The sequence below is a fragment of the Micromonospora sp. CA-248089 genome (genome assembly GCF_050948515.1).
In the GTDB taxonomy this organism is placed as follows: domain Bacteria; phylum Actinomycetota; class Actinomycetes; order Mycobacteriales; family Micromonosporaceae; genus Micromonospora.
In genome coordinates this window covers 6,290,288-6,345,327 of sequence record NZ_CP192016.1, presented here as the reverse complement: position 1 = coordinate 6,345,327, position 55,040 = coordinate 6,290,288, and the positions used below count along the sequence as shown (strand labels likewise).

General features: G+C 70.7%; 51 protein-coding genes, 3 tRNA genes, 3 rRNA genes and 1 pseudogene (2 of these 58 running past the window's edge). 34 read left to right on the top strand and 24 right to left on the bottom strand.

Features of this window, described 5'->3' with window-relative positions; all coding sequences use genetic code 11:
- Positions 1–987: the 3' portion of a sulfotransferase family protein gene (locus tag ACQP26_RS29785; RefSeq protein WP_269703496.1), read on the top strand. The gene continues 15 nt to the left of window position 1, outside the view; only the last 987 of its 1,002 coding nucleotides appear in the window; the start codon falls outside the window, past its left edge; the stop codon is at positions 985–987.
- On the top strand, positions 984–1,898 hold the full coding sequence (locus ACQP26_RS29780; protein ID WP_013289266.1) for a glycosyltransferase family 2 protein: 915 nt from the start codon (positions 984–986) through the stop codon (positions 1,896–1,898). The genes ACQP26_RS29785 and ACQP26_RS29780 overlap by 4 nt, the downstream gene beginning before the upstream one ends.
- Positions 1,899–1,956: 58 nt before the next feature.
- Here the strand turns inward: ACQP26_RS29780 and ACQP26_RS29775 are convergent, their stop codons facing one another.
- A complete protein-coding gene (locus ACQP26_RS29775) occupies positions 1,957–3,411 on the bottom strand; it encodes a hypothetical protein (protein WP_281579494.1) in 1,455 nt (484 codons plus the stop codon).
- Positions 3,412–3,512: 101 nt separating this feature from the next.
- Complete coding sequence (locus ACQP26_RS29770; protein ID WP_269703500.1) at positions 3,513–4,391, bottom strand: 3'(2'),5'-bisphosphate nucleotidase CysQ; 879 nt, start codon at positions 4,389–4,391, stop codon at positions 3,513–3,515.
- A 199-nt stretch (positions 4,392–4,590) separates the two neighbouring features.
- Here ACQP26_RS29770 and ACQP26_RS29765 point away from each other — a divergent pair, with 199 nt between their 5' ends.
- Positions 4,591–5,685: a PLP-dependent aminotransferase family protein gene (locus ACQP26_RS29765; protein ID WP_269703502.1), complete on the top strand. Its 1,095-nt coding sequence runs from the start codon at positions 4,591–4,593 to the stop codon at positions 5,683–5,685.
- A 343-nt stretch (positions 5,686–6,028) separates the two neighbouring features.
- Positions 6,029–7,177, top strand: a complete 1,149-nt coding sequence (corA, locus tag ACQP26_RS29760; RefSeq protein ID WP_433494562.1) for a magnesium/cobalt transporter CorA — start codon at positions 6,029–6,031, stop codon at positions 7,175–7,177.
- A 91-nt stretch (positions 7,178–7,268) separates the two neighbouring features.
- On the opposite strand, the gene ACQP26_RS29755 is transcribed toward corA, so the two are convergent.
- Positions 7,269–8,108, bottom strand: a complete 840-nt coding sequence (locus tag ACQP26_RS29755) for a hypothetical protein (protein ID WP_269703504.1) — start codon at positions 8,106–8,108, stop codon at positions 7,269–7,271.
- An 84-nt stretch (positions 8,109–8,192) separates the two neighbouring features.
- On the opposite strand from ACQP26_RS29755, the gene ACQP26_RS29750 reads away from it, so the two are divergent.
- Both ACQP26_RS29750 and ACQP26_RS29745 read left to right on the top strand, forming a co-directional pair.
- On the top strand, positions 8,193–8,723 hold the full coding sequence (locus ACQP26_RS29750; RefSeq protein WP_194800379.1) for a peptidylprolyl isomerase: 531 nt from the start codon (positions 8,193–8,195) through the stop codon (positions 8,721–8,723).
- Positions 8,724–8,748: 25 nt separating this feature from the next.
- Entirely contained in the window at positions 8,749–9,690 is a 942-nt protein-coding gene (locus ACQP26_RS29745) for a rhomboid family intramembrane serine protease (RefSeq protein ID WP_433494561.1), read from the top strand.
- Positions 9,691–9,696: 6 nt separating this feature from the next.
- Here the strand turns inward: ACQP26_RS29745 and ACQP26_RS29740 are convergent, their stop codons facing one another.
- A complete protein-coding gene (locus ACQP26_RS29740) occupies positions 9,697–10,131 on the bottom strand; it encodes a PH domain-containing protein (RefSeq protein WP_269703506.1) in 435 nt (144 codons plus the stop codon).
- A 99-nt stretch (positions 10,132–10,230) separates the two neighbouring features.
- Here ACQP26_RS29740 and ACQP26_RS29735 point away from each other — a divergent pair, with 99 nt between their 5' ends.
- The 6 genes from ACQP26_RS29735 (at position 10,231) to ACQP26_RS29710 (ending at position 15,647) form a co-directional block, all read left to right on the top strand.
- Positions 10,231–11,403, top strand: a complete 1,173-nt coding sequence (locus tag ACQP26_RS29735; protein WP_262013003.1) for a thiolase family protein — start codon at positions 10,231–10,233, stop codon at positions 11,401–11,403.
- A gap of 108 nt (positions 11,404–11,511) precedes the next feature.
- On the top strand, positions 11,512–12,024 hold the full coding sequence (locus ACQP26_RS29730) for a hypothetical protein (RefSeq protein WP_013289256.1): 513 nt from the start codon (positions 11,512–11,514) through the stop codon (positions 12,022–12,024).
- A 68-nt stretch (positions 12,025–12,092) separates the two neighbouring features.
- Complete coding sequence (locus ACQP26_RS29725; RefSeq protein ID WP_269703507.1) at positions 12,093–12,776, top strand: response regulator transcription factor; 684 nt, start codon at positions 12,093–12,095, stop codon at positions 12,774–12,776.
- A complete protein-coding gene (locus tag ACQP26_RS29720) occupies positions 12,769–14,211 on the top strand; it encodes a sensor histidine kinase (RefSeq protein ID WP_433494560.1) in 1,443 nt (480 codons plus the stop codon). Before ACQP26_RS29725 ends, ACQP26_RS29720 begins: the two co-directional genes overlap by 8 nt.
- A gap of 58 nt (positions 14,212–14,269) precedes the next feature.
- Positions 14,270–14,857 (top strand): hypothetical protein, encoded by a 588-nt coding sequence (locus ACQP26_RS29715; RefSeq protein WP_433494559.1) that lies wholly within the window; start codon positions 14,270–14,272, stop codon positions 14,855–14,857.
- Positions 14,858–14,936: 79 nt separating this feature from the next.
- The gene (locus tag ACQP26_RS29710; RefSeq protein WP_135242490.1) at positions 14,937–15,647 is read left to right on the top strand and encodes a glycosyltransferase family 2 protein; all 711 of its coding nucleotides are present in this window, start codon (positions 14,937–14,939) and stop codon (positions 15,645–15,647) included.
- A gap of 67 nt (positions 15,648–15,714) precedes the next feature.
- Here the strand turns inward: ACQP26_RS29710 and ACQP26_RS29705 are convergent, their stop codons facing one another.
- Positions 15,715–16,590, bottom strand: a complete 876-nt coding sequence (locus ACQP26_RS29705; protein ID WP_433496228.1) for a transketolase family protein — start codon at positions 16,588–16,590, stop codon at positions 15,715–15,717.
- A 14-nt stretch (positions 16,591–16,604) separates the two neighbouring features.
- Positions 16,605–17,288, bottom strand: a complete 684-nt coding sequence (locus ACQP26_RS29700) for a transketolase (RefSeq protein WP_433494558.1) — start codon at positions 17,286–17,288, stop codon at positions 16,605–16,607.
- Between the two features lie 46 nt (positions 17,289–17,334).
- Between ACQP26_RS29700 and soxR the strand changes: the two genes are divergently transcribed.
- The gene (gene soxR / locus ACQP26_RS29695; RefSeq protein ID WP_433494557.1) at positions 17,335–17,787 is read left to right on the top strand and encodes a redox-sensitive transcriptional activator SoxR; all 453 of its coding nucleotides are present in this window, start codon (positions 17,335–17,337) and stop codon (positions 17,785–17,787) included.
- Positions 17,788–17,790: 3 nt separating this feature from the next.
- Here soxR and ACQP26_RS29690 read toward each other — a convergent pair whose 3' ends face one another.
- The gene (locus ACQP26_RS29690) at positions 17,791–18,765 is read right to left on the bottom strand and encodes an NAD(P)H-quinone oxidoreductase (RefSeq protein ID WP_433494556.1); all 975 of its coding nucleotides are present in this window, start codon (positions 18,763–18,765) and stop codon (positions 17,791–17,793) included.
- A 235-nt stretch (positions 18,766–19,000) separates the two neighbouring features.
- Between ACQP26_RS29690 and ACQP26_RS29685 the strand changes: the two genes are divergently transcribed.
- The 4 genes and pseudogenes from ACQP26_RS29685 (at position 19,001) to ACQP26_RS29670 (ending at position 20,626) form a co-directional block, all read left to right on the top strand.
- Positions 19,001–19,087: transfer RNA gene (locus tag ACQP26_RS29685), tRNA-Ser, on the top strand.
- Between the two features lie 103 nt (positions 19,088–19,190).
- A pseudogene (locus ACQP26_RS29680) lies at positions 19,191–19,721 on the top strand (DNA alkylation repair protein); the annotation flags it as partial.
- 94 nt (positions 19,722–19,815) lie between these two features.
- Positions 19,816–20,052, top strand: a complete 237-nt coding sequence (locus tag ACQP26_RS29675; protein ID WP_433496237.1) for a hypothetical protein — start codon at positions 19,816–19,818, stop codon at positions 20,050–20,052.
- A 40-nt stretch (positions 20,053–20,092) separates the two neighbouring features.
- A complete protein-coding gene (locus ACQP26_RS29670) occupies positions 20,093–20,626 on the top strand; it encodes a YbhB/YbcL family Raf kinase inhibitor-like protein (protein ID WP_350816496.1) in 534 nt (177 codons plus the stop codon).
- 33 nt (positions 20,627–20,659) lie between these two features.
- Here the strand turns inward: ACQP26_RS29670 and ACQP26_RS29665 are convergent, their stop codons facing one another.
- On the bottom strand, positions 20,660–21,370 hold the full coding sequence (locus ACQP26_RS29665; protein WP_433494555.1) for a class I SAM-dependent methyltransferase: 711 nt from the start codon (positions 21,368–21,370) through the stop codon (positions 20,660–20,662).
- Between the two features lie 209 nt (positions 21,371–21,579).
- On the opposite strand from ACQP26_RS29665, the gene ACQP26_RS29660 reads away from it, so the two are divergent.
- Positions 21,580–23,358 carry a hypothetical protein gene (locus ACQP26_RS29660; RefSeq protein ID WP_433494554.1) on the top strand — a complete coding sequence of 593 codons (1,779 nt, stop codon included), beginning with the start codon at positions 21,580–21,582 and terminating at the stop codon, positions 23,356–23,358.
- A 4-nt stretch (positions 23,359–23,362) separates the two neighbouring features.
- On the opposite strand, the gene ACQP26_RS29655 is transcribed toward ACQP26_RS29660, so the two are convergent.
- The gene (locus ACQP26_RS29655) at positions 23,363–24,145 is read right to left on the bottom strand and encodes a hypothetical protein (RefSeq protein WP_269706969.1); all 783 of its coding nucleotides are present in this window, start codon (positions 24,143–24,145) and stop codon (positions 23,363–23,365) included.
- A gap of 321 nt (positions 24,146–24,466) precedes the next feature.
- Between ACQP26_RS29655 and ACQP26_RS29650 the strand changes: the two genes are divergently transcribed.
- Positions 24,467–25,999, top strand: a complete 1,533-nt coding sequence (locus ACQP26_RS29650) for a peptide deformylase (protein ID WP_269703515.1) — start codon at positions 24,467–24,469, stop codon at positions 25,997–25,999.
- 68 nt (positions 26,000–26,067) lie between these two features.
- Here ACQP26_RS29650 and ACQP26_RS29645 read toward each other — a convergent pair whose 3' ends face one another.
- A complete protein-coding gene (locus ACQP26_RS29645) occupies positions 26,068–27,189 on the bottom strand; it encodes a globin domain-containing protein (RefSeq protein ID WP_433494553.1) in 1,122 nt (373 codons plus the stop codon).
- A 121-nt stretch (positions 27,190–27,310) separates the two neighbouring features.
- Here ACQP26_RS29645 and ACQP26_RS29640 point away from each other — a divergent pair, with 121 nt between their 5' ends.
- Positions 27,311–28,084, top strand: coding sequence for a CPBP family intramembrane glutamic endopeptidase (locus ACQP26_RS29640; protein ID WP_433494552.1), 774 nt, complete (start codon positions 27,311–27,313; stop codon positions 28,082–28,084).
- Positions 28,085–28,145: 61 nt separating this feature from the next.
- Here ACQP26_RS29640 and ACQP26_RS29635 read toward each other — a convergent pair whose 3' ends face one another.
- Entirely contained in the window at positions 28,146–28,757 is a 612-nt protein-coding gene (locus ACQP26_RS29635; protein WP_269703518.1) for a hypothetical protein, read from the bottom strand.
- An 857-nt stretch (positions 28,758–29,614) separates the two neighbouring features.
- Between ACQP26_RS29635 and ACQP26_RS29630 the strand changes: the two genes are divergently transcribed.
- Positions 29,615–29,705, top strand: a tRNA-Ser gene (locus tag ACQP26_RS29630).
- Between the two features lie 36 nt (positions 29,706–29,741).
- Positions 29,742–29,814 (top strand) — tRNA-Arg (locus ACQP26_RS29625).
- Positions 29,815–29,863: 49 nt separating this feature from the next.
- On the opposite strand, the gene ACQP26_RS29620 is transcribed toward ACQP26_RS29625, so the two are convergent.
- Positions 29,864–30,991, bottom strand: coding sequence for a Gfo/Idh/MocA family protein (locus ACQP26_RS29620; RefSeq protein WP_433496227.1), 1,128 nt, complete (start codon positions 30,989–30,991; stop codon positions 29,864–29,866).
- A gap of 43 nt (positions 30,992–31,034) precedes the next feature.
- Complete coding sequence (locus ACQP26_RS29615) at positions 31,035–31,640, bottom strand: TetR/AcrR family transcriptional regulator (RefSeq protein WP_433494551.1); 606 nt, start codon at positions 31,638–31,640, stop codon at positions 31,035–31,037.
- A 165-nt stretch (positions 31,641–31,805) separates the two neighbouring features.
- Between ACQP26_RS29615 and ACQP26_RS29610 the strand changes: the two genes are divergently transcribed.
- The 4 genes from ACQP26_RS29610 (at position 31,806) to ACQP26_RS29595 (ending at position 35,576) form a co-directional block, all read left to right on the top strand.
- Positions 31,806–32,777, top strand: a complete 972-nt coding sequence (locus ACQP26_RS29610; protein WP_433494550.1) for an aldo/keto reductase — start codon at positions 31,806–31,808, stop codon at positions 32,775–32,777.
- A 73-nt stretch (positions 32,778–32,850) separates the two neighbouring features.
- Entirely contained in the window at positions 32,851–33,060 is a 210-nt protein-coding gene (locus ACQP26_RS29605) for a hypothetical protein (protein WP_433494549.1), read from the top strand.
- 211 nt (positions 33,061–33,271) lie between these two features.
- Positions 33,272–34,285 carry an alpha/beta fold hydrolase gene (locus tag ACQP26_RS29600; protein WP_433494548.1) on the top strand — a complete coding sequence of 338 codons (1,014 nt, stop codon included), beginning with the start codon at positions 33,272–33,274 and terminating at the stop codon, positions 34,283–34,285.
- Positions 34,286–34,508: 223 nt separating this feature from the next.
- Positions 34,509–35,576 carry a polysaccharide deacetylase family protein gene (locus tag ACQP26_RS29595; protein ID WP_433494547.1) on the top strand — a complete coding sequence of 356 codons (1,068 nt, stop codon included), beginning with the start codon at positions 34,509–34,511 and terminating at the stop codon, positions 35,574–35,576.
- 144 nt (positions 35,577–35,720) lie between these two features.
- Here ACQP26_RS29595 and ACQP26_RS29590 read toward each other — a convergent pair whose 3' ends face one another.
- A complete protein-coding gene (locus ACQP26_RS29590) occupies positions 35,721–36,131 on the bottom strand; it encodes a RidA family protein (protein WP_281579507.1) in 411 nt (136 codons plus the stop codon).
- Between the two features lie 78 nt (positions 36,132–36,209).
- On the opposite strand from ACQP26_RS29590, the gene ACQP26_RS29585 reads away from it, so the two are divergent.
- The gene (locus ACQP26_RS29585; protein ID WP_269703526.1) at positions 36,210–36,587 is read left to right on the top strand and encodes a winged helix-turn-helix transcriptional regulator; all 378 of its coding nucleotides are present in this window, start codon (positions 36,210–36,212) and stop codon (positions 36,585–36,587) included.
- Between the two features lie 37 nt (positions 36,588–36,624).
- Here the strand turns inward: ACQP26_RS29585 and ACQP26_RS29580 are convergent, their stop codons facing one another.
- From ACQP26_RS29580 to ACQP26_RS29560, 5 genes are all read right to left on the bottom strand, one after another.
- Positions 36,625–37,326, bottom strand: a complete 702-nt coding sequence (locus ACQP26_RS29580) for an excalibur calcium-binding domain-containing protein (protein ID WP_281579508.1) — start codon at positions 37,324–37,326, stop codon at positions 36,625–36,627.
- Between the two features lie 188 nt (positions 37,327–37,514).
- Positions 37,515–38,258 (bottom strand): EcsC family protein, encoded by a 744-nt coding sequence (locus ACQP26_RS29575; RefSeq protein ID WP_269703528.1) that lies wholly within the window; start codon positions 38,256–38,258, stop codon positions 37,515–37,517.
- 86 nt (positions 38,259–38,344) lie between these two features.
- Entirely contained in the window at positions 38,345–39,289 is a 945-nt protein-coding gene (locus tag ACQP26_RS29570; protein ID WP_433494546.1) for a P1 family peptidase, read from the bottom strand.
- A gap of 89 nt (positions 39,290–39,378) precedes the next feature.
- Positions 39,379–39,720: a DUF1330 domain-containing protein gene (locus ACQP26_RS29565; RefSeq protein WP_269703529.1), complete on the bottom strand. Its 342-nt coding sequence runs from the start codon at positions 39,718–39,720 to the stop codon at positions 39,379–39,381.
- Positions 39,721–39,809: 89 nt separating this feature from the next.
- Positions 39,810–40,418 (bottom strand): class I SAM-dependent DNA methyltransferase, encoded by a 609-nt coding sequence (locus tag ACQP26_RS29560; protein WP_269703530.1) that lies wholly within the window; start codon positions 40,416–40,418, stop codon positions 39,810–39,812.
- Positions 40,419–41,198: 780 nt separating this feature from the next.
- On the opposite strand from ACQP26_RS29560, the gene ACQP26_RS29555 reads away from it, so the two are divergent.
- Positions 41,199–42,740 carry a non-reducing end alpha-L-arabinofuranosidase family hydrolase gene (locus tag ACQP26_RS29555; protein WP_433494545.1) on the top strand — a complete coding sequence of 514 codons (1,542 nt, stop codon included), beginning with the start codon at positions 41,199–41,201 and terminating at the stop codon, positions 42,738–42,740.
- 177 nt (positions 42,741–42,917) lie between these two features.
- On the top strand, positions 42,918–43,211 hold the full coding sequence (locus ACQP26_RS29550; protein WP_433494544.1) for a DUF4287 domain-containing protein: 294 nt from the start codon (positions 42,918–42,920) through the stop codon (positions 43,209–43,211).
- Positions 43,212–43,357: 146 nt separating this feature from the next.
- Here ACQP26_RS29550 and ACQP26_RS29545 read toward each other — a convergent pair whose 3' ends face one another.
- From ACQP26_RS29545 to ACQP26_RS29530, 4 genes are all read right to left on the bottom strand, one after another.
- The gene (locus tag ACQP26_RS29545) at positions 43,358–43,879 is read right to left on the bottom strand and encodes an alpha/beta hydrolase (RefSeq protein ID WP_433494543.1); all 522 of its coding nucleotides are present in this window, start codon (positions 43,877–43,879) and stop codon (positions 43,358–43,360) included.
- A 70-nt stretch (positions 43,880–43,949) separates the two neighbouring features.
- A complete protein-coding gene (gene argS / locus ACQP26_RS29540) occupies positions 43,950–45,668 on the bottom strand; it encodes an arginine--tRNA ligase (protein WP_433494542.1) in 1,719 nt (572 codons plus the stop codon).
- Between the two features lie 271 nt (positions 45,669–45,939).
- A complete protein-coding gene (gene trpS, locus ACQP26_RS29535) occupies positions 45,940–46,998 on the bottom strand; it encodes a tryptophan--tRNA ligase (protein ID WP_433494541.1) in 1,059 nt (352 codons plus the stop codon).
- A gap of 270 nt (positions 46,999–47,268) precedes the next feature.
- Positions 47,269–47,715, bottom strand: a complete 447-nt coding sequence (locus tag ACQP26_RS29530; RefSeq protein WP_269703536.1) for a PRC-barrel domain-containing protein — start codon at positions 47,713–47,715, stop codon at positions 47,269–47,271.
- A 122-nt stretch (positions 47,716–47,837) separates the two neighbouring features.
- On the opposite strand from ACQP26_RS29530, the gene ACQP26_RS29525 reads away from it, so the two are divergent.
- The 5 genes from ACQP26_RS29525 to ACQP26_RS29505 all read left to right on the top strand — a co-directional run bounded on the left by ACQP26_RS29525 (position 47,838) and on the right by ACQP26_RS29505 (position 54,840).
- Positions 47,838–48,113: an SCO4848 family membrane protein gene (locus ACQP26_RS29525; protein WP_269703537.1), complete on the top strand. Its 276-nt coding sequence runs from the start codon at positions 47,838–47,840 to the stop codon at positions 48,111–48,113.
- A 702-nt stretch (positions 48,114–48,815) separates the two neighbouring features.
- Positions 48,816–50,330: ribosomal RNA gene (locus ACQP26_RS29520) — 16S ribosomal RNA — on the top strand.
- 378 nt (positions 50,331–50,708) lie between these two features.
- Positions 50,709–53,817: ribosomal RNA gene (locus tag ACQP26_RS29515) — 23S ribosomal RNA — on the top strand.
- Between the two features lie 75 nt (positions 53,818–53,892).
- Positions 53,893–54,009, top strand: a 5S ribosomal RNA gene (gene rrf / locus ACQP26_RS29510).
- The 16S, 23S and 5S rRNA genes sit together here, the layout of an rRNA operon.
- 204 nt (positions 54,010–54,213) lie before the next feature.
- Entirely contained in the window at positions 54,214–54,840 is a 627-nt protein-coding gene (locus ACQP26_RS29505) for an NADPH-dependent F420 reductase (protein ID WP_433494540.1), read from the top strand.
- A gap of 58 nt (positions 54,841–54,898) precedes the next feature.
- On the opposite strand, the gene ACQP26_RS29500 is transcribed toward ACQP26_RS29505, so the two are convergent.
- On the bottom strand, positions 54,899–55,040 hold the final stretch of the coding sequence (locus ACQP26_RS29500) for a VanW family protein (RefSeq protein ID WP_433496226.1). It continues 1,679 nt past the right edge of the window; only the last 142 of its 1,821 coding nucleotides appear in the window; its start codon lies beyond the right edge, outside the window; it ends in the stop codon at positions 54,899–54,901.

Sequence of the window (55,040 nt, the reverse complement as noted above, 5' to 3'; positions counted from 1 at the left end):
CCGGCGCCGCCGCGTGTCCTCTTCGTCGGCGGCCTCGGCCGCAGCGGTTCCACGCTGCTGGAGCTGCTGCTGGCGCAGAGCGCCGACGTGTGCGCCGTCGGCGAGGTGGTGCACCTGTGGGAGCGGGCGCTCGGCGCCGACGAGCGGTGCGGCTGCGGCGAGCGGTTCACCGCCTGCCCGTTCTGGCGGCAGGTCGGCGACCAGGCGTTCGGCGGCTGGGCCGCTGTCGACCGGGACGACGTGCTGGCACTCAAGGACCGCGTCGACCGGACCCGGCACATCCCCCGGCTCGCCAAGGAATCGCTCCCGCCGGAGCAGCTGGCCGACGTGCGCCGCTACGCCGACCTGTACACCCGGATCTACCGGGCCGCGCTGTCGGTGACCGGCGCCCGGGTGGTCGTGGACTCCAGCAAGCACGCCTCGCTCGCGTTCGCGCTGCGCTGGGCCGAAGGGCTCGACCTGCGGGTGCTGCACCTGGTCCGGGACAGCCGGGCGGTGGCGTACTCGTGGGGCAAGCAGGTGCGCCGCCCCGAGGTGGTCGACGGCGAGGACTTCATGCCGACCTTCTCGCCGTTCGAGGTGAGCAAGCTGTGGACCGCGCAGAACGCCGCGTTCCACCTGCTCGCGTCCCGGGCGAAGGTGCTGCGGCTGCGCTACGAGGACTTCACCGCCGACCCGGCCGGCACCGTACGCCGGGTGCGGGACTTCGCCGGCCTGCCGGACGACCCGGCGGCGCTGCGCATCCTGGCCGGTGCCGACGACACCGGCGCGGCCCCCGAGCCGGCCGCGCCGTTCCGTGCGCACAGCGTCGCCGGCAACCCGTTGCGGTTCAGCGGCGGGCCGTTGACGGTGCGCCGGGACGAGGCGTGGCGGGACCGCCTGCCGCGCCGCAGCCGTGCCGTGGTCAGCCTGGCCACGCTTCCCCTGCGGGTCCGCTACGGCTATCTGGGCCAGCGGGGATCCGACGAGTCCGTGGAGAGAGCATGAGTGGGCCGAGCATCTCGGTCGTCGTACCGACGCGGGACCGTCCGGAGCTGCTGCGTGCGGCGCTCGACGCGATCCTCAGCCAGGCGCACCCGGGCCTGATCGAGGCGATCGTGGTCTACGACCAGTCCGAGCCGGACCGGTCGCTGGAGACCGATCGGGGTGACCGCCGGATCCGGGTGATCACGAATACCCGTACCGCCGGACTGGCCGGCGCGCGCAACACCGGCATCGAGGCCGCCACCGGCGACTGGGTGGCGTTCTGCGACGACGACGACGAGTGGCTGCCCGGCAAGCTGGCCGCCCAGTTCGGGGCGCTCGACGCGCACCCGGACGGCGCGCTGGTGAGTTGCGGCATCCGGGTCAGCTACGACGACCGTACGGTGGACCGTTCGCTGGACCGGGCCCGGATCTCGCTGGAGGCGCTGCTGCGCGACCGGCTCACCGAGCTGCACCCGTCCACGTTCCTGATCCGCCGGGCTGCGCTGCTCGACGCGATCGGCCTGGTGGACGAGCAGATCCCGGGCAGCTACGCGGAGGACTACGAGTTCCTGCTCCGCGCCGCCCGGTACGCCCCGCTGGTGAACGTGGAGAGCCCGTACGTGCTGGTCCGCTGGCACAAGCGGTCCTACTTCGCGCAGCGCTGGGAGACCATCTCGACCGCGTTGCAGTGGCTGCTGCGCCGCTACCCGGAGTTCGCCACCGTGCCGCACGGCGAGGCGCGGGTCGCCGGGCAGATCGCGTTCGCGCAGGCCGCCATGGGCAACCGGCGGGACGCGGTGCGCTGGGCCCGGCGCACGCTGGCCCGCAACCCGAAGGAGCCGCGCGCGTACCTGGCGCTGGCGGTGGCGAGCCGTGCGGTGCAGGCCGACCGGGTGCTGCGGACGCTGCACAAGCGCGGCCGGGGCATCTGAGCCGTACGCGAAACGGGCGGGCGACCGAGGTCGCCCGCCCGTTGTCGTCGCGTCGCGATCAGGCCGTGCAGAAGGACTTCCACGCCTGGATGCTCGGCTGGTCGAGCAGCCGGAAGTCGCCCTGGTCGACCGTCTGGTTGTAGTACGCCACGAACTCCGGGCGCTGGCCGTTGAGGAAGCCGGTCATCGACCGGATCCAGGCCGCCCGGCCGCTGCCGGCGTCACCCGGCACCAGGTCGCTGCCGGTCTCCGCGACGCCCCACGGCTTGCCGAGCGCCTTCGACTTGCTGATCATGGGGCCGTAGATCTCCTGCGGCGAGGCGTACCGCTTCCACTTCTTGCCCCAGTTGTAGCAGTCCCAGCCGAGCGCCTCGATCACGTCGCCACCGGGGTAGAACGCGTCGAAGCTGCGCCCGGACTTCGGATCCAGCGTCCAGCACATCAGGATCAGCGTGTTGATGAGCTTGGGGTTGCCGGTCCGGTCGGCCAGGCCGGCGATCCGCTTCCACGCCGTCCGGTACGCCGCCGTGCTGAACGCGCCGCGCTCGACGTCGTCCTCCGGCTCGTGGAAGTACGACCAGTAGACGTTGTGCTCGCGCGGGATCGAGGAGAACCAGGAGGTCAGGCGGGAGTCGAACTTGCCGGTGTTGACCTCCTGCGGCGACGCCTTGAAGGACACCACGACGGTCCGGTCCACCACGTCGGCCCGGCTGCCGGACCAGGCCGGCGGCAGGCCGGGGAAGAAGATCCGGGCCATCCGCAGCTTGCCGAAGGTCCGGTCGGACCGGGCCAGCGCCTGACCGAACGTCTCCCCGTTCTGCACACCGATCGAGGCGCCGGGCAGCGTCAGTCGCGTACCGCTGAAGGCCGGCCCGGCGTCGGCGGAGGCCGACGGACGCGCCGAGGGCTTGCCGCCGAGACCCTGGTCGGCGGTCGGGGACGCGCCCGGGGTGGCGGGCGTGCCCGGGCCCATCGAGGTGGCCGGTCCGACCGAGCCGGGCGTCCCGCCGGCCTGCCGTTCCGCCGCGTCGGGTCGCAGCGTAGCCACCGCGACCCCGCTGCCGGCCACGGCCAGGACCAGTGCCGCCGCGAGGGCGACCCGCCAGCGACGACGGGAGCCTCCGGGCGACGGCGCGGGGGCGAGCGGCGGCGCGGGCGGGCGGCCGGGCCCACCGGTGGCCGGCCCGTGTGGAACGTCCACCGGGGGCGGTCCGGTCAGCGTGGCGGTCGCCGCGGTGCCGCCGTCGTGCTGCGGCGCCCAGCCGTTCGTGGCGCCGGGCGCGGCGTCCCAGCCGGCCGGGTCGTGCCCGGGCCCGTCGTGGTGACCGGCGTCGGGCCGTTCATGCTCGGGCCAGGGCAGGTCACCGCCGGCGCGGGCCGGTGCCGGTGGTGGCGCGCTCTCGGCCTCCGGCCAGGGCAGCGACGGGCCGCCACCCTGGCGCGGAATGTCCTGACCCGGCCACAGGCCGGTCGGCTGCCCGAAGGCATTGTGCGGCTCTCGGTCGGCCGGCATGACCCTCCCTGGCTGTCGGCGGCCCGTGGTCGGGGCTCAGATCGCCACGCATACCTGCCCGACGATAACCCTCATCCACCTGGCCGTACGTACCGTGACACTCAACCGAACGCCTGACCGTGGTTGTCGGTGACGGTCGAAGCGGGCATCTCGACCCCGGTCCGGGCGATCGCGTCGAGCAACTGGTCGGCCAGTTCCGGCCGGCAGACCAGCAGATCGGGCAGGCGCGGGTCGGCGCGGTTGTAGCGCAGCGGCGAACCGTCGATCCGGGACGCGTGCATGCCCGCACCCAGCGCCACGGCGACCGGGGCGGCGCTGTCCCACTCGTACTGACCGCCCGCGTGGACGTACGCGTCGACCTCGCCGGTCACCACCGCGCAGACCTTCACACCGGCCGAGCCCATCGGCACGGCGGTGGCGCCGAGCATCTCGACCAGCTCGCCCACGAACGCGGGCGGGCGGCTGCGGCTGACCGCGATCCGGATCGGCCCGTCCGACGCCTTCGGCTGCGGGCAGGTGGTGCCGAGCACGAGCGGCGTACCGTCCACGGTGGTCCGGGCGGGCATGCCGACCGCGCCGGCGACCAGGGCGCCGTCCGGGGCGGCGGAGCGCTGCCAGAGCGCCACGTGCACCGCCCAGTCGTCCCGCCCCTCCTCGGAGAACTCGCGGGTGCCGTCCAGCGGGTCGATGATCCAGACCCGGTCCGCCTCGTGCCGGGGTGCGCGCTCGCCGTCCGCCCACGCGCGGCGCGCGTCGGCCTCCTCCTCGGAGAGCACCGCGTCGGCCGGCCGCAGCCGGGACAGCGCCGCCGTCATCAGCTCGTGCGACGCGCGGTCGCCGGCGTCCTTGAGCGCCTTCGGGTCGGCGAAGCCCTGCCGGTCCCGCAGCGCGGTGAGCGCCTTGCCGGCCTCGGTCGCCAGCCACTGCGCGAACCGCTGGTCGTCGAGCCGTCCCGCCTCGTCCTCGGTCACGAGCCTCATCCCTTGTTCTCCCGGGTCTGCCGCGACCCGTCATCCTTCGGCGTCCGGTCGGACCGGCGCCAGCGTCCGTCGGATCGTAGACAGTCGGGAACTGCTGTCGGATCCCCCGGACGCACCCGGTGACCCGCCCGGCCGCCCGCATGTTGAACTTCGCGTGTATCGCGGTCGGACCCGCCGCGCCAGGCCCTAGGCTCTGCGCATGACCGCCGAGCAGCTGATCTCGTTCGCCCGTGGCGCGCCTTCGCTGGACATCGTCGATGTCGAAGGGCTCAAGGCCGCCGCTGTCCGCGCCTTCGACGCCGACCCCGCCGGGGTCACCGCGTACGGCACCTCCGTCGGCTACCCGCCCTTGCGGAAGTGGATCGCCGAGAAGCACGGTGTCGAGGCCGACCAGGTGCTGATCACCAACGGCTCGTTGCAGGCCGACGCGTTCCTCTTCGACCACCTGGTCCGCCGGGGCGACGCGGTGGTGGTCGAGCGTCCGACGTACGACCGCACGCTGCTCAACCTCAAGCAGATGGGCGGCGAGGTGCACGGCGTGACGGTCCAGCCGGACGGCCTGGACACCGCCGAGCTGCGCAAGCTGCTGGAGTCCGGGGTACGGCCGCGGCTCGCGCACGTGATCCCCAACTACCAGAACCCGGCCGGCGTGACGCTCTCCCTGGAGAAGCGCCGTGAGCTGCTGGACCTGGCCGCCGAGTACGACTTCACGATCTTCGAGGACGACCCGTACGCGGACATCCGGTTCCGCGGCGAGCCGCTGCCGTCGATGTTGTCGATGGACACCCGGGGCGTGGTGGTGCACGCCTCCAGCTTCACCAAGACGGTGTGCCCGGGCGTACGCGTCGGCTACCTGGTCGGCCCGGCCGAGCTGATCGCGGCGATCGCGAAGCGGGCCACGAACCTCTACATCTCGCCGGGCATGGTGGCGCAGGCGATCGTGCACCAGTTCTGCGTCTCCGGCGCGATCGACGAGTCGATCCGGACGGTCCGCTCGGCGCTCGGCGAGCGGTCGGCGGTGCTGGCCGAGTCGCTGCGCCGGCACATCCCGGAGGCCCGGTTCGTGGAGCCGGACGGCGGCTACTTCCTCTGGGTCGAGCTGCCGGAGGACGTCGAGGTCGACCGGCTCGCCCCGGCCGCCGCCGAGCGTGGCGTGGCGGTGGTGAAGGGCAGTGACTTCATGGTCGACGGCGGCCGGCACGCGCTGCGCCTGGCGTACTCGGCGGTGACGGCGGACCGGATCGACGAGGGTGTGCGGCGTCTCGCCGAGGCGATGGCCGCCGTACGCGGCTGATTTTCTGTCGGGTTTCTGACAAAAAGGCCCCGCTGGCCGGTTCGGCACTCCCGCCGGGCCGGCCGGCACCCCACAATGCTGCGAGTGCCGCTCACCTTTGGCAGGTGACCTGCCCGCACGCCGGACGACCGGCCGGGCCGGCGGCACGCCCAGCATCACTCCCGCCCCCAAGGGGTGCCGGGTGGGCCGTGTCGCCCCTCACCCCCCTGACGCGGCCCGGCCCGCCCGGCGCCGCCGCGTGACACCCGTCGCAACCACCGGTTCCCCGCGCCCGCGCCCGCGCTGCGCTTCCCGCCGGTCGGCGTAACCTGCAAGCCGCAGCTCTAGGGAGAGGGGGCGAGAGATGACGGACCGGGTGGCACGCGACCGAACCGCCGGCACCGACGGCAGCCGGGCACTGCGCCCCCGCGCCTGGTCGGCCCCGGTACGCGCGATGTCCCGCATCCTCAACGCCGACGGCTCCCCGCGTACGGCCCAGCCGACCGGCCCGGAGCGCAGCGGCATCGTCGACTGCGGGCTGTACGTCGACGGCGAGCGCCGGCCCGGCCGCCCCCAGTACGCCGACGCGCTTGCCGCGGCCCGGCAGGAGCGGGACGGCTTCGTCTGGCTCGGCCTGCACGAGCCGGACCTGACCGAGATGACCGAGATCGCCGCCACCTTCGGCCTGCACGAACTCGCCGTGGAGGACGCGGTGAAGGCCCAGCAGCGCCCCAAGCTGGAGCACTTCGGCGAGATCGTCTTCCTGGTGCTGCGCACCGCCCGCTACTGCGAGCACACCGAACTGACCGAGAACTCCGAGGTGGTGGAGACCGGCCAGGTGATGCTCTTCATCGGGCCGCACTTCGTGATCAGCGTGCGGCACGGCGACGCCTGCCGGCTGGCGCCGGTGCGCGCCGACCTGGAGGCGAAGCGGGACCTGCTGCGGCAAGGCCCGTGGGCGGTCGCGTACGCGATCACCGACCGGGTGGTGGACCTCTACCTGGAGGTGGCCGACCGGCTGGAGGACGACCTCGACGTGCTGGAGGCGGACGTCTTCGACCGGCAGAGCAGCGGCCGGATCCAGCGGATCTACCAGATGAAGCGGGAACTGGTCGAGTTCAAGCGGGCGGTGGTGCCGCTGCAGCGCCCGCTGATGACGCTCACCGCGCAGGTCAACCGCGCGGTGCCGCAGGAGGTACGGCGCTACTTCCGCGACGTGCAGGACCACCTCAGCCGCACGGTCGAGCAGGTGAACTCCTACGACGACCTGCTCAACTCGATCCTCCAGGCCCGGCTGGCCCAGGTCACCGTCGACCAGAACAACGACATGCGCAAGATCGCCGCCTGGGCCGCGATCGGTGCGGTGTGGACGGCGATCGCCGGCATCTACGGCATGAACTTCGACAACATGCCCGAGCTGAAGTGGACGTACGGCTATCCGGGCGTCTGGGCGCTGATGCTCGCGGCGTCCTTCACGCTCTACCGTCTGTTCCGGCGCAACGGCTGGCTGTAGCCGCCGGGCCCGCGCCACGCCGCCCCGTACACGCGGAAGCGCCGGCCACGCGGGGTGTCCCGCGTGCCGGCGCTGATCCGACGGTACGAGGTCAGCGGCGACCGCCGGCCTTCGCGGCGTTCTTGCCGGCCTGCACGGCCTTGGTGATGTCGTCGGCCGGGCGGCCGGAGACGTCCCGGGCACCCTCGGCGACGGAGGGAACCTGGTCGTTCGGGTGGATCACCGGCTGGCTGCCGGAGGTGGCGGTCGACGCGCTGCTGCCCTTGGCCACCGCCGAGGAACCGGCGCCGGTCGGGCCGGCCTGGGTCACCTTCGCGCTCGCGTCCGGGGTCTCCACCACGATCGTGTCCACGTCCTCCCGCATCGGCTCCAGCTTGTCCCGACCGCTCGCGCCGAGCGTGCCCGTCGCGCCGAGCGTGCCGGTCGGGTCGTACTCGGCCCACTCCTGCTGCTCGCGGCGGCGGCGCATGGCCATCGCACCGGCCAGGCCGGCGACGGTGCCGGCCACCAGCAGGCCCGCGGTCATGCCCCGCGACCTGCGCTGCTTCTTCTTTCCGGGCTTCATGTTCTTCGCCTTCTTGGTCATCGCGGCCTGCTTCTTGGCCATCACCTTGCGGCCGTCCGACGCCTTGCCGGCGGCCTCGACCCGGGCGTTGCGCACGGCCAGCAGCACCGGCGCGAGCGCCGCGGCGGTCGACGCGAACCCGCTGGACGCGCGGTCCCGGACCAGGACCGCGGTCGGCGCGACGGCACCCCGGGCTGCCTGGACCCGCGGGCCGACAGTGGCGCCGGCACCCTTCGCCGCGTGCGTGGCGGCTTGCCTCAGGTGACCGATGCCCTGGTTCAGCTCGACCTTCGCGAGCTGGCCCTGGGTCTTTCGCCGCCCGATTCCAAACACGGTCCCACCTCCTGGGAGTTGTTCCTTCGTCATCCTCCACCTTCGAATGCCTCCGCATGGCCAGATCGGGCACATGGGAGGATCCGCAAGGAACTGAACTACGAGTGAGGAGTACCCGTGGCCGAGGCTGTCTACGCCACCTTGCACACCAACGCCGGCCCGATCCGGCTGGAGCTCTTCCCGAACCACGCGCCGAAGACCGTCCGCAACTTCGTGGAGCTGGCCGAGGGCACCCGGGAGTACATCGACCCGCGTACCGGTCAGCCGGGCAGCGGTCCGTACTACGACGGCACCGTCTCGCACCGCGTGATCAGCGGTTTCATGATTCAGATGGGCGACCCGACCGGCACCGGTCGCGGTGGCCCGGGCTACAAGTTCGCCGACGAGTTCCACCCCGAGCTGCGCTTCGACCGGCCGTACCTGCTGGCGATGGCGAACGCCGGGCCGGGCACCAACGGCTCGCAGTTCTTCATCACGGTGTCGCCCACGCCACACCTGAACAACCGGCACACCATCTTCGGCCAGGTGGCCGACGAGCAGTCCGCGAAGGTGGTCGACTCGATCGCCAACACCCCGACCGGCCCGAGCGACCGGCCGCTGCAGGACGTGGTGATCGAGCGGGTCGAGATCGAGCACAAGCAGTCCTGACCGGCACGCGGGTACCTTTGCTCGCATGACTGAGCGCTCCGGCCAGCCAGGCGACGCCACCGGGGGTCCGGTGCCGACCACTCCGGTCTGCTACCGGCACCCCGGTCGGGAGACGTACATCCGGTGCAGTCGGTGCGACCGGCCGATCTGCACCGAGTGCATGCGGGACGCCTCCGTCGGCCACCAGTGCCCGGAGTGCGTCGCCGAGGGCCGCCGCAGCGTGCGGCCGGCGCGCACCGCCTTCGGTGGCGGTGCCGCCGGCCGCCAGGGCAATGTCACGAAGGCGCTGATCGCGCTGAACGTGGCGATGATGCTGCTGTCCATCCTCTCGGCCCGCAGCGGAACCGCGGTGGCCGGCGGCGGCCTCGGCGGCCTGATGGGCAACGGGACCCCGCTCACCGAGTGGGGGGCGGTGCTGGGCCTGGCGCGCTTCCCCGACGGGCACGTCGGCGGGGTGGCCGACGGCGAGTGGTACCGGCTGGTCACCGCCATGTTCCTGCACTACGGCGTGCTGCACCTGCTGCTGAACATGTGGGCGCTCTGGGTGCTCGGCCGGACGCTGGAGGCGGTGCTCGGGCCGATGCGCTTCCTGGCGCTCTATCTGCTCGCCGGGCTGGGCGGCAACGTCGCGGCGTACGTGTTCACCGAGCCGAACCGCTTCACGGCCGGCGCCTCGACGGCGGTCTTCGGCCTGTTCGCCGCGATCTTCGTGATCATGCGGCGGCTCGGCCGGGACACCTCGGCCATCGTGCCCATTCTGGTGATCAACCTGATCTTCACGTTCACCGTGCCGAGCATCTCGGTGGCCGGGCACCTCGGCGGTCTCGTGGCCGGCGCGCTGGTGGCGCTGGTCCTGGCGTACGCGCCCCGGTCGCGGCGGACCGTGTTCCAGGTGGCGGGCTGCGCCATCGTGCTGGTCGCGTTGATCGGCCTGACCCTGGTCCGGACCGCCGCCCTGCTCGGCTGACCGGCCTCATCGTGCGGCGGGGCGGGCCTCGGTCAGCGCCGCGGCCACCTCGTCCAGCGGCGCGTCCAGGTCACGGCGGCCGAACAGGTGCAGCGACTCCCCCGCGTCGATCTCCAGCGTCTCGGCGGTGATCCCGCGCCGGGCACGCCGGTCCAGGCGGATCGCCTCCACCGCGTCCCACGGCAACCGGCGCCGCCCGGCGAATCCCCGCAGCACGGTCAACCCGTCCGGATCGACGGCGAGGCGGACCGGCGCGACCACGTCGCGCAGCGCCCAGGCGAGCAGGCCGGCGGCGGCCAGCCCGGCGAGCGCCGGCCGGACCGGATCACCGCCGGCGAAGACCAGCCCCAGGGCCAGCAGCGCGAGCGCACCGAGCGCCTTGAGCACCGGCACCTCGCGCGGTACCCGCCACTGCCGGACCGGCGGCGACTGTGGATCCATCCACCCAGCATGCCAGCCGTCCCGGCCGCACGCCGGGAGAGGACGGCCGGTACGGGGAGCACGTAGTATCGGGGCAAGCGAGGTTACCGGGGAGTAGACATGAGTGACGCGGTCATCGTCGGCGCGGTACGGACCCCGGTCGGGCGGCGCAAGGGCAGCCTCGCCGGAGTGCACCCGGTCGACCTCTCGGCGCACGTGCTGCGCGCCCTCGCCGAGCGCACCGGCATCGACCCGGGCCAGGTCGACGACGTCGTGTGGGGCTGTGTGTCGCAGGTCGGCGAGCAGTCCTGGAACGTGGCCCGCAACGCCGTGCTCGCCGCCGGCTGGCCGGAGTCGGTCCCGGGCACCACGCTCGACCGCCAGTGCGGGTCGAGCCAGCAGGCGCTGCACTTCGCCGCCGCGACTGTTCTCTCCGGTCAGGCCGACCTGGTCGTCGCCGGTGGCGTCGAGTCGATGACCCGGGTGCCGATGGGTTCCAGCGTCGCCGGTGGCATGCCGTTCAGCGCGGCGATCCTGGAGCGCTACCGCGGCGTCGAGGGCGTCGCGGAGGACTCCCCGTTGCCGTTCAACCAGGGCGTCGGGGCCGAGCTGATCGCGCAGCGGTGGCGCTTCTCGCGTACCCAGCTCGACGAGTTCGCGCTGGCCAGCCACGAGAAGGCGGCAGCCGCGCAGGACGCGGGCGCGTTCGAGGCCGAGCTGGCCCCGGTGGCGCTCGCCGACGGCGGCAAGTTCTCCGCCGACGAGGGCATCCGCCGCGACACCTCGCTGGCCAAGCTGGGCGAGCTGCCCACCCCGTTCCGCGCCGACGGCGTGGTCACCGCCGGGTCCGCGTCGCAGATCTCCGACGGCGCCGCCGCGCTCGCGGTCACCACCGCCGAGTGGGCCAGCCGGCACGGCCTGCGCCCGCTGGCCCGGGTGCACACCGCGGTGGTCGCCGCCGACGATCCGGTCACCATGCTCACCGCGCCGATCCCGGCCACCGCGAAGGCGCTGCGCCGCGCGGGGCTGGGCATCGAGGAGATCGGGGTGTACGAGGTGAACGAGGCGTTCGCCCCGGTGCCGCTGGCCTGGCTGGCCGAGACCGAGGCGGACCCGGAGCGGCTCAACCCCCGGGGCGGGGCGATCGCGCTCGGTCACCCGCTCGGCGGGTCCGGCGCGCGGATCATGACGACGATGCTCCAGCACATGCGGGACAACGGCATTCGCTACGGCCTCCAGACCATGTGCGAGGGCGGCGGCATGGCCAACGCCACGATCGTCGAGCTGCTCTGACCCGACCGGCCGCCGGTGTCGCACCGCGGGTGCGACTTGCACGTGTGGAAGTTCCAGAAATCGGGCGTGACCCATATCACCCCTGGTCATCGGCTCGTTGGACCGGGCATGGACGTGTTCTCGCGAACGTTCCTTCCGGCCGCCGCCGAGACCGGCCTGGCGACCCAGACCGTCACCCGGCACATGCCGGTGTTCCGCCGGTGCGTCGGCTCCGGCGACGCGACCATCCTGGTCACCCGGTGCAGCCGCCCGGACGACCCGGTGGGCGGCGACTACCTGATGCTCCTCACCCACCGGCGGCTGGTGGTCACCCGGCAGACCCGGGTGCTGCACCGGCTGCGCCTGCACCTCAACACCGAACTGCGCGAGCTGAGCAACGTGACGTGGAGCCCCGACGCCCGCGCGCACAGTGTGGAGCTGGCGGCCACCGCGATCGACGGGGTACGCGAGCGTTTCGTCCTGCGTACCCACCACCCGAAGCAGGTGTGGCAGCTCGACGCACTGCTCAACCACGCCTTCCGCACCCGCCTGCGTACGCCGGCCGAGCGGGTGGTGGCGACCATCGGCGAGTCACCGGCGGGCGCCCGCCCGACGGTGCTCCGGCCCGCCCCGGCCCGCTGACCTTCTCCTTACCTGATCCGAACATTCCCTGACCGGCCCGCCGGTCGCCGGTCGGTCATCATGAGCCGGTGACCACCGCCGCCCCGCCCGGGCTCGTCCTCGTGGTGGAGGACGAGCCGGCCATCGCCGACCTGGTCCGGCTCTACCTGACCCGGGACGGGTTCGGCGTACACCTGGAACGGGACGGCGAGGCCGGGCTGGCCGCCGCGCGGCGCCTGCGCCCGGTGGCCTGCGTGCTCGACATCGCGCTGCCCGGCCTGGCCGGCACCGAGATCTGCCGCCGGCTGCGCGCGGACGGCGACTGGACGCCTGTCATCTTCCTCACCGCCCGCGACGACGAGGTGGACCGCGTCGTCGGCCTGGAGCTGGGCGCCGACGACTACGTCACCAAGCCGTTCAGCCCTCGCGAGCTGCTCGCCCGGCTGCGGGCGGTGCTGCGCCGCACCGCGGGCACGCCCGCCGAGCAGCCCCGCACGCTCGGCGCCGTCACACTCGACCCGGCCCGCCGGACGGTGACCGCCGCCGGTACGCCGGTGCAGCTCACCTCCACCGAGTTCGACCTGCTCGCCCACCTGATGGCGCGTCCCGGCCGGGTGTTCACGCGGGAGGAACTGCTTGCCGGCGTGTGGGGGTACGCGGCGCACGCCGGTACCCGGACCGTCGACGTGCACGTGGCGCAGGTGCGGGCCAAACTCGGCCCGGGCAGCGTGATCCGCACACACCGGGGCGTCGGGTACGCCGCCGATGCCTGAGCAGCCCGCCGTGCCGCCGCCGCCCATGGTGCCGCCGCCGCCCACGGTGCCGATGCCGCGCCGCCCCGGGCGGACCCTCACCGCCCGCGCCGTGCTCGCCACCTGCGCGGTGGCACTGGTGTCGGTCCTCGTCACCGCGCTCGTCGCGGTGCCCCTGGCGGTACGCGGCGCGGAGCGCCGGGACCGGGAGGCGCTGGCCGCCCAGGCCCGCCTAGCCGCCGACGTGCTCCGGGTGCGGGCGGTACGCCAACGCGACGGCGCCGGAGACCGGCTCATCCGGCAGCTGCGTCAGCAGCAGATCGACGTGTACGTGATCCGGGACGGACGGGCCGACCGGCCGGGCCTGCCCGCACCGCTGGTGACGCGGGTCGCCCGCGGCGAGAACGTCTCCGGGCGGCGGCTGGTCGACGGGGAACGCCGGCTGGTCGAGGCGCGGGCGCTGCCCGGCGGGGACGGCGTGGTGCTGACCCGTGCCCGCAGCGCCGCGCCCTGGCGGGAGGTGCTGCGCGGACTCTGGCTGCCGCTGCTCGCCGGACTCGCCGCCGGTGCCGCCGCCGGACTGCTGCTCGCCCGCCGGCTGGCCCGGCCGATCCGTACCGCCGCCACCGCCGCCGCGCGGCTGCGCGCCGGGGACCGGGCGGTCCGGGTGCCGGTCGAGCCGCCCGACGAGGTGGCCGACCTGGCGCACGCGCTGAACGGCCTGGCCGCCGCGCTCGCCACGAGCGAGGGGCGGCAGCGCGAGTTCCTGCTCTCCGTCTCGCACGAGTTGCGGACCCCGCTCACCGCCATCCGTGGCTACGCCGAGGCGCTGGCCGACGGGGTGATCGAGGCCGATGCGGTGCCGGCGACCGGCCGGACCGTGCTCGCCGAGGCCGAACACCTGGACCGGCTGGTCCGTGACCTGCTGGCGCTGGCCCGGCTGGAGGCGGTCGACTTCCCGCTGGAACCGGTGCCGGTCGACCTGACCGGGCTCGCCGCCGACGCGGAGCGTGCCTGGTCCGGCCGGTGTGCGGCGCTCGGGGTGCCGTTCCGGCTGGAGACACCGGGGGTGCCGGTGCCGGCATACACCGACCCGGGCCGGATCCGGCAGGTCGTGGACGGACTGCTGGAGAACGCGCTGCGGGTCGTACCCCCGGGCGCGCCGGTGGTGCTCGCGGTCCGGGCCGACGGCCCGGCGGGCGGCGGCGTGCTGGAGGTCCGGGACGGCGGACCCGGCTTCACCGACGACGACCTGCGGGTGGCGTTCGAGCGTGGCGCGCTGCACGAGCGGTACCGGGGGGTGCGCAAGGTGGGCAGCGGGCTCGGCCTGGCGCTCGCCGCCGGGCTGGTCCGCCGGCTCGGCGGGGACATCGCCGCCGGGCACGCCCCGGAGGGCGGGGCCGCGTTCACCGTCCGGGTGCCGCCGGATCCTTACCGGGCTCGAACATCGGCTTGACCGTCTCCTCGCATCGGTGCGGAACGCTCGGCTCGTCACCGCGAGGAGAGGACCACTGATGGCACGTCAGCGAATCGTCACCGGCGCCACCGCACTGCTCGCCGCAGCGGCGCTCGGGCTGGCCGGGTGCGGCGCGACCCGGTCCGGCCCGGCGCCGGACGACGCGGTCGAGGTGAGCGCCGCCCTGGGCGCGGACGGCCAGGCGCTCGCCGCGCTCGGCCTGGACGCCGGGGAACTGGACGTGGACCCGGTCGCCGCGCCGGCCCCCTCCGGCACCCCGCAGGCCGGGCCGGACGGCAAGGGCGAGCGGGCGAAGAAGGGCCACGAGCGGCACCGGGCCCGGGTGTTGCTGCGGCGCAACACGCTGCACGGCGAGGCGGTGGTGAAGACCAGGGACGGCGGTACGAAGACGGTCGCGGTCCAGCGCGGCGAGGTGACAGCGATCGACGACAGGTCGATGACCGTCAAGTCCACCGACGGTTTCACAGTGACGTGGACGTTCGGCGAGAAACTGCGGGTGGTCGAGCGCCGGACCACGATCCGATCGAGCGATATCAAGATCGGTACGACGGTCGGGGTGGCCGGTGCCAAGGAGGGCGACCGGAGCGTGGCCCGGCTCGTGGTCGTACCACTTCGTCAGGAATAGGGTGCCCGGGCTGTCGTGACCTGAGCAATGTGCCAGGCTACGCTATGCCCCGACCTGCCATCGCCTCCGTGGAGATTCCGTGAAGCTCTCGATCCTCATGCCGGTCTACAACGAGGAAGAACGTATCGCGGATGCCCTCAAGCAGGCATTGGCGGTGGACTACCCCTGCGAGATCGAGCTCGTCGTCGTGGACGACGGCAGCCGGGACGGCACCGGCGAGGTCCTCGGCCGCGTGGACGACGCCCGCCTGCGGGTGATCACCCACCAGCGCAACGCCGGCAAGGGCGCGGCCATCAAGACCGCCGTCGACAGCGCCGAGGGTGAGTACATGGTCATCCTCGACGCCGACCTGGAGTACGACCCGCAGGACATCCCGCGCCTGCTGGAGCCCGTGCTCGACGGCCGGGCCACAGTCGTCTACGGCAACCGGACCTTCGGCAGCCACAGCTCGTACAGCTTCTGGTACGTGATGGGCAACAAGGGCGTCACGCTCGCCGCGAACGTGCTCTACAACTCCTACATCGGCGACCTGGAGACCTGCTTCAAGCTGATGCCGCTGGAGCTGTACCGCTCGCTCCAGGTCCGCTCCCGTGGCTTCGGCATGGAGGCCGAGGTCACCGGCAAGCTGCTGCGCCGCCGCATCCGCCCGTACGAGGTGCCGATCAGCTACCGCGCGCGGGGCCGCGAGGAGGGCAAGAAGATCACCTGGAAGGACGGCGTCGAGGCGATCTGGATCCTGGCCCGCGAGCGCGCCCGCCGCCGCCCGGCCGGTCCCGCCGCCGCGCACTGAGCCGTCGACGGAACCCCGCGAGCCCGGCACGAGCCGAGGTCGCGGGGTTCCGTCGTGTCCGGACCGCTCAGCCGAGGAACGCGTCGACCGAGCGGCGCAGCCCGGCGGCGTCCAGGCCGTGCCAGCGTTCGTGGTCGTCGGCGGTGCCGTAGCGGCGCAGGTCCCTGCGGCCCACCCCGAGCGCCAGCAGCCGGTGCGGCCGGTCGGCCAGCGCCTCCGACACCACCCGCGTCGAGGTGCCCGCCAGGTACGGCTCGACCAGAACCACCTCAGTCGCGGCGAGCGCCCGCAGCCCGGCCGTGTCGAACGGCCGCGGCCGATGGGTGTACGCCACCGTGACCGGCCGGTCGGCGACCGCGGCCACCGCCGCGTCCAGCACCGGACCGACCGCCACCAGCAGCGGCGCGCCCGGCCCGGCGTCCCGGACCACGTGCAGGTCACCCGCCTGCGGGTACGCCCGCGCGTTGGCCTGGATCGACAACCGCAGGTACGCCGAGTCCTGCCCGCACACCACGTCGCGCAGCAGCGGCCGGACCTCGTCCGGGTGCCCCGGCACGTGCACCGTCCAGCCGTCCAGCGTGTCCAGCAAGGCCACGTCCGCCGGGCCGAGGTGGGTGCGTCCCGCCTCCGCCCGGTCGTACGAGCCGCCGATGCCGACGAGCACCGCGCCGACGCCCTGGTGGTCGAGGTCCAGCTTGATCTGCTCGTACGCCCGCTCGCCCAGGAACGGGGCGTAGCTGTGCACGATCGGCCGCTGCCCGGTCAGCGCCAGCCCACCGGCGACGCCGACCATCAACTGCTCCCGGATGCCCACGTTCACCACCCGGTCCGGGTAGCGGGCGGCGGCCGGCTCGAACGCGGCGGCGGAGATGTCGGCGAGCACGACAGTCGTCCGCGGATCGGCGAGCACCTCCTCGGTGCTGGTCACGAACGCGTCCCGCATGGTGCTGGTCATTGTCACTCCCCGTCCGTGACGACCGCGACGACGACGTGCGGCCGGTGATCGTCGTGCCCGGTGAGGGCGGCGTGCAGGGCGTCGTGGTCGCGCCCGTCCACTGTTGCGGCGCTCCACCCGTTCACCGTGAACCGGCTCGCCGCGCCGCCCGGCCAGCCGTACGTGGCCGAGCGGTTGTCCAGCACGATCGCGGTCAGGTTGCCGAGCCCGGTCGCGCCCGCGTATGCGATCGCCTCGTGGTTGGAGCCCTCGTCCAGCTCGGCGTCGCCGAGCAGCACGTACACCCGGGGTTCGGTGCGGTCCTGGGCCCGCAGCCCGAGCGCGGTGCCCACGCCCAGCCCGAGCCCGTGGCCGAGCGAACCGGAACCGATCTCGACGCCCGGCACCAGCGTGCGGTCCGGGTGGTCGCCGAGCCGGCTCGCCGGGCCGCCCTGGTCGTCCAGCCACTCGGGCGGTACGAAGCCGCGGGCGGCGAGCAGCGCGTAGTACCCGGCGACCGCGTGGCCCTTGGAGAGCAGGAAGCGGTCCCGGTCCGGGTCGTCCAGGGTGGCCGGGGTGATCCGGAGCACCCGGTCGTAGAGCACCTGGAGCACGTCGAGCGTCGAGTACACGTTGGCGCCGAACTCGCGGCCGGCGCGCACCCGGTCCAGGAGCGTGCCCAGATCAGTGGCAGTGGTCGTCGTCATACCGTTAGCCTCGGACTTGAAGCGAACTTCAACTCAAGGCCGTGTGATGCACGAAGCAACACTGACCATCGGGCAGCTCGCCGACCGCAGTGGCGTCGCCCCCTCGGCGCTGCGCTACTACGAGCGGCTCGGCCTGATCCACGCCGCCCGCACCGGCGGCAACCAGCGCCGCTACGCCCGCACCGAGCTGCGCCGGGTCGCGTTCATCCGGATCTCCCAGCAGGTGGGTGTCTCGCTGGAGGAGATCCGGGCGGCGCTGGACTCGCTGCCGGCGGGGCGTACCCCCACCCCCGACGACTGGGCCGCGCTGTCACGCGCGTGGCGGGACCGGCTGGACGAGCGGATCCGGCTGCTCGGCAAGCTCCGCGACGACCTGGACGGCTGCATCGGCTGCGGCTGCCTGTCGTTGCAGCGCTGCACGCTCTACAACCCCGGCGATTCGCTCGCCGCCGAGGGCCCCGGCCCGCGCCTCATGCTCCCGCCTTCCGGCCAGGGCTGACCCTCACCGGACCAGCAGCACCTTGCCCAGGTGGTCGTTCGTCTCCACCAGGCGGTGCGCGGCGGCGGCGTCGGCCATGTCCACCCGGGCGTGCACCACCGGCCGGATCCGGCCCGCCTCCACCAGGGGCCACACCTGCTCGCGTACGCCCCGGGCGATCGCCGCCTTCTGTTCGACCGGGCGGGACCGCAGCGCGGTCGCGTGCACCGCCGCCCGCTTCGCCAGCAGCATCCCCAGGTCGAGTTCGCCCTTGCGGCCGCCCTGCATGCCGATCACCACGAGCCGGCCGCCGGTCGCCAGCGCCGCCACGTTCCGGGGCAGGTAGGACGCGCCCATGATGTCCAGGATCACGTCCGCGCCCCGGCCGTCGGTGACCCGGCGTACCTCGTCCACGAAGTCCTGCTCGCGGTAGTCGATCGTGTGGGCGGCGCCCAGCTCACGCAGCCGCTCGTGCTTCGCCGAACGGGCGGTCACCACCACCGTCGCGCCCAGCGCCACGCCCAGCTGGATCGCGAACGTGCCGATCCCGCTGCCGCCGCCGTGCACCAGCAGCGTGTCGCCCTCGGCCAGCCGGGCCAGGTCCACCACGTTCGACCAGACCGTGCAGGCCACCTCCGGCAGCGCCGCCGCGTCGACCAGATCCACCCCGGCCGGCACCGGCAGCAACTGCCCGGCCGGCACCGCGACCTGCTCGGCGTAGCCGCCGCCGGCGAGCAGCGCGCACACCTCCTGGCCCACCGACCAGCCGGTCACGCCGGGACCGAGCGCACGCACTGTCCCCGAACACTCCAGACCGGGGTACGCGGACGCGCCCGGCGGCGGTGGGTAGTGCCCCTGCCGCTGCAACAGGTCGGCCCGGTTCACCGCGCTGGCACGCACCTCCACGACCACCTCACCGGGGCCGGGCTCCGGGTCCGGCACGTGGGTCCAGACGAGCGCCTCGGGTCCGCCGGGTTCGGTGATCGTGATCGCGCGCATGACTCAGTCTTACCCGATCTGCCCGTCGCCGCGCAGGTGCACCGCCCGGGGGAGCCGCCGCGCCGGCCCCGCCGGCCACTGTGGACCTGCCGGCGGCCATGATTCCGCTGATCAGCACCACTGCCGGGCTCTCCCGCGCGCACCCGTTCTCGCACCGGAGGTGGGACGGCGGCTTGCCCGGTACGGCGTTCGTGGCAGACTGGTCCCCGGTCGCGCACCCCTCGGGGGCGTGCCGGGAGGGTTCGCCTAGTGGCCGATGGCGCTGGTCTTGAAAACCGGTAAGGCAGCGATGTCTTCGTGGGTTCGAATCCCACACCCTCCGCCCACTCCCACCTCGCCGTCGGTCGGCCGCGCGTGCGGACGCATCGGCGTGTCGCCCCGGAAGTAACCATCGCCTCTGCGGCTTATGCCTCTGGGTCATAAATATGACCGAGAGTCATAAGCGTCTTGGGTGCATTCTTCTTCCGGCGACCGGCGACCGGCGACCGGCGACCGGCGACCGGCGACCGGCGACCGGCGACCGGCGACCGGCGACCGGCGACCGGCGACCGGCGACCCGGGCGGTCGTAGGCTGCGGGGTGCGGCGACGGCGGGAGGGCCTGGTGGCGGAGACGACGACGGTGGCCGGGGTGACGGCCGAGCTGGCCGCGCTCGACGATCCGAAGATCCGCGCGGTCAACGAGCGGCACGGCGACGACCACGGGGTCAACCTGGGCAAGCTGCGGGCGATCGCGAAACGGCTGAAGACGCAGCAGGACCTCGCGCGCGAGCTGTGGGCGACCGGGGACAGCGCGGCACGGCTGCTGGCGCTGCTGACCTGCCGGCCGAAGGCGTACGGGCGGGACGAGCTGGACGCGATGCTGCGCGAGGCGCGTACGCCGAAGGTGCACGACTGGCTCGTCAACTACGTGGTGAAGAAGAGCCCGTACGCGGAACCGCTGCGCCTGGCCTGGTCGGCCGATCCCGATCCGGTGGTGGCGAGCGCCGGCTGGGCGCTGACCACCGAGCGCGCGGAACCCGGACGGGCTGGACCTGGCCGGTCTGCTCGACATGATCGAGGCGGAGATGGCCGGTGCGCCGGAGCGCCTCCAGTGGGCGATGAACCACTGCCTGGCGCAGATCGGGATCGAGCACGCCGCGTACCGGGACCGCGCGATCGGCATCGGCGAGCGGCTCGGGGTGCTCAAGGACTACCCGACGCCGCCGGGCTGCACGTCGCCGTACGCGCCGGTCTGGATCAACGAGATGGTGCGCCGACAGCACGGCGGCGCGGACAACGGGGTATGAAGGGGCGCAGGACATTCGCGTACCCGGAAGGACCGTTTCGATGACCCTGGAACGACCGATCGCCCCGGACCCGTACGAGCTGCTGCCGACGGTGCCGTCGTTCGACCTGACCAGCGACGACGTGCACAACGGCGAGCCGATGGACGCGCGGTACGCGCACGGGAGCACCGGCGGCGAGAACGTCTCACCGCAGCTGTCCTGGTCGGGCTTCCCGGCCGAGACCAGGAGCTTCGTGGTCACCTGCTTCGACCCGGACGCACCGACCGGCAGCGGCTTCTGGCACTGGGTGCTGGTGAACCTGCCCGCGTCCGTCACCGAGCTGCCCACCGGCGTGCGTGAGGCCGACCTCGGCGGCGCGTTCAGCGTCCGCAACGACTACGGCGACACCGGCTACGGGGGCGCGGCGCCGCCCGCCGGGGACCGTCCGCACCGGTACGTGTTCGCGGTGCACGCGGTGGACGTGGACCGTCTCGACATCCCCGCCGGGGCCAGCCCGGCCTTCGTCGGCTTCAACCTGGCGTTCCACACCCTGGCCCGGGCGGTCATCCGCCCCACGTACCAGATCAAGGAGTGACGGGCGGCCGGGGGCCGTCGCGGCCCCCGGCCCTCAGGCCGGTACGCGGGCGACAGCGAAGACGGACTGGCCGAAGGGCGGCCGGACGCGCTGCTCGGCGGCCTTGGTGACCGGCAGTACGAGCGTGTCGTACACCTTCACCATCGGGCCCTCCTTCGGCATCAGCCGGAAGACCTTGGTGGCCATGAAGTAGCCGATCAGGCCGAGCGCGTTGGCGTAGTGGATCCGCTCGACCGTGAGGCCGGCCTCGGTCATCGCCGCGGCGAGCGTCTTCTTCGTGTAGCGGCGGACGTGGCCGGTGGCGATGTCGGCGGGGCTCATGGCGAACTGGAACGCCGGCACGATGATGACCACGGCGCCGCCGGGGCGGACCAGGTCGCGCATGCTGCGCAGCGCGCCCACGTGGTCGTCGATGTGCTCGAGCACGTTGTAGGACACGGCCGCGCTGTAGTCGCCGCGTTCGTGGTGCGGGAGGAGCATCTGCCGGACCTCGACGCCCGGGTGGTCGGACAGCCGCTCCTTGAGCTGGACCAGCCGGTCCGGGTCGGCCTCGGTGGCGGTGATCCGGGGTGCGTACGCCGCCCACGCGGAGGCGTAGTCGCCCAGGCCGCTGCCGATCTCGATCGGGTTGTCACCGAGGTAGGGCACCGCCAGCTCGACGAACCACTGCCGGTGGTTGACCGCTGTCGCGAGGCCTTCGAGCACCTCGGACTGGACGCGCTGATCCCCAGTGATTTCTGCCATGCGTCGATTCCTCACGATATGACTGACCCGCGCCTGGACCGTCAGAGTCAACCATCTGGATGACCGAGGGGGAAATCGGGGGACGGATAGGGGGCCGAATTGTGATGCGGAGGGGTGCCTGATCGGCGGTCGGCGAACTCGGTACATAGTACGTGAGTCTGCGGAACATTGCACCTGCCGGTCATTCCCTGACTACGCTCTGAAATGTCATGACTACTCCGGAATCAGCGGCGGACCCGACGAAAGCGGGGCAGGGTAGGCGGATCGACGCGCTCGCCGTGCTCAGCTTCGTGCTGCTCGCGTTCTGGGTGACCGCTCGGCTGTGGATCGACCCGCGCAACGGCATTCGGGACAATCGGACAGATCAGGCGCAATTCGAATGGATGATGGCGCATGGTGCGCGAGTCGTCACTGATTTCGCCTATCCGTTCACCTCGGACCGGATGAATGTGCCGGATGTCGTCAATCTCATGGCTAATACGTCCGTATTATCCGTTTCATTGCCGCTGACCCCGATCACGCTCTGGGCGGGTCCGCGCTGGTCCTTTCTGATTTTCCTCACTCTCGGGCTCGCCGCCACCGGCGTGTCCTGGTATTTCCTGCTCTCCCGAGTTGTCGTGAAGTCCCGTGGCCCGGCCTGGCTCGGTGCCGCCTTCTGCGCGTTCGCGCCGGCGATGATCTCGCACGCCAACTCGCACCCCAACATCGTCAGCCAGTACGTGGTGCCGCTGATCATCTGGCGGACGCTGCGCCTGGCCGAACCTGGGCGCTGGCTGCGCAACGGCGTCCTGCTCGGCCTGGTGATCGTCTGGCAGGCGTTCCTCAACCTGGAGATCCTGCTGATGACCGCCATCGGGCTCGGCGTGGTGGTGCTCGCGCTGGCGCTCGGGCGGCCCGCCCTCCGGTCGGCGGCCCGCCCCTTCGCCGCCGGGCTCGGGGTGGCCGCTGTGGTCGCCGGCGCGCTGCTCGCGTACCCGCTCTGGGTCCAGTTCTTCGGCCCGGGCGCGTACAGCGGGCTCTCCACGCTGATCCGGGGCTACTCCACCGACCTCGCCGCGTACGTGGCCTGGTCGCGCGAGTCGCTCGCGGGCGACGCCCGGGGCAGCGAACCGCTCGTCAAGAACGCCACCGAGGAGAACGCGTTCTTCGGCTGGCCGCTGGTGATCCTGGTGATCGCGCTGGTCTGGTGGATGCGCCGCAACGCCGTGGTGCTCGGGCTGGCGGCGGTCGGGCTCGTGTTCGCGCTCTTCTCGCTCGGCCGGGAGATCCGCTACGACGGGCAGGACACCGGCATCCCCGGCCCCTGGGCCGCGCTGGAGAACCTGCCGGTCCTGCACTCGGTGGTGCCCACCCGCTGGTCGCTCGCGCTCACCCCGATCATCGGCGTGCTGCTCGCGTTCGGCGCCGAGCGGGTCCGGCGGCTGGCCGTACGGCACCCGGACGCGCGCGACCAGATCCGGTTCGCCACTGTCACCGTGCTCGCCATGGCGCTGCTGCCGATCCTGCCCACCCCGCTGCCGGCCAAGCGCCTCGACCCGACCCCGGCGTTCGTCACCTCCGGCGCCTGGCGTCCCTACGTCGCCGACGGGCGGAGCATCGTCACGCTGCCGCTGCCCGACACCACGTACGCGGTCCCGCTGCGCTGGTCCGCCGAGACCCGGCTGGACATGCCGCTGGCCCGCGGCTACTTCCTCTATCCGGACACCCGCCCCGGCGGGGACCGGATCGCCCTGTTCACCGCGCCGCCGCGCCCGACGAGCACGTTCTTCGAGACGGTACGGCGCACCGACGCGGTTCCGCCGATCACGCCGCAGGACCGGGTGGCCGCCGTGGACGACCTGCGCTACTGGCGGGCCGGCGCGGTGATCCTCGATCCCCGGCTGCCGCAGGCCGAGGCGCTGCGCCGGGCGATGACCGAGCTGAGCGGGATCACGCCGAGGCGTACCGGCGGGGTGTGGTTGTGGGACGTCCGGCCGCTGGCCGACTGAGCGGTCAGCCCTGGCGGACGCAGCAGCCCTGGCACACCTTGGGCCGGGGCAGCGTGAACGCCAGGCAGCAGGTGCGTCGCTGCACCGTCGGCTCGCCGCCCGGGCCGGGCACCAGCTCGACCAGGTCGCTGAGGTCGAGCGCGTCCAGCACCGCGCCGACGGCCGCGGTGGACGAGCCGGGCAGCGCGTCCGACGCCCGCAGGATGCCGTGCGCGATGCCGGAGGCCACCGAGCCGAGCAGCGTACGGGTGCCGATCCGGACCTCGCCCTGGATGGCGCCGATCAGCGGCGCGAAGTGGGCGTCGAGCAGGGACGCGCGCAGCGCGCCGAGCAGCGCCGCCTCGTCCGGGACCACCAGGACGCCCGGAGCGCCGGCGAGCGCCAGCGGGTCGCTCGGCAGCACCGCCACCGGGGTGGAGGCGCGCAGCCCCAGCGTGAGGAGCTGGTGGTGGTCCTCGAAGTGCACGAGCACGTCGGCCGGGCCGAGCAGCGGCACCCGGCGGGCGGACGCCCAGCCGAGCACCGCTGGGAGCGCGGTCCAGTAGCTGTAGGACTTCCAGGCCAGCGCGGCGCAGGCGTGCGGGGTGCCGCCCCAGCGGCGGCCGGCGGCGGTCAGGAACTCGGACAGCAGCGTGCCGTCGATCAGGCGGGTGGCGGGGGACCAGCGATCCAGCTCGTCGTGGACCAGCAGGCCGGGCGCGAGGCCGGGCAGGTCGTCGGTGCCGAACATGGCGCGCAGGGTCGCGGTCACCGGGGCAAGCGGGGTTGCGGCGTCGCGCCCCGGCATCACCGCAGTCACCTGGCCGTCCCCTGTCCTGTCGCCCTGCGGTCGGCGCCTGTCGTCGACCAAAGCTAAGGCTAGCCTAACCACCCTCCCGGCGGGAGGGGAAGAGGTGCCGCGGCATCGCGGGGAGGTCCCCGTCACTGGCGCGCCGTCGCGTACTACCCGGCCCGGACGACGGAAAACGCCGCCGGAGAACCGGCGGCGGACGGCGTAAGGATCGGCGTACGTCGCTGAAAAGTCAAGGTGAATGTCGAATACGAGGCAGTTTCCGTACACGTTCGGCCACTCAACGTGAAAATGGTCTTCCCGCGTACGAGGAAGCTGATGACGACCTCACCGATCGAGCGTGCCGCGGACTCGTTCGCGGCCGAACTCGCCCGGCACCGGACCGGCCGAGGGCTGTCCAAGAAGCAACTCGCCACCATGATGGGCTTCGACCCGTCCTACGTCAGCCACGTCGAAGGGCGCCGGCACCGGCCCACCGAGGACTTCGCCCGCCGGGCCGAGGCCGTCCTGGAGGCCAGCGGCGCGATCTGGCAGCGCTTCCGGGAGTACGACGAGCTGCGGCACGGCCGCACCGGCGCGGCGCACCGCGATCCACCCGTCCCTGGCCAGTGGCTGCCTCCGGGGACCGGCCTGGTGGTGGAACGGGAGGCGGCCACGCTCACCCACACCGGTGACAGCTACCACTGTGCGATCCGGCGGGAGCTGTACAACGCGGGAACCGAACCGGTCACCCGCTACCTGGTCCGGGTCGCCGTCGACCGCTACCCCAACGACCCGGGCCGCTCCAACCGGCACCACCGGGAACACCCGCTCACCTTCGCCGAGCTGCAACTCACCGCGTACCGGGACGACGGGAACGGACGCGAGCCGATGCACTGGCGGGCCAAGCACGACCGGGACGCGTTCAAGGAGATCTGGCTGCTGTTCGAGAACGACGAGGGACGCTTCCCGCTCTACCCCGGCGACCGGGTCACCATCGAGTACGCGTACCGCGTCGGCCGGGACAAGTGGGGCCCCTGGTTCCAGCGGGCCGTACGCCTGCCCACCCGGCACCTGGCGGTGCGGCTCGACCTGCCTGCGGACCTCGACCCCAAGGTGTGGGGTGCGGAGACCTCGCTGTCGGCGGAGGAGGGCCCGCTGCGTACCCCGATCCAGCGTGCGGTGGACGGCGGCCGGGTGGTCTTCGACTGGGGGACCGACGACCCGCCGCTGAACGCCCGCTACCGGATGCAGTGGCGGTTCCGCAGTCCCGAGCCGGACGCCGAACCGGACAGCGTGCCCACCGGCGGCGCCCGGGTACGGGCCAGCGACCGGATGCGCGCAGTCGGCATCGTGCAGCGGGGCGACGACCTGCTGCGGCAGCGGGCCCGCCAGTTCGACCTGCCGGCCGACGAACCGCACGCCCGGCAGGTGATGGACCGGCTCGCCGCGATGCTGGTCCGCTTGGACGAGCTGCACCCGTTCAGCAAGGGCGTCGGCCTCGCCGCGCCCCAGCTCGGCATCGGCTGGTCGGCGGCGCTCGTGCGCCCGGCCGACCGGGCGGCCGACCCGGTGGTGCTGCTCAACCCCCGGGTGGTGGACGCCGCCGCCGAGACCGACGAGCAGTACGAGGGCTGCCTCTCCTTCTTCGACCACCGCGGCCTGGTGCCCCGGCCGCTGCGGATCGACGTGGAACACGCCCTGTGGGACGGCAGCCGGGTGATCACGTCCTTCGAGTACGCGATGGCGCGGCTGGTCGCGCACGAGATCGACCACCTCGAGGGGCGGCTGTACGTCGACCGGATGGCACCCGGCGTGCCGCTGGTACCGGTGGAGGAGTACCGCGAGACCGGCACCCCCTGGCGTTACTGAGAAACGGGGGGCCGGGTCGCGTGCCCCAGGGGGCAGGGGCACGCGACCCGGCTCGGGGGGAGCAAGGTTCAGAGGTTGCCGAACGTGTCGTACCGGATGTGGTCCGGCGGGACGTCGTCGGCGGCGAGCGCCCGCAGGGTGGATCGCACCATCGCGGCCGATCCGGAGACGTAGCAGTCGTGCGTGGTCCACGGGCCGTACCGGGTGACCACCTCGGAGACGTCACCGAGTTCGCCGCCGAAATCCGGGTCCTCGCTGCACGCGGGTGTCACCGACAACCACGGGTGGGTCGCGACGAGGTCCTCCAGGCCGGGCAGCCCGTACAGCTCGTCCGGGCGGCGCGCGCCGTAGAAGACGTGCACCCAGCGGGTGCGGTTGACCCGGGTCAGCTCCTCCACCAGCGCCTTGATCGGGGCCAGGCCGACGCCGCCGGCCACGCAGAGGACGTCCCGGGTGGACTCCGGGTCAAGCGTCATCGAGCCCATCGGCGCGGCCACCCGCAGCAGGTCACCCGGTTTGGTGCGGCGCACCAACGCGCCGGACACCCAACCGGCGGCGCCCGGCGGCGTCCGTACGTGGAACTCCAGCACGTTCTCCTCGTTCGGCGCGTTCGCCACCGAGTACGTCCGCCACACCCGCGGGTGGTAGCGGGGTGCCTCCACACTGACGTACTGCCCCGCCCGCCACGGCAGCGGGTGCTGGAGCGCGCGGACGGTCAGCACGGCCGTGTCCGGGCCGTGCCGCTCGTGCGTGAGCACCTCGGCGTGCCAGTACGGCGGGTTGCCGTCGGCCTCCGCGCCGGCCAGCATCCGCGCGCTGATGCTCGCGTACGCCTCCCGCCACGCCTGGTCGTACTCCAGGTTCCAGCCGTCCCCGGCGGTGCTGCGCAGCGCGTCGAGCAGCGCGACGCCCATCGTCGCGTAGTGCTCGGCCGCCACGTGGTACTTGCGGTGGTCCCGGCCCAGCGCGCGCAGGTACTCGTCGAAGCTCTCCGGGTCGCCCACCGTCTGGGTGGCGGTGACGATGGCCTCCAGGATGCGGTCCCCCTGGCCGTTCATCTGCACCGGGAAGAGCTTGCGCAGCTCCGGGTCGAGGAGGAACAGCCGGGCGTAGAAGTGCCCGCTGAGCCGCTCCCGGTGCTCCTCGACCAGGGCCCAGCTCTCCTTCAGCAGCCGCGCGAAGTTCTCCACAGGGGCACGCTCCTTCTCCGTACGGGCGGATCGGCAGCCATAGAATGTCCACGGAGCGTGTGTGCCGGTCGCACAGACTGTGCGATCGTCGGGCCGGACGCCGAAGTGATTTCATGGTCCGGTGACGGTTGACGAGCTGGCCCGCCCGGTCTCCCGCCGGATGCTGGGCACCGAGACGCTGCTCGTGCTCGGTCTGTCCCTCGGCCAGTCGGCCGTGTACGCGCTGGTGTCGCTGATCGCCAAGCTGACCGCGACCGGTGGCCTGTCGAAACAGACCGCCGCCCTGAACACCTCCGTGTCGGCCCGGCCGTACCTCGACCTCACGTACCAACTGCTCGGGATCGTCTTCGCGTTGCTGCCGGTGCTGCTCGCCGTACACCTGCTGGCGCGTGACCCCGGCGACCCGTCGCGGACGCTCGGCGTCGACTTCCGGCGGCCCGGCTCCGACCTGGCCCGGGGCGCGGGCCTGACCGCGCTCATCGGCCTGCCCGGGCTGGCGCTGTTCTGGGTGGCGGCACAGCTCGGCCTCAACGCCACGCTGGTCCCGGCCGCGCTGCCGGACCTCTGGTGGACGGTGCCGGTGCTGATCCTCGCCGCCGTGCAGAACGCCGTGCTGGAGGAGGTGATCGTGGTCGGCTACCTGATCACCCGGCTGCGGCAGCTCAACTGGCGGATCGGCGCCGTGCTCGCCACGAGCGCCCTGCTGCGCGGCTCCTACCACCTCTACCAGGGCTTCGGCGCCTTCGTCGGCAACGCCGTGATGGGCGTGATCTTCGGGCTGTTCTATCTGCGGACCCGCCGGGTCGCCCCGCTGATCGTCGCGCACACGCTGCTCGACATCTTCGCGTTCGTCGGCTACGCGATGCTGCCGAAGTCCTGGTTCGACTGGCTCTAGGTCGTCGCCTCCTCGCCGTGGTGCGCCGGTCGGGGCGCGGTGGGCTCGGTGCCGGTGCGGGTCAGGCGCGGCGTGGCCGGTACCGGGCGACCGCCCGCGCGGCCAGCCGCTCGGCCGTCGCCGTACCGCCGGTCGCGGCCGCCAGCGCCGCCGCCCCCGGCAGCAACCGCGCGGCCAACCGCAGGCCGAGCCAGCCGCCCGCCTGCGCCGCCACCGGCGTGGCCAGCCGCCAGGCCGCCTCCGCCACCCGCCCCCACGGCCCGTCCGCCGGCGCGTCGGCAGCACGGGCCGCCGCCAGCGCTGCCCGAGCGGTGCCGTCGTCCGGGTGCACCAGCGTGAGCACCAGCAGTTCGGCCGCCCGATCCGGATGCGCCGGATCCCGCCCGTACGCCGCCGCCAGATGCAGCACCAGGTTCGCCTGCGTCCACAGCACTGCCGCCAGCTCCGCGACCGGTGCGAACATCCCGGCCCCGGCGGCCAGCGCCCCACCCGTACCGGCCATCCGGACGAACCGCCGGGTCGCCAGCCGGGCCACCCCGTCGGCGTCCGCCTCCGGGTAGGCCCGCCGAACCTGTTCCACCCAGGCCGAGGCCCGCGGCCCGAGCGCGTCGACCGCCGCCAGGGCCAGCAGCTCCGGCGCGAACCCGGGGTGGTCGCGCAGCTGCGGCCCCACCGTCCGCCAGCCCGTTTCCGGGGTACGCGCGACGTCGAGTTGTGCGGGTGCCCGCGCGACGACGACCGCAGTCGTTGGCGGGCTCGCCTCTGCCGCCGGTGGCGTGGCTTTCGTGGTCCGGAGGGTCCGGGCAGCCTTCTTGACCGCCGGCGCAGCCTTCTTCGGGGCGGCTTTCTTCGCGACCGGGGCGGCCTTTTTGGCGGCGGGAGCGCGGCGCGTCCGTTTCGGCGTCTCCTCCCCGGCCGGTGGTGACGCCGACTCGGCCGGAGGCTCGGCAGCCCTTCGCTGCCCCGCTGTGACGGGCCTCTCCTCGACCGGAAGCGTGCCCTCCCCGGCGCTCGGCGGCGGCTCTGCGGCGGTCGTACCCGAAGGAGTGGCGGAAGTCCCCGAGGTGGCCAGCTCTGACGGCGGCGTACCCGGGCCGTCGGTGGAAGCCTGCGGGGTGGCGCGCTCGCCGGGCGTACCCGGATCGGCGGGTGAAGGGTCGGCGGCCGGACGCGGGCGCGGCGCCGGCGGTGCGTCGGCGGTCGGCGCCGGCGGCTGGAAGACGACAGTGGGCGCCGCCCGGCGCGGTCGCCTGGGTACCGGTGTGTCGCTGGTCGCGGCCCCCGCCGCGGGGTCCGCGACCTGTGGTGGGCTGAACGTCGGTCGTGGGGAGCGGCTCCGCCGGGCCTTTGGGGCGGGCTCGCGACGGGGCGGATCGCTCGGCGGCTGCTCCTGCATATCGATGGAGCGTAGCCGTGGGAGTGATCCCGCACACGACGAAAACGCGGTGGAGGCGGCCGGTCCGATAGTCGCTTTGCCCCCGGCGGGTGCGGACCTGTATCCTCGGGCGCGGTGACCTCGTGGGTCACCAGGGAGACTTCGCCTAGTCTGGTCTATGGCGCCGCACTGCTAATGCGGTTGGGGTCTTAAAGCCCCTCCCGGGTTCGAATCCCGGAGTCTCCGCGCGAAAGCCGGTTGTGTAGACTGGCCGAGCACCAGGCGCCCGTAGCTCAACGGATAGAGCATCTGACTACGGATCAGAAGGTTAGGGGTTCGAGTCCCTTCGGGCGCACAGACAGCCCCCTAGCAGGCCCAACGGCCGCTAGGGGGCTTCTTGCTGTCTAGCCGTTCCTGTGAAGACCTCCTCGTTCCGCGAGTTGTACGCGTCGTCCCTCGGCGGACGATCGGATGATCGCGTCCAGGAGTCGGTGACGTGTGACGGCGTGGGCGAAATCCGGGGCGGTCGTGGTGCCGTTGACGAGATCGTTCCGGATCGCCGCGTATGTGTGCGCCAGGTTGTGGATCGGTGTGCCGGCCAGGTGGGGGTAGTCGTCGTGGCCATCGGGCAGTGTCAACGGCGACAGTGGGGCGCGGCCTCGTGCGCCGCGCACCGTAACGGGCCCGAGGTGGGGGTATCCGCTCGCGGAGGTGATTTCGAGAGTTCCCTCGGTACCGTCGATGAGCAGCGAGAACCAAGGTCCGGACAGAGTTGCTCCACGGTGGTGGGCGGAGAGGATCGCTCCGTCGGGTAGCCGGCCGGAGACGGCGATCTGGTCCTCGGCGGTCATCGGGACCGTCTGTCCGGTGCGGCCGAGCGCAACGATCGGGCGCCGGGTCGCCGTCGAGGCGACCACGTCCTGCAGCTCGCCGACGACCATCGACACCGTGTCGATGGCGTTTCCGAACGCAATCGTGAGCATCGTGGCGCCGAGCGTGCGATCGAGGGTGTATCGCATGCGCTCGGAGACCGGGTTGCCCCACTCGACCGATGAGGCCAGCACCGTCGCGGACAGCACGTTCCCGACGTACCCGTCGGCGACGAGGCCGGCCAGCCAGCGGAAGGTGGGCGAGGAGCGCCCGTGAAGCCCGATGAAGGTACGCGTGTCGCGGGCGGCGCCTTCCATCTCCTCGGCTTCGGCCAGGTCCACGGCGAAGGGCCATTCGCTGAGCACCGGCACTCCCGTCCGTAGCGCGGGCAACACCAGCTCGCGGTGGTGGGGCACCTTGACCGCGACGACCACAAGGTCGACGTTCTCGTCCTTCACGAGTTGGTCGACCGAGGCGTAGCCGGGCACCCCGAACGCGGCGCCGGCAGCAGCGGCCGACGCGGGGGAACTGGTCGCCAGGGCGGTGAGTTCCATGCCGTCGACTGCCGACAACGCGGGCAGGTGGGCCCCGGCCGCCCATCCGCCGGACGTGCTGAGCCCTACGATCCCCACGCCGAGCGGGCGTCTCCCGGGATTTCCCATCACGTTTCGTCGCCCTTTCGCGTGCTTGCGCCGTGCGGGGTGGTCACGTCGGCCAGGCGAGCAGTGCCGTGTCGACGATCTCGTCGAGCGTGTCGGGTCCGAGGCCGTTCGCGGCCTGGACGGCGATGCCGAATCCCGTCGTCATGACGTATCGGGCGAGGCGTCCCGGGTCGGCGTGGCGTGGGAGGTCGCCCTCCTCGACGGCGCGCCGGAAGCGCGCCTCGAGCTGGTCGCCGGCGTCGACGCGCCAGGTGACCAGCACGTCGTGCGCGGGGCGGCTCTGTTCGCTCAGCGCCAGCGCACCCTGCACGGACAGGCACCCCGCGGGGCGGCCGGGCGACGTCGTCGTGCGGACGGCTCCCCGTAGGAATGTCTCGGCCACCGCGCGGGCGGTGGGCTCCCGCAGGGCGCGGGTCACGTAGGAGGCCGGCCCTTCGGCGTAGCGCTGCACAGCCTTGCGGAAGAGCTGCTCCTTGTTGCCGAAGGCGGCGTACATGCTCGACTTGGTGATCCCCATCGCGCTGGTCAGGTCCGTGAGGCTGGTGCCGTCGTACCCCCGCGCCCAGAACACCTGCATGGCCCGCTCCAGTGCCTCGTCGACGTCGAACTCTCGGGGGCGGCCGAGGGCGGTGCTCTGGGATCCACTCATGACGGCATCCTCCTCGATTCGGGGTCGGCAGGGTCGACGGACCGCCATGCCACCTGTTCCTCTCCTCACCGCCGACTTTACTCCCGGTCGGTCCAGATGTGCTAGCGTTCTGTACCGACCGGAACTTAAAGCGGTCGGGCCTACTACAGGAAGAGGAACACCACGATGAGAACCATCTCGCTCGGCGCACTGGAGACCTCCCGCATCGGTCTGGGCGCCATGGGCATGTCGGCCTTCTACACCGGCGCCGGCCAGCGCGACGACCAGTCCATCCGCACCATCCAGCGGGCCCTTGACCTCGGCGTCACGCACATCGACACCGCCGAGGCGTACGGCCCTTACGTCAACGAGGAACTGGTCGGCCGCGCCGTCAAGGGACGCCGGGACGAGGTGGTGCTCGCGACCAAGTTCGGTCACCTCTCGTACACCGGCCGCCCGGGCAACGACAGCAGCCCGGCCAACGTCCGGCTCGCAGTGGAGGGATCGCTGCGCCGCCTCGGCACCGACCACCTGGACCTCTACTACCAGCACCGGGGCGATGGGGTCACGCCGATCGAGGAGACCGTCGACGCGCTGGCGGAGCTGGTGGCCGAGGGCAAGATCCGCCACATCGGACTGTCGGAGGCCGGGGCCGCGACGATCCGGCGGGCGCATGCCGTTCACCCGATCGCCGCGGTGCAGTCCGAGTACTCGCTGTGGGTCCGCGACCCCGAGGCCGAGGTGCTGCCGGTCCTGCGCGAGCTGGGCGTGGGTTTCGTCCCGTACGCCCCGCTGGGCCGCGGGTTCCTCACGGGGGGCATCCGCACCCTGGACGACCTCGACGCCGACGACTGGCGCCGTACCAACCCCCGCTTCACCGGCGGCAACCTCGAACGCAACATGCGCATCGTCGACGAGGTCCGCGCCGTCGCCGCCGAGGCCGGGGCCACGCCCGCGCAGGTCGCCCTCGCGTGGCTGCTCGCCCAGGGCGACGACATCGCCCCCATCCCCGGCACCACACGCATCGACCGGCTCGAGGAAAACGCCGCCGCCGACCGCATCACCCTCACCGACGACCAGATCACCCGACTGCGGAACCTGACACCGGCCACCGGCGACCGCTACGACCAGGCCAACATGGCCGCCCTCAACCACTGAGCCGGTCGCCACCCCCGGTCGTCCCCGAAAGGTGGCGCACAGCCTTGAAGGGCATCACATCACCACCCGTCACATGGCATCGAACGATGTCTCGACCGCCGGCGGCCTGGCGTCCTGGGCCGGCGTCGGCTCTCTGAGTCTCGGCATCTTCGCGTTCATCATTGCCGAGTTCCTGCCCGCAAGCCTGCTTCCGGAGATCGCCGACGGCCTGCACGTGTCCACCGGCGCGGCCGGGCAGGCGCCATCGCAGTCATTGCCGGCGGCCTCCTGCTCACCTCGCTGAGCCGCCCGAGCCACTAGCCAGTCCTGGCCCACATCCCGCCACGACGACCGCACGGTACCCCGTCCGCCGCTAGACCCGGACGCAATGACGTACCGACCGATTCATCTGTCAGTGACGCCCGTGCACCAGAACCGTCCGCTGCACGCGATTTCGCCGTGCAGCCGGATCGACAGCGATCGGCACAAGGCCGACCACGCTTGAGGAGAGAACCATGAGAACAAGAATGACGGTCCTGATCAGGACTGCCGTCGCCGCCATCGCTGGAATCGCCGTTCTGACCGGGCCCGGACCGGTCCCATCGAACGCCGGCGTGAACCTGCGGCCGGAGTCGGCCGTCGCGCAAGGCGTCACCACCGGGCTGCCCTACCGGCCGCCGGACGGCTTCCAGTCGAAGTACGCGCAGGTGAACGACTTCCGGATGCACTACCTCCGCGGCGGCAGCGGCTCGCCGGTGGTGCTGCTGCACGGCTTCCCGCAGACCTCCGCCGAGTGGGCGCCGCAGCTCGAGGCACTCGCCAAGGACCACACCGTGATCGCGGTCGACCTGCGCGGGACCGGTGACTCCTCCGTCCCGCAGAAGGGCTACGACACGGCCCAATTGGCCGACGACGTGCACAAGCTGCTCACCCGGCTCAACCTCAACAAGGGCGTCCAGATCGTCGCCCACGACATCGGCGCGTGGATCGCCTACCCGTACGTCGCAATGTGGCCCGACGAGGTCAGCCGAATGGTGGTGATGGAAGGGCCCATCCCCGACCGGTCCCTCTACACATTCCCGGCCTTCCCCGCGGAGGGGGCCCTGTCGACGTGGCACCTCGGGTTCTTCCAGAAGGACTTCGCTCAGGACCTGGTCCGTGGACACGAGCGCGACCTGGTCAAGGGGTTCGTCGAGCAGTACCTGGCAGTGGACGGGGCTTTTGACGACCGCGACTACGAGTTCTACGCCCGGTACCTCCGCGAGCCCGGCCGGTTCAAGGCGTGGATGAACATGTACCAAGCCCTCCATACGGACATCGCCCAGAACGAGAAGTTCCGGAAGGCGGGGCTGCTCCAGATGCCCGTCCTGGCCGTCGGAGGCGAAGAAGCGCTCAGCGGCGCCGTGGGCACTCAGTGGCAGGGCTACGCCGCCGATGTCGAGACCCAGGTCATGGCTGCCACCGGTCACTGGCTCACCGAGGAACGACCGCAGGAGCTCACCAGGATGCTCCTGAAGTTCCTGCGCTGACGACGGGCAACACGGACACCCCATAACCGCCAGGGCGTGCGCGGTCCTCGGACCGGCACGCCCTGGCGCTCGACGCGCCCGGGCGCATAGTTCCGGAAAACTTCCGGAAAATCATTGACGTGCTCGAAACGCCGCTGCAATACTCCGAGCGCCGGCAACATCAATCTCTGTCGATTGACGCCATGCGTCGTCAGGTGTTACCCGTCCCGAGGAGGACCTGCGCATGTACGCCAGCATCGGCGGCTCCCGCCGCCCGTCCGCCCCCCGAACATCGCGTCTCACCGTCCGGTTGGCCGCGCTCGCCTCCGCCGTGGCGCTCAGTGCCGTCGGTCTCGCGGTCGCCGCCACTCCGTCCAACGCCGCCGTCTGCAACGGGTACGTCGGCCTCACCTTCGACGACGGGCCGACCGGCAGCACCAGCGCACTGCTGTCCGTGCTGCGCGCGAACGGCGTACGCGCGACCATGTTCAACGTCGGCCAGAACGTGCAGAGCAACCCGTCCGCCGCGCGGGCCCAGGTCGACGCGGGCATGTGGGTGGCCAACCACAGTTGGAACCACGCGCACATGACCTCGATGAGCCAGAGCCAGATGCAGTCGGACCTCTCCCAGACCAACTCGGCGATCCAGTCGGCGACCGGCGTCCGGCCGCAGTTGTTCCGCCCGCCCTACGGGGAGACCAACTCGACTCTCCAGTCGGTCGCCTCGTCGCTGGGCCTGCGCCAGGTGATCTGGGACGTCGACTCCCAGGACTGGAACGGCGCCAGCGTCAGCCAGATCGTCTCCAACGCCAGCCGCCTCCAGGCCGGCCAGGTGATCCTGATGCACGACGGCATCCAGAACACCCGCGACGCGATCCCGCAGATCATGGCCAACCTGAGCAGCCGTAACCTCTGCCCGGGCATGATCTCGCCGAGCACCGGCCGGGCGGTGGCCCCGGACGGCACTCCGCCGCCGACCACTCCGGCGCCGACCGGCACGCCGACCACTCCGCCGCCGACCACTCCGCCTCCCAGCGGCACGTGCACAGCGACGGCGACGACCCCCAACGTCTGGGGTGACCGGTACAACACCTCGGTGACGGTGCAGGGGGCCAGCAACTGGACCGTGGTCGTGGCTCTGACCCCGCCGCAGCGGGTCTCCACCACCTGGAACGGCTCCCCCAGTTGGGACAGCACCGGTTACGTGATGACGATGCGGTCCAACGGCAGCGGCAACACCTTCGGCTTCACCACGATGATGAACGGCAATAGTGGCGCCAGACCTCAGATCCGTTCCTGCACCGCGGGCTGATCCCGGTGGCCCGCCCCCGCCGACGAAGACGGCTGAGGTGAGCGTGGTCGACCAGGTGCCCCTACGGCGAACTCCAGCTGACCCTGGACCGTAGGGGCACCCCGGCGGAGGCTGATCGATTGTCTTCCCGGAGCAAGAAGGCGCTCAGTGCGCGATCGCAGTTGCCTCCAACTCCACCAGTACGTCGGGCTCGAAGAGGCGGTCGACCCCGATCAGCGACGCCGGCGGAAGCGGCTGCGGCAGCCCGAGCTCCTCGGCGACCGCCTCGATCCCGGCCATGAACGGCCCGATCTTTTCGGGCGTCCAGTCGGTGACGTAGAAGGTCAACCGGACCACGTCAGCGAACGAGGCGTCGGCGCCGGCGAGGGCGCGGCCGGTGTTGCGCAGCACCTGCGCGACCTGTCCGGCCAGGTCCCCGGGTGCGACGGGCGAGCCGTCGTCCAGTCGGGCGACCTGGCCGCTGACGTGGATGTGGCGCGACCCGGTGGCCACGGCGACGTGGTGGTACGGCGTGTGCGGCTGAAGACCGGCTGGGCTGAAAAGGGTGACGGACATCGGTGCTCCTCCACTGGGCAACTGAGGTTTACCATTGATACCTAGTTGACGGAGGACACTTCAAGGAGACCTGGTTTCATGAGCGATACCGCCACCCCCGGTGCCGGGGAGCTGCGCATCGACACGCCGCACCGCGAGCTGCTCGACCAGGTGCTGGACAAGTGGTCGCTGAGCGTCCTCAACGAGCTGTGCGAGCGTCCGTGCCGCTTCAACGAGCTGCGCCGCGCGATCCCGGCGGTGACCCAGAAGTCGTTGACGGCGACGCTGCGGCGACTCGAACGCAACGGCATCGTGGAACGCCACGTCGTGGCGACGCGACCGGTCGCGGTCGAATATCGGATCACGCCGCTGGGCAAGACGCTCCGTGCACCGATCGACGTTCTCCTCGACTGGGCCGACGCTCACATGTCCCAGATCGAGCACGCCCGCCGGGCATTCGACGCCGAGCTGGACTGACTGCCGGGGCGGCAGCGGTCCGCCCCGGCGCCACGTGTCACTCGCAGACCATGCCGTCGTTGTCCCGGTCGATGTACCAGTAATACTCCGGATCCTTGCCCTGCTTGTACGGGCCGTACCCGTTGGCGTTCGCCTCCTTGCAGGTGCTGAAGCGCGGGTCGTTGCCGCCACCGCCCGAACTGCCGCCACCGCCCGAACTGCCGCTACCGCCCGTGCTGCCGCCTCCGGAGCTGCCGTTGCCGCCATCCGGCTCGCATGCCTCGCCGTCGAGGTCGCGATCCAGCCCGGTCCGGTACCCCGGCTCGCCGCGCAGCAGCGGCGCCTTGCCGGCTGCGCGTACGGCATCGCAGTTCTTGTAGTAGACGGCGGGCTTCGTGGTCTTGCGCGGGCTCGGCTTCGCCGCGGGCTTCGCGGTGGTCGGCGCGGCAGTGGTGGGTGAGGGTGATGGCTCCGGCGACACCGCGCCGGCCTCGGCGGTGGGGGCCGTAGTGGTCGGCGCCGCGACTGTCGGAACCTCCTGGGCGACCGCCTTCTCCGGCGATCCGCTCGGCTCGGAAGCGGTGCACCCGGTCATGCCGGTGCCCAGCAGCGCGCCGCAGCAGGCGAGGCCGAGGAACGCCTTGATCGCAGCCGACCGGCGGCCCCACCACAGTCGTGTCGGTGGCGCGAACGGGATGCCGGGCCTATCGGGCAGCGGCGCCTGTTCGCGCCGCGGATTCTGGGGAGGGAGTTCGGTCACAGCGGGCAGTGTGGAGCGACGTGTCCGCACGGGAGTGTCGTTGAGCCGACAGACCGGCCCTTACCGGCGCGATGAGTGACGAAGCGGTCGGTGCCGGCCGGAGCATCGGCATCGACGCCGCGGATGATCGGATCCGGTGCCTCGCCGAACGGCCGACGGCGAGGCACCGCGAGCGGGATACCCGCCGGTCAGGGGGTGAGCGGCGTGAACAGCTTGTTGGCGGACCGGCCGACCGCGCCGGTGAGCGTCGCGTCGATACCGCCGCCGACGACCCCGCCGACCAGCGGTACGGCCTTCGCCAGCGTGATCAACGCCCGCTTCGTGCCGTACTTGGCGAGCAGCATGAACCCGAGCTTCTGGTTGATCTTCCGGATCAGATCGATGGAGACCTTCCGGATCGCCTGCTCGGTCAGCTTGACGCCGATCTGGGCCCCGAGCGTGCTGAGCGTCGACTGGATGTTCGAGCCCACCGCGACCAGCGGGATCATCGCCTGCGTGTGCGGGTCGTCGAGGTCGTAGCCCCGCAGGTAGGCGATCGCTCCCGCCAGGCGGACGTTGATGACGAGCGCCCCCGCGACGTTCGCCGGCAGCGTGATCGGCAGGGTGAGGAAGCCACCCAGGCCGGTGACGAACCCGGCCGACCCGGCGGCCATGACGGATTCCTTGATGAGTCGTCCGATCACCTTGTCGACGTCCTCGGCGGGGGTGCCGCCGCGATTGCCGAGCAGCGAACTGTCGTACCTGTCGCCCTGCACCGCCCGCAGCCGGGACTCGGCCCAGGCCGCCGAGCCGGTGACCGGGCCGACGCCGTTGCGCACCACCTTGTTGACGGTGTTGACCAGCGCCAACGCGGTACGGCTCGTCTTCTCGTCGTCGTGGTCCCCGGGCGTGGGCTGCTCACTGTCGAGCCGCGATTCGGCGGTGTCGTCCATGGCGAACCACTCCAGTCGTATCGATCACCGCTGTCAACACGACTGTCGTCCGTCAGTCACGGCCGTACGTCGACTGTGGATCAGGCTTACGGCCGGATCGTCAGTCGTTCCGCCGCCGCCAGCCGCTCGACGGCGGCCCGGTGCGGAACCGCGTGACTGGTACGGCCGCCCACGCCGGTCGTGGTGACGGCGGTGAACAACGAGTTGAGCAGCGCCTCCTCCACCGCGTCCAGCACGCCGGCGAACACCGGGTCGATCGCGGCGTCCGGGATCGGCTGCTGATCCGACGTGGTGAACGCGATCGCGTAGTCCCCGCTCGTGGTGCTGAACGACGCGCCCACCCGGGCCATCGCGAACACGGCCCGCCGGGCGAGCCGCCGGAGCTGGCGCGCGTCCAGGGGTACGTCCGTCGTCACCACGATCATGCACGAGTTGCCGGGCGGCTCGGTCCGGTCGGCGGCCGGGACCAGCTCGTCGACGGGTAGCGGCACGCCGAGCGCGGTGAGGACGCCGCCGAAGTTGGACTGGACCAGCGCGCCGACCGTCCGTGTACGGCCGGCGGCCTGCACCGTGCGGGACGAGGTGCCGATGCCCGCCTTGTAACCGAGCGCGGTGGTGCCGGCGCCGGCGCCGACGCAGCCTTCGGCGGGGAGCCCGCCGCTCGCCCCGGCGACAGCGGCCAGGACGTGGGCCTCGGTGATCGGGCGGCGGCGGATGTCCGACAGGTGCCCGTCGTTCGTCTCACCGACCAGCGGGTTGAACGACAGCCCGTCCGGTCGGCGCGCCATCAGGTGCCCGAGCAGCGCGTCCGCCGCCCGGAACACCGACAGCGTGGCGGTCAGGACCACCGGAGATTCGAGTACGCCGAGTTCGTCGACCTGGGTCGAGCCGACGAGCTTCCCGTGGCCGTTGCCGGCGTACACCGCGGCGGGCAGCGTCCACCGGCCGGGCCCGAGCCCGCTCGGCACGATCGCGGTGACGCCGGTGTGCAGGTCGGCGCCGTCGTCGACGGTGGTGTGACCGACCAGCACGTCGGGGACGTCGGTGATCGCGTTGTGCGGCCCGGTGGGCAGCGACCCGACGACGATCCCCAGGTCGCGGGCGCGCCGGCCGGACCGGCTCAGGACGCCGCCGACCGGATAGCCTGCACGATGCCGGTCGGGGAGTAGTCGTCGGGGACGCCCTCGACCAGGATGATGTCGCCCTCGATGTGCCGCGAGCGCAGCGGCGCGATCTCCTGGTAGGCGGGCGAGTCCCACCAAGCCCGCGCCTCGGCGATGCCGGGGAAGCCGAGCACCACGACGGCGCCGGGCCAGGCGCCCTCCTTCACCTCGTGCGGCGTGGCGTGGACGAGGAAACGGCCGCCGTACGGGGCGAGGGTGGCCGGGAGCCGTTCGATGTACTCGGCGACGTCCGGGTGCGGTGCGGCGTCCTGGAGGTGGGCGATGGCGTACGCGGGCATGGTGTCCTTCCGGCCGTCGAACTCCGAACGCCGATCCTGGCACAGCGGTCAGCAGTCGTTCTTGCCCATTTCCGTGAACTCGTCGGTGTTCAGGTTCCGGACGCGACGGCCGCGACGGCGGCGTGCGAGCGGTGGTTGTCGTCGTCGAGGCGTGGCAAGCGCTCGACCTCGGCGAACCCGGCTCGGCGCAGCCGCGCGGAGAACTCGTCCACCGGCCAGCGGTACGCGGTGGCGACCTTGTGGTCGAACGCGCCCACCTCGTCACCGATGAAGATGCCGACCACGAGCGGCCCGCCCGGCACGATCGCGCGCCGGAACCCGGCCAGCACGCGGTCGAGATCCGGTGGCGGGAGGTGGATCAGCGAGTACCAGGCGAGGATGCCCGCGACCGAGTGGTCGGCAACGGCGAGGTCGTCCAGCGACCCGAGCCGGTACGTGCCGTCCGGGTGGGCTGCCCGCGCGTGCGCGACGAACTCGGGAGCCAAGTCGATCCCGGTGGCGTCGACGCCCAGCGCGCGGAGGTGGGCGGTGAGGTGACCCGGTCCGCACCCCAGGTCGAGCACCGGGCCGGTCCGCCCGGCCAGGTGGCGCTCGATCAGGGCGAGGTCGTCCGCGTGCACCGTAGCGGTGGTGCCGAACAGGTCGATGTAGAGCGTCGCGACCGCCCCGTACGCCTGTCGTATCCGATTGTCGTCCATGTGGCGACCATACGGAGGCGCCGGCGAAGCCGTAGCGAGTGAGCTGAGCATGTCACCGAGGCGGCCGACCGACCACTACCGACCGACGCCCTGGCGCTGCCGAACGGCCAGCACGACCAGCAGTGAGGGCACCAGTACCCACAACTGCGCAGCCGTGTAGTGCCGCAGTTCGGCCGGAACGTCCACGCGCTCGACTTCCGATTCGAGCGCCCCTGGACGGATGAGTGTCATCGCGTGCCAGGCCGGCGCCGAACACCCCGACGAGGAACTCGGCCAGGATCACCCACCGCCGCCACCGAACACCGGCGGATCCCCACATGTCGATGGCGGCGAGCCTGCGCACGTCGAGTCCGAGGGGCATACCGGCATGGTGTCACTGGCCATCGCGGCGGGCCAGCGGTTCCCATCGACACGGAAACCTACTGCTCCAAGCGGTCGTCCCACGCACTCGTCCGGTCATGCCCGATCGGAGAGCGGGCTATGTGTACATGTCGATGTTAGCGCCACCATCATTCGTCCTCCGGGTGCTGGCGAGCGTCGGCCCGGGGTGCGGCACCCCGCGCGAGCCTGACGCGACGTCGTCGTTGAATGATTCGGGGAGGTTACGACTTGACGAACGCCGAGTTATCGCCCACATTCGATGTTCAAGGACGAGGCTGGGGCTATCGGGCGGGGCTGCCTTGTCGAGAACAGACGCGTGCCTCGTGGTGCGCGCGCTCTTGTTAGCGCTAACACCTGGGCGGGTGTGCCGCTCGGGTTTCCGGCCAGTCGAGGAGGATCATGTTCGCCTTTGGTAGGTCTCCGTCGATCTCCCCGCCGCGTCCGCGGCGAAGCTGGTTGCCGCGGGTCGTCGCGGCGGGGGCGGCAGCCCTGTTGGCAGGCGCCGGCGCGGTGGCTGTGACGTCGGCGCCCGCAGCCGCGGCCACCGTGGACACCAGCGCGTGGTACGTCCTGGTGAACCGCAACAGCGGCAAGGCGCTCGACGTCTACAACCTCGCCACGAACGACGGCGCGCGGATCGTGCAGTGGTCGCGCAACAACGGCAACCAGCAGCAGTGGCAGTTCGTCGACTCCGGTGGCGGTTACTACCGGCTGAAGTCCCGGCTGTCCGGCAAGGTGCTCGACGTCTACAACTGGTCGACCGCCAACGGCGGCAGCATCGTCCAGTGGTCCGACACGAACGGGACCAACCAGCAATTCCGGCTGGCCGACTCCGACAGCGGTTACGTCCGGCTGATCAACCGCAACAGCAACAAGGTGGTGGAGGTGCAGGGCGCCTCGACCGCCGACGGCGGAAACATCGTCCAGTACGACGACTGGAACGGCGCCAACCAGCAGTGGCAGCTCGTCCGGGTGGACGGTGGCGGCGGCAACCCCACCACGCCGCCTCCCACCACGCCCCCGCCGGGCGGTACGTGCAATCTGCCGTCGTCGTACCGCTGGTCGTCGACCGGTGTGCTGGCGCAGCCGCGCTCGGGCTGGGTGTCGTTGAAGGACTTCACGGTGGTGCCCTACAACGGTCAGCACCTGGTGTACGCCACCACGCACGACACCGGGTCGTCGTGGGGGTCGATGAACTTCGGGCTGTTCTCGAACTGGTCGCAGATGGCCTCCGCCAGCCAGAACGCGATGTCGTCGGGGACCGTGGCGCCGACGTTGTTCTACTTCGCGCCGCGCAACATCTGGGTTCTGGCCTACCAGTGGGGCCCGACCGCGTTCTCGTACCGGACCTCGACGAATCCGACGAACCCGAACGGATGGTCGTCGGCGCAGCCGCTGTTCACCGGCAGCATCTCCGGTTCCGGCACCGGCCCGATCGACCAGACGCTGATCGCCGACGACCAGAACATGTACCTGTTCTTCGCCGGTGACAACGGCAAGATCTACCGCTCCAGCATGCCGATCGGGAACTTCCCCGGCAGCTTCGGCTCGAACTACACCACCATCATGTCCGACAGCACGAACAACCTGTTCGAGGCCGTGCAGGTCTACAAGCTGCAGGGCCAGACCCGCTACCTGATGATCGTCGAGGCCATCGGCTCGCAGGGCCGCTACTTCCGGTCCTTCACCGCCACCAGCCTGGGCGGCTCGTGGACGCCGCAGGCCGCCACCGAGTCCAACCCGTTCGCGGGCAAGGTCAACAGCGGCGCGACCTGGACCAACGACATCAGCCACGGTGAACTGATCCGCACCACCGCCGACCAGACCTTCACCGTCGACCCCTGCAACCTCCAACTGCTCTACCAGGGCCGCTCCCCCAACTCCGGCGGCGACTACGGCCTCCTGCCCTACCGACCCGGACTGCTCACCCTCCAGCGCTGAGCGCGTACCCCGGATCCGGAGAGCCCGGCCCGCGTGATCGCGGGCCGGGCTCTCCGGCGTCTCGCCCGGCGATCGTTGCCCCTGAGGCAACGACGGTGGCTCGGTCCGTCGTTGATCGGAACCACGCCGCCCGGGAGGGTGGAGTGGTCACCACCTCCCGGACGAAGGGTTGAGCAGATGTCCTTCCAGGCGTACCTCGACGCGATCGAGGACAAGACCGGCAAGACCCCGCGCGCGCTCGTCGACGAGGCCAGGGAGCGCGGCTACGACGCCGCCGACGTCAAGGCCGGCGTGATCGTGGCCTGGCTGAAGGACGAGTACGGCCTCGGCCGGGGACACGCGATGGCCCTGGTCCACGTGATCAGGAACGGGCCGAAGATCAGCGCCAAGCACGTCGGTTCCACCGGCACCCACCGCGACGACAGCGACACGCTGTGGCTGGACGGAAAGGCCGCCCGGGCCGCCGCGTAGCGGGGCGTGGACAGCGACGCCTATCGTTCGCGGCATGGGAGCGATCAAGCCGTGGCACCTGTCCGTCCTGATGCTCTGCTGTCTCCTGCCGCTCGTCGCGGCGGTGGTGGCGGTGGTGTGGGCGCGGCGGGGCCGCCGCTGACCCGTCAGTGGCCGGCGACGAACTCCTCCACCGCCGTGCAGACCCGCCCCAGCGCCTCGGCCGAGGCCGCCAACGGTCCGGGCACCATCATCGAGTGGTCGGCGTCGGCGACCTCCACCACGTACGGGGTGAGCCGGCGCGCCACCGCACCGTCCCAGACCTGGTCGGCGGTGCCGCCGGCCAGCAGGAACGGCGCGGTGGCCCGGCCCAGCGGCTCCCGTACCGCGGGGTCGGTCAGCAGCGGCGTCAGCCAGACCGCCGGAATGCCCCGGTCGGCGGCGAGCGGCGCGGCGAAACTGCCGAGCGACTTGCCCACGAGCAGATCCACCCCGGCGTCGAGGACCGGGTCCAGCTGCTCGGCGACCCACTCCGGCGCGTTGTCGGGACGCAGGTCGCCCAGCGACCGCCAGGTCACCTCGTGCACCTCGAAACCGAGCCGGCGCAACGCCTCGCCGATGTAGACGAACAGCGGCCCCCGGGTGTCGTAGCCCCGTCCCGGAGCGAGTACCGCGCGTCGATCCGCCATGGCCGCCTCCCTCTCGTTCGGTCGATGCGTCACGCTAGCCGCTGCACGGTTTTCCGGTGACCCCTCGGCCTCAGAGCCGTTCCGGGGTACGGATGCCGAGCAGGTCCAGGCCCTGCCGCAGCACCCGCCCGGTCAGCTCGCACAGCACGAGCCGGCTCTCCCGCAGCGGTCCCTCCGCCCGCAGCACCGGGCACCGCTCGTAGAACGCGCTGAACGCGACCGCCAGCCGGTGCAGGTAGGCGGGCAGCCGGTGGAACTCCAGGGTGCCCGCCACCTCCTCGACCACCGCGGCGAAGCCGACCAGCTCGATGGCGAGCGCCCGCTCGGCCGGCTCGGCGAGCGAGACGTCCGCGTCCGGCCGCGCCGCCGCGCCGGCCCGCCGGAAGATCGACCGGACCCGGGAGTACGCGTACTGGAGGTACGGCGCGGTGTTCCCGTCCAGTGACAGCATCCGCTCCCAGTCCAGCACGTAGTCCTTGTGCCGGTCACCGGACAGGTCGGCGTACTTGATCGCACCGATGCCCACCGCGCGCCCCACAGCGGCGGCCTCCGCCTCGCTCAGCTCCGGATTCCGTTCCCGGGCCAGCGCGGTGGCCCGCTGGACCGCCTCGGTGAGCAGCCCTACCAGCTTCACCGACCCGCCGGCCCGGCTGCGCAGCATCCGCCCGTCCGGACCGAGGATCGAACCGAACCCGACGTGCTCGGCCCGCACCGGCGCGGCCAGCCAGCCGGCCTGCGCGCCGACCGCGAACACCATCTCGAAGTGCCGCCGCTGCGGCAGCCCGACCACGTAGAGCAGCCTTGTCGCGCCGAGCGTGCCGGTCCGGTGCCGCAGCGCGGCAAGGTCGGTGGCCGGGTAGCCGTACCCGCCGTCGGACTTGCGCACGATCAGCGGCAACGGCTCGCCGTCCCGGCCCACCGAACCGGGCGGGAACACGCAGTCCGCGCCGTCGCTGCGCCGCAGCAGCCTGAGCCGGTCCAGCTCGTCGACGGTCGGCGCGAGCTGGTCGTGGTAGCTGCTCTCGCCCCGGAAGTCGTCGCCGGTCAGCGTCACGTCGAGCAGGTCGTACACGGTCAGGAAGTAGCTCTCCGACTGCGTCACCAGCAGCCGCCACAGCCGCAGCGTCGCCGGGTCGCCGCCCTGCAACGCCACCACCCGCCGCCGCGACCGTTCCTGGAACGCCGGGTCGTCGTCGAACTTCGCCCGCGCCGCCTTGTAGAACCCGTCCAGGTCACCCATCGACAGCTCCTGCGCCGCCCCGGCCTCGCCCAGGTCGAGCAGGTGCTCGATCAGCATGCCGAACGGTGTGCCCCAGTCGCCGAGGTGGTTGGCGCGCAGCACCCGGTGCCCGAGCCACTCCAGCGTCCGCGCCGCCGCGTCCCCGATCACCGTCGACCGCAGGTGCCCGACGTGCATCTCCTTCGCCACGTTCGGCCCCGAATAGTCGACCACCACCGTCTCCGGCTCGGCCACCGGCGGCACGCCGAGCCGCGGGTCGGCGGCCAGCGCGGACACCAGCCCGCCGAGCGCGTGCCCGGCCACCGTGAGGTTCAGGAAACCCGGACCGGACACCTCGACCGCCGCGCAGACGTCGGCCAGCGACGCGCGCTCCCGTACCTCCGCGGCGATCTCCCGCGGCGGACGGCCGAGCCGCCGGGCCAGCCCCAGCGCCGCGTCCGACTGGAAGTCCGCGTGCTGCGAGCGCCGCACAGCCGGGTCCACCGGCATGCCGGCCACCGCCGCGAACGCGGGCGCCAGCCGGTCGGCAAGCAACCTTTCAAGATCCATGAGTACGCCGATCTCGCTCTGGATCCGCCGCGCGGATCACCTGACGGGAACGCGACGGCGGAGCGAGGACGATCGATGACGACCGGCGGCTCGATCCGCCGGTCGCAGGAGGGGAAGGCTCAGCGCAGGCGGTCGCGGGACCGCCGGCGTCGCAGCGCGCCGAGCCGGACGTCGGAGGACGTCATCGGGTACGCGTGCGAGCTGGCCATGTCGTCAGCGTAACCGGCCGGTCCGGGGCCGGCGCAAGCGCGTACCCCGGACCGGCTCGGCGTCAGGCCGAGGTGGCGACGGCCTTGCGGTAGCGCTCGGCCCGGCGCCGCACCTGGGTGTACGCGCTGCTCAAACCCATCGCCCGGCGCACCTCGACGAGCGTGCGACGCACCTCGACGCGGGTCCGCTCGGTGCCGGTGACGATCAGCTCGTCGACCAGGCCGGGCTGCGCCTCGAAGCGGGCCCGGCGCTCCCGGACCGGGTCCAGGAACCGGTTGAGCGCCGTCACCAGCGCCTCCTTGACCTCGACGTCACCGACCCGGCCCGCCCGGTAGCGGTCCTTGAACTCCGCCACCTGTGCCCGGTCCGGGTTGAAGACGTCGTGGTACTCGAAGACCGGATTCCCCTCGACGGTGCCGGGCACGTCGGCGCGGACCCGGTTCGGGTCGGTGTACATCCCCATCACCTTGCGACGCACCGTCGCCGCGTCGTCGGAGAGCGCGATCGCGTTCCCCTTGCTCTTGCTCATCTTCCCGGCGCCGTCGGTGCCGACCAGCGTGGGTGTCTCCGACATCAGCATGTCGGGCACCGGGAAGACCTCGCCGTAGAGGTGGTTGAACCGCCGGGCGATCTCCCGGGTCACCTCGACGTGCGCCGCGTTGTCCTTCCCGACCGGCACCACCTGCCCCTTCACGCAGAGGATGTCGGCGGCCTGGAGGACCGGGTAGCCGAGTAGGCCGTACGGCATCTCTTCCTTGCCGGCGTCGCGGGTCATCTCCTTCAGCGACGGCACCCGTTCCAGCCGGGGCACCGTGATCAGGTTCTGGAACAGCGTGTTCAGGTCGCCGACCTCGGGGATCGCCGACTGGAGATAGAACGTGGCCCGCTCCGGCTCCACCCCGGCGGCCAGGATGTCGGTGACCATCTCGCGGGCGTTGTGCGCCACCTGCTCGATGTCCGCGCGGCTGTTGCGGGTGGTGAGCATGTGCAGGTCGGCGATGATGAAGAAGCTCTCGTAGCGCTGGTGCAGCCGTACCCGGTTGGCGATGCTGCCCACGTAGTGGCCGAGGTGCAGCCGCCCGGTCGGGCGGTCGCCGGTGAGCATGCGTGCAGAGGACATGGTCGTACGCCTTTCGTGCCGTTCGATGGCGGGGAGACGCGACCCGGGTGTCACCCGGGTCGGTGGAGCGGGCTCGTCAGAACGAGCGCCGCCATCGCCCGCCGGCGCGGAACCGAAGTCCGCCGGCACGGAGTACGTCGAGGATCTGCTCCCGGCCGTCCACAGCGTGGCCCCGGAGACCGTCACGGGTCTCCGGGAGGCAGCTGCGCGGCCGGACCATGCCTGACACGGTAGCCGCTCACCGGCCCGCGCCGCTGCCTCCTGCCGCGCTTACTGCTGTCGATAGCTTTCGGTGTAGTAGCTGCCGACCCGCTCCCGGTACTCCGGGTGCGCGAAGTGGTCGCTGTCGAACGCGGGCGACTCCTTCACCTGCTCCCGGGTGCGGTCCACGTGCACCACGCGCTCCAGGTGGTCGACCTGGGCCACCGTCCCGGCCGGCAGCAGCACCTTCTTGCCGAAGATCCACGGGCCGGTGTCCACCACCAGGTACCGCGCGTCGGCGTCGTCGCTAGCCTCGTCGATGGAGCCGATCCGGCCGTCAGTCGCCTCCACCCGGTAGCCGGTCAGGTCGATCGGCGTACCCGGACCGGGGGCGTCCAGCCGATCGTCGGCGTCCGAGGCGTCGCGCTGCTGCGGCACGTCTCCCGGCCGGGTCTGGTCGTACCCACCGGCCAGGGCGGACGGATCCCGCCAGGTCCACGGGTTGAACGGCTGCATCGGTGGCACCTCCGTCGAATCGGCTCGACAGAACAGTGCCCCGGGGGCGGAAACGGAAACGCGCGCCGCGTCGCCCGCCGGCCCGACCTGGGCGTACCGCCCCGCTGGCATACTGGCCGACCATGGTCCTGTCACGGGGTTGGTCGCTGTTCCTGGTCGCCGTCGGTGTCTGGACGTGGGCGATCTGGCCGAGGTTCGCCGTCGCCATCTGGAACGACGAGCGCGCCTGGTCGGCCGGGGTCGTGGGCGAAGGCAGCCCGACGAGCTTCCTGTGGGTGCACGCCCTGCTCATCGGCGCCTCCCTGGCGATCGGCACGACGGTGGGAGTCCTGGGCGTTCGCGCCTACCGGGCCTCTCGCCGCCCGTCCCCCTCCTCGCTCTCGGGCCAGCCCCGATGATCAAGGAGTTTGTGTCCGCCGGGACCGCGGATCAGGACGCGAACTCCTTGATCGTGAGTGCGACGCACGGGTGTGACGCGCGCCGCTACCCCTGGATTTGACGTTCAAACCGCAGACGCGTAACTTTCTCTCTGCCAGCGCGGAACGGGGCAAACGGGACGAAAGCCCGGGAGCGCCGAACCAGGCTGGTGCCGGGCTCGACCGAGGCTTAACGCCTTGCGAGGGCGCGGCCCGGGCGAGGCCCGCCGAAACGCCGCAGGGCGGATTTGGCGGAGCGGAACCGACCGGGTAAGGTTGTCGACCGGCAGGGAAACGGACGAGCCCGCGGGAAACCGCAGCGGCCGGCCTGCCAAATCCGATGATCAGGCGCAGCGGGTGACTGCTGCGCGTGCTCAGCGGCGCCGACCCGTACGAAGCATGACAGACCGGGACACACGGTTTGACACGGCAGAGACGGTGAGGTAACGTAGTAAAAGTGCCCGGCGCGCGAGCGGCGGGTGAACGAACGAAATACCCCAAATGGGGGTTCCGCTGGTGCGGTGCTTCTGGTTGGTGTGTGGTTGTTCTTTGAGAACTCAACAGGGTGCTTGTAAAGCCAGTGCCAATTGTTTTATACCCCGGACTGGTCAGGCTGTTGTCTGATTTGGTTGGGATTCCTTTGGCAACACTTTTGTTGCCAGGACATTGTGTCCGACAAAGTTTTTGTTGGAGAGTTTGATCCTGGCTCAGGACGAACGCTGGCGGCGTGCTTAACACATGCAAGTCGAGCGGAAAGGCCCTTCGGGGTACTCGAGCGGCGAACGGGTGAGTAACACGTGAGCAACCTGCCCCAGGCTTTGGGATAACCCCGGGAAACCGGGGCTAATACCGAATATGACCTCCGATCGCATGGTTGGTGGTGGAAAGTTTTTCGGCTTGGGATGGGCTCGCGGCCTATCAGCTTGTTGGTGGGGTGATGGCCTACCAAGGCGACGACGGGTAGCCGGCCTGAGAGGGCGACCGGCCACACTGGGACTGAGACACGGCCCAGACTCCTACGGGAGGCAGCAGTGGGGAATATTGCACAATGGGCGGAAGCCTGATGCAGCGACGCCGCGTGAGGGATGACGGCCTTCGGGTTGTAAACCTCTTTCAGCAGGGACGAAGCGTAAGTGACGGTACCTGCAGAAGAAGCGCCGGCCAACTACGTGCCAGCAGCCGCGGTAAGACGTAGGGCGCGAGCGTTGTCCGGATTTATTGGGCGTAAAGAGCTCGTAGGCGGCTTGTCGCGTCGACTGTGAAAACCCGCAGCTCAACTGCGGGCCTGCAGTCGATACGGGCAGGCTAGAGTTCGGTAGGGGAGACTGGAATTCCTGGTGTAGCGGTGAAATGCGCAGATATCAGGAGGAACACCGGTGGCGAAGGCGGGTCTCTGGGCCGATACTGACGCTGAGGAGCGAAAGCGTGGGGAGCGAACAGGATTAGATACCCTGGTAGTCCACGCTGTAAACGTTGGGCGCTAGGTGTGGGGGGCCTCTCCGGTTCCCTGTGCCGCAGCTAACGCATTAAGCGCCCCGCCTGGGGAGTACGGCCGCAAGGCTAAAACTCAAAGGAATTGACGGGGGCCCGCACAAGCGGCGGAGCATGCGGATTAATTCGATGCAACGCGAAGAACCTTACCTGGGTTTGACATGGCCGCAAAACTGTCAGAGATGGCAGGTCCTTCGGGGGCGGTCACAGGTGGTGCATGGCTGTCGTCAGCTCGTGTCGTGAGATGTTGGGTTAAGTCCCGCAACGAGCGCAACCCTCGTTCGATGTTGCCAGCGCGTTATGGCGGGGACTCATCGAAGACTGCCGGGGTCAACTCGGAGGAAGGTGGGGATGACGTCAAGTCATCATGCCCCTTATGTCCAGGGCTTCACGCATGCTACAATGGCCGGTACAATGGGCTGCGATACCGTGAGGTGGAGCGAATCCCAAAAAGCCGGTCTCAGTTCGGATCGGGGTCTGCAACTCGACCCCGTGAAGTCGGAGTCGCTAGTAATCGCAGATCAGCAACGCTGCGGTGAATACGTTCCCGGGCCTTGTACACACCGCCCGTCACGTCACGAAAGTCGGCAACACCCGAAGCCGGTGGCCCAACCCTTGTGGAGGGAGCCGTCGAAGGTGGGGCTGGCGATTGGGACGAAGTCGTAACAAGGTAGCCGTACCGGAAGGTGCGGCTGGATCACCTCCTTTCTAAGGAGCACCATCCACCGAAAGGTGGCATGGAGCCCGCACCGCCCGAACGTGGTGGTGGGGTGCTCAGATGGCGGAGACACTGGCAAGTCTGCTGCCGGCAACGGCCAGAAATTTTCCTAGTACAGCTGCTCCTCGGAGCGGTGGGAACGGGGTTCTGGTGCGGCTGGTGGCGGATGTAAGCACCCTGTTGGGTCCTGAAAGAACAACCCGAGCGGTTGTCTTTCAGAGCCGGAGTCCGAGGTGATGCCTCGGGATGGCGCCAGGCATGGCCTGGTCTCGCATACCGCCGGCGGTGCAGCTGGGTTTGGTGTGGGGCTTGTGGGTTGTGGGTTGGTTGTTTGTTGAGAATTGCACAGTGGACGCGAGCATCTTTGTGGTCAAGTTGTCCAGGGCGAACGGTGGATGCCTTGGCACCAGGAGCCGATGAAGGACGTGGGAGGCCGCGATAGGCCTGGGGGAGCTGTCAACCAAGCTGTGATCCCAGGGTGTCCGAATGGGGAAACCCGGCATCAGTCATGTGATGTCACCCGCACCTGAACACATAGGGTGTGTGGGGGGAACGCGGGGAAGTGAAACATCTCAGTACCCGTAGGAAGAGAAAACAAATTAGTGATTCCGTGAGTAGTGGCGAGCGAAAGCGGATTGAGGCTAAACCGGCGGCGTGTGATACCTGTCAGGGGTTGCGTGGTCGGGGTTGTGGGACCCTGCTGAACAAGCTGACACTTGTTCGAGAAGTTACAAAGTCAGTGGCTAGTCGAACAGTCTGGAATGGCTGACCGTAGACGGTGATAGTCCGGTAGGTGAAAGTTGCTGGTCTTCTGTGGGTGTTCCCGAGTAGCGGCGGACTCCTGAAATCTGCCGTGAATCTGCCAGGACCACCTGGTAAGCCTAAATACTTCCTGGTGACCGATAGCGGACGAGTACCGTGAGGGAATGGTGAAAAGTACCCCGGGAGGGGAGTGAAATAGTACCTGAAACCGTTCGCCTACAATCCGTCGGAGCCTTGCGGGGTGACGGCGTGCCTTTTGAAGAATGAGCCTGCGAGTTAGTGGCATGTGGCGAGGTTAACCCGTGTGGGGGAGCCGTAGCGAAAGCGAGTCTGAATAGGGCGTTTTTAGTCGCATGCTCTAGACCCGAAGCGGAGTGATCTAGCCATGGGCAGGCTGAAGCGCGGGTAAGACCGCGTGGAGGGCCGAACCCACCAACGTTGAAAAGTTGGGGGATGACCTGTGGTTAGGGGTGAAAGGCCAATCAAACTCCGTGATAGCTGGTTCTCCCCGAAATGCATTTAGGTGCAGCGTCGCGTGTTTCTTGCCGGAGGTAGAGCACTGGATGGTCTAGGGGGCCCACAAGCTTACCGAAATCAGCCAAACTCCGAATGCCGGTAAGTGAGAGCGCGGCAGTGAGACTGCGGGGGATAAGCTTCGTAGTCGAGAGGGAAACAGCCCAGATCACCAGCTAAGGCCCCTAAGCGTGTGCTAAGTGGAAAAGGATGTGGGGTCGCATAGACAACCAGGAGGTTGGCTTAGAAGCAGCCACCCTTTAAAGAGTGCGTAATAGCTCACTGGTCAAGTGGTTCCGCGCCGACAATGTAGCGGGGCTCAAGCACACCGCCGAAGCTGTGGCATTCACATTTCAACTTCGTGCCTCCTTGATGGGGTATGCAGGTGTGTGGATGGGTAGGGGAGCGTCGTGCCGGGGGTGAAGCAGCGGGGTGACCCAGTTGTGGACGCGGCACGAGTGAGAATGCAGGCATGAGTAGCGAAAGAAGGGTGAGAAACCCTTCCGCCGGATGACCAAGGGTTCCAGGGCCAGGCTAATCCGCCCTGGGTGAGTCGGGACCTAAGGCGAGGCCGAGAGGCGTAGTCGATGGACAACGGGTTGATATTCCCGTACCCGCGAAAGAGCGACCCTGACGAACCTCGTTGTGCTAACCACCCGAACTGCCGGCGGTCTTCGGACCTATGGTGGGGAGCGTGGGAACCTGGCGGGTAGTAGTCAAGCGATGGGGTGACGCAGGAAGGTAGCTGAGCCCGGCCGGTGGTTGTGCCGGGGTAAGCGTGTAGGCCGGTGTGTAGGCAAATCCGCACACCATGGGGCTGAGACGTGATGCCGAGCCGATTCAGGTGAAGTCAGTGATCCTATGCTGCCGAGAAAAGCCTCTAGCGAGTTCTTAGCGGCCCGTACCCCAAACCGACACAGGTGGTCAGGTAGAGAATACCGAGGCGATCGGGCGAACTGTGGTTAAGGAACTCGGCAAATTGCCCCCGTAACTTAGGGAGAAGGGGGGCCGGAGACGTGAAGCCCCGCGCGGGTGGAGCGTTGTATGGCCGCAGAGAGCAGGGGGAAGCGACTGTTTACTAAAAACACAGGTCCATGCGAAGAAGTAATTCGATGTATATGGACTGACGCCTGCCCGGTGCTGGAACGTTAAGGGGACCTGTTAGCTCTTCGGGGCGAAGCGGAGAACTTAAGCGCCAGTAAACGGCGGTGGTAACTATAACCATCCTAAGGTAGCGAAATTCCTTGTCGGGTAAGTTCCGACCTGCACGAATGGCGTAACGACTTCCCCACTGTCTCAACCACAGGCCCGGCGAAATTGCATTACGAGTAAAGATGCTCGTTACGCGCGGCAGGACGGAAAGACCCCGGGACCTTTACTATAGCTTGACATTGGTATCTGAATTAGCTTGTGTAGGATAGGTGGGAGCCGGTGAAGTCCATACGCCAGTATGGGTGGAGGCAATCTTGAAATACCACTCTGGTTGATTTGGGTATCTAACTTCGGACCGTTATCCGGTTCAGGGACAGTGTCTGGTGGGTAGTTTAACTGGGGCGGTTGCCTCCTAAAGGGTAACGGAGGCGCCCAAAGGTTCCCTCAGCCTGGTTGGCAATCAGGTGTTGAGTGCAAGTGCACAAGGGAGCTTGACTGTGAGACTGACAGGTCGAGCAGGGACGAAAGTCGGGACTAGTGATCCGGCACTGGCATGTGGAAGCGGTGTCGCTCAACGGATAAAAGGTACCCCGGGGATAACAGGCTGATCTTCCCCAAGAGTCCATATCGACGGGATGGTTTGGCACCTCGATGTCGGCTCGTCGCATCCTGGGGCTGTAGCAGGTCCCAAGGGTTGGGCTGTTCGCCCATTAAAGCGGTACGCGAGCTGGGTTTAGAACGTCGTGAGACAGTTCGGTCCCTATCCGCCGTGCGCGTAGGATACTTGAGAAGGGCTGTCCCTAGTACGAGAGGACCGGGACGGACGAACCTCTGGTGTGCCAGTTGTCCCGCCAGGGGCACGGCTGGTTAGCTACGTTCGGAAGGGATAACCGCTGAAAGCATCTAAGCGGGAAGCTCGCTTCAAGATGAGGTATCCCACCCACATTGTGGGGTAAGGCCCCCAGCTAGACGACTGGGTTGATAGGCCGGAAATGTAAGCCCGGTAACGGGTTCAGTTGACCGGTACTAATAGGCCGAGGACTTGACTACCAAGCTGCTACGCGTCCACTGTGCAACTCTGAACAAACCACCACCCACCAGGGTTGGTTGACATGTTCATAGAGTTACGGCGGTCATGGCGGAGGGGAAACGCCCGGTAACATTCCGAACCCGGAAGCTAAGCCCTCCAGCGCCGATGGTACTGCACTCGGGAGGGTGTGGGAGAGTAGGACACCGCCGGACAACCTTTCAAATTCAGGGCCACCCCCACGGGGTGGCCCTGAATTGCGTTTCCCACCGGAATTGCCACGACGGGCCGCCTCGGTCTCGTACCGTCGAGCCGGGGACCCGTCGACGCACGCTCGCCCGCCGGCTCGGCGGCGAAACGTGACGTGCCGTACGCCGGGACCACGATCGGGGCCGACCACACGGGGTACAGGAGTGGGCATGGAGATCGGAATCATCGGATCAGGGCACATCGGGGGCACCCTCACCCGTCGTCTGCGTTCACTCGGTCACGACGTCGCGGTGGCCAACTCCCGCGGGCCGGAGAGCCTGTCCGACCTCGCCGCCGAGACCGGCGCCCGGGCGGTGTCGGTGGAGGAGGCCGTGCAGGGCGCCGAGCTGGTGGTCGTCGCGATCCCGCTGAAGGCGGTGCCGCAGCTGCCGGCGCCGCTGTTCGACGGCAAGCTCGTGGTGGACGCCAACAACTACTACCCCCAGCGGGACGGCGACATCGCCGAGCTGCTCGACCGCAGCCTCAGCTCCAGCCGCTGGACCGCCGACCATCTCAAGGGCGCGCGCGTGGTGAAGGTCTTCAACAACATCCAGGCCGCGCACCTGATGGACGAGGGCAAGCCGGCGGGTACGGCCGGCCGGATCGCACTGCCTGTGGCCGGTGACGACGCCGACGCCAAGCGGATCGTCATGGGCCTGGTGGACGACCTGGGCTTCGACCCGGTCGACGCGGGCACCCTGGACGAGAGCTGGCGGCAGCAGCCGGACACGCCCGTCTACGGCACCGATCGGGACGCCGACGGCGTACGCGAAGGACTGGCCGCGGCGCGGCCGTGAGAAGCAGGAGAAAGGCCCCGCCGGACGCGTCCAGCGGGGCCTTTCGGCGTTTCGTGGATCAGTCGTCGCCGCCCGGCTTCGGGGCGCAGATGAAGCGCGGCTCGGCGTCGTAGCGCCAGCTGAACTTCTCCCGCTTGACCACCTTGCCGTCCTTCTTGATGACCCGGTACGCGTCCTGGGCGAACCCGATGCTGCCGGCT

Coding starts and splice junctions, on each gene's coding strand:
- soxR (WP_433494557.1), top strand. CDS start 17,335: ATGCACGAAGCAACACTGACCATCGGGCAGCTCGCCGACCGCAGTGGC.
- ACQP26_RS29650 (WP_269703515.1), top strand. CDS start 24,467: ATGACGACCTCACCGATCGAGCGTGCCGCGGACTCGTTCGCGGCCGAA.
- ACQP26_RS29525 (WP_269703537.1), top strand. CDS start 47,838: ATGGTCCTGTCACGGGGTTGGTCGCTGTTCCTGGTCGCCGTCGGTGTC.
- ACQP26_RS29745 (WP_433494561.1), top strand. CDS start 8,749: ATGACTGAGCGCTCCGGCCAGCCAGGCGACGCCACCGGGGGTCCGGTG.
- ACQP26_RS29675 (WP_433496237.1), top strand. CDS start 19,816: ATGATCGAGGCGGAGATGGCCGGTGCGCCGGAGCGCCTCCAGTGGGCG.
- ACQP26_RS29735 (WP_262013003.1), top strand. CDS start 10,231: ATGAGTGACGCGGTCATCGTCGGCGCGGTACGGACCCCGGTCGGGCGG.
- ACQP26_RS29620 (WP_433496227.1), bottom strand. CDS start 30,991: ATGGGAAATCCCGGGAGACGCCCGCTCGGCGTGGGGATCGTAGGGCTC.
- ACQP26_RS29770 (WP_269703500.1), bottom strand. CDS start 4,391: ATGAGGCTCGTGACCGAGGACGAGGCGGGACGGCTCGACGACCAGCGG.
- ACQP26_RS29660 (WP_433494554.1), top strand. CDS start 21,580: ATGACTACTCCGGAATCAGCGGCGGACCCGACGAAAGCGGGGCAGGGT.
- ACQP26_RS29595 (WP_433494547.1), top strand. CDS start 34,509: ATGTACGCCAGCATCGGCGGCTCCCGCCGCCCGTCCGCCCCCCGAACA.
- ACQP26_RS29720 (WP_433494560.1), top strand. CDS start 12,769: ATGCCTGAGCAGCCCGCCGTGCCGCCGCCGCCCATGGTGCCGCCGCCG.
- ACQP26_RS29765 (WP_269703502.1), top strand. CDS start 4,591: ATGACCGCCGAGCAGCTGATCTCGTTCGCCCGTGGCGCGCCTTCGCTG.
- ACQP26_RS29560 (WP_269703530.1), bottom strand. CDS start 40,418: ATGGACGACAATCGGATACGACAGGCGTACGGGGCGGTCGCGACGCTC.
- ACQP26_RS29600 (WP_433494548.1), top strand. CDS start 33,272: ATGAGAACAAGAATGACGGTCCTGATCAGGACTGCCGTCGCCGCCATC.
- trpS (WP_433494541.1), bottom strand. CDS start 46,998: ATGTCCTCTGCACGCATGCTCACCGGCGACCGCCCGACCGGGCGGCTG.
- ACQP26_RS29755 (WP_269703504.1), bottom strand. CDS start 8,108: ATGACGAAGGAACAACTCCCAGGAGGTGGGACCGTGTTTGGAATCGGG.
- ACQP26_RS29555 (WP_433494545.1), top strand. CDS start 41,199: ATGTTCGCCTTTGGTAGGTCTCCGTCGATCTCCCCGCCGCGTCCGCGG.
- ACQP26_RS29605 (WP_433494549.1), top strand. CDS start 32,851: ATGGCATCGAACGATGTCTCGACCGCCGGCGGCCTGGCGTCCTGGGCC.
- ACQP26_RS29565 (WP_269703529.1), bottom strand. CDS start 39,720: ATGCCCGCGTACGCCATCGCCCACCTCCAGGACGCCGCACCGCACCCG.
- ACQP26_RS29715 (WP_433494559.1), top strand. CDS start 14,270: ATGGCACGTCAGCGAATCGTCACCGGCGCCACCGCACTGCTCGCCGCA.
- ACQP26_RS29775 (WP_281579494.1), bottom strand. CDS start 3,411: ATGCCGGCCGACCGAGAGCCGCACAATGCCTTCGGGCAGCCGACCGGC.
- ACQP26_RS29665 (WP_433494555.1), bottom strand. CDS start 21,370: ATGGCAGAAATCACTGGGGATCAGCGCGTCCAGTCCGAGGTGCTCGAA.
- ACQP26_RS29690 (WP_433494556.1), bottom strand. CDS start 18,765: ATGCGCGCGATCACGATCACCGAACCCGGCGGACCCGAGGCGCTCGTC.
- ACQP26_RS29780 (WP_013289266.1), top strand. CDS start 984: ATGAGTGGGCCGAGCATCTCGGTCGTCGTACCGACGCGGGACCGTCCG.
- ACQP26_RS29575 (WP_269703528.1), bottom strand. CDS start 38,258: ATGGACGACACCGCCGAATCGCGGCTCGACAGTGAGCAGCCCACGCCC.
- ACQP26_RS29655 (WP_269706969.1), bottom strand. CDS start 24,145: ATGCCGGGGCGCGACGCCGCAACCCCGCTTGCCCCGGTGACCGCGACC.
- ACQP26_RS29730 (WP_013289256.1), top strand. CDS start 11,512: ATGGACGTGTTCTCGCGAACGTTCCTTCCGGCCGCCGCCGAGACCGGC.
- ACQP26_RS29740 (WP_269703506.1), bottom strand. CDS start 10,131: ATGGATCCACAGTCGCCGCCGGTCCGGCAGTGGCGGGTACCGCGCGAG.
- ACQP26_RS29615 (WP_433494551.1), bottom strand. CDS start 31,640: ATGAGTGGATCCCAGAGCACCGCCCTCGGCCGCCCCCGAGAGTTCGAC.
- ACQP26_RS29610 (WP_433494550.1), top strand. CDS start 31,806: ATGAGAACCATCTCGCTCGGCGCACTGGAGACCTCCCGCATCGGTCTG.
- ACQP26_RS29585 (WP_269703526.1), top strand. CDS start 36,210: ATGAGCGATACCGCCACCCCCGGTGCCGGGGAGCTGCGCATCGACACG.
- ACQP26_RS29545 (WP_433494543.1), bottom strand. CDS start 43,879: ATGGCGGATCGACGCGCGGTACTCGCTCCGGGACGGGGCTACGACACC.
- argS (WP_433494542.1), bottom strand. CDS start 45,668: ATGGATCTTGAAAGGTTGCTTGCCGACCGGCTGGCGCCCGCGTTCGCG.
- ACQP26_RS29670 (WP_350816496.1), top strand. CDS start 20,093: ATGACCCTGGAACGACCGATCGCCCCGGACCCGTACGAGCTGCTGCCG.
- corA (WP_433494562.1), top strand. CDS start 6,029: ATGACGGACCGGGTGGCACGCGACCGAACCGCCGGCACCGACGGCAGC.
- ACQP26_RS29550 (WP_433494544.1), top strand. CDS start 42,918: ATGTCCTTCCAGGCGTACCTCGACGCGATCGAGGACAAGACCGGCAAG.
- ACQP26_RS29505 (WP_433494540.1), top strand. CDS start 54,214: ATGGAGATCGGAATCATCGGATCAGGGCACATCGGGGGCACCCTCACC.
- ACQP26_RS29530 (WP_269703536.1), bottom strand. CDS start 47,715: ATGCAGCCGTTCAACCCGTGGACCTGGCGGGATCCGTCCGCCCTGGCC.
- ACQP26_RS29590 (WP_281579507.1), bottom strand. CDS start 36,131: ATGTCCGTCACCCTTTTCAGCCCAGCCGGTCTTCAGCCGCACACGCCG.
- ACQP26_RS29700 (WP_433494558.1), bottom strand. CDS start 17,288: ATGACGACGACCACTGCCACTGATCTGGGCACGCTCCTGGACCGGGTG.
- ACQP26_RS29705 (WP_433496228.1), bottom strand. CDS start 16,590: ATGCGGGACGCGTTCGTGACCAGCACCGAGGAGGTGCTCGCCGATCCG.